The organism is Kitasatospora arboriphila (assembly GCF_039528095.1).
Taxonomy (GTDB): Bacteria; Actinomycetota; Actinomycetes; order Streptomycetales; family Streptomycetaceae; genus Kitasatospora; species Kitasatospora arboriphila.
In genome coordinates, this window is sequence record NZ_BAAALD010000007.1 from 41,469 (window position 1) to 91,553 (window position 50,085).

The 50,085-nt window shown below is 75.7% G+C and carries 40 protein-coding genes and 1 pseudogene; 25 read left to right on the plus strand and 16 right to left on the minus strand.

Translation table 11 applies throughout. The features are described from left to right. Positions 1–557: 557 nt before the first annotated feature. Positions 558–2,624: a S53 family peptidase gene (locus ABD353_RS05860; RefSeq protein ID WP_344622392.1), complete on the plus strand. Its 2,067-nt coding sequence runs from the start codon at positions 558–560 to the stop codon at positions 2,622–2,624. A gap of 96 nt (positions 2,625–2,720) precedes the next feature. On the opposite strand, the gene ABD353_RS05865 is transcribed toward ABD353_RS05860, so the two are convergent. Continuing rightward, positions 2,721–4,025, minus strand: a complete 1,305-nt coding sequence (locus tag ABD353_RS05865) for a purine-cytosine permease family protein (protein ID WP_344622480.1) — start codon at positions 4,023–4,025, stop codon at positions 2,721–2,723. Between ABD353_RS05865 and ABD353_RS05870 the strand changes: the two are divergent. Next, positions 3,933–4,475, plus strand: a pseudogene (locus ABD353_RS05870) (amidohydrolase family protein); the annotation flags it as partial. The gene ABD353_RS05865 and the pseudogene ABD353_RS05870 sit on opposite strands and share 93 nt — an antisense overlap. Positions 4,476–4,762: 287 nt before the next feature. Here ABD353_RS05870 and ABD353_RS05875 read toward each other — a convergent pair. Then, positions 4,763–6,046: an ABC transporter substrate-binding protein gene (locus tag ABD353_RS05875; protein WP_344622393.1), complete on the minus strand. Its 1,284-nt coding sequence runs from the start codon at positions 6,044–6,046 to the stop codon at positions 4,763–4,765. 388 nt (positions 6,047–6,434) lie between these two features. Between ABD353_RS05875 and ABD353_RS05880 the strand changes: the two genes are divergently transcribed. From ABD353_RS05880 to ABD353_RS05905, 6 genes are all read left to right on the plus strand, one after another. Next, complete coding sequence (locus tag ABD353_RS05880; protein ID WP_344622394.1) at positions 6,435–7,802, plus strand: CapA family protein; 1,368 nt, start codon at positions 6,435–6,437, stop codon at positions 7,800–7,802. A 102-nt stretch (positions 7,803–7,904) separates the two neighbouring features. After that, positions 7,905–9,107, plus strand: a complete 1,203-nt coding sequence (locus tag ABD353_RS05885) for a serpin family protein (RefSeq protein ID WP_344622395.1) — start codon at positions 7,905–7,907, stop codon at positions 9,105–9,107. A gap of 18 nt (positions 9,108–9,125) precedes the next feature. After that, complete coding sequence (locus tag ABD353_RS05890; protein WP_344622396.1) at positions 9,126–9,800, plus strand: SMI1/KNR4 family protein; 675 nt, start codon at positions 9,126–9,128, stop codon at positions 9,798–9,800. 124 nt (positions 9,801–9,924) lie between these two features. Then, positions 9,925–11,322, plus strand: coding sequence for a M1 family metallopeptidase (locus tag ABD353_RS05895; protein WP_344622397.1), 1,398 nt, complete (start codon positions 9,925–9,927; stop codon positions 11,320–11,322). 584 nt (positions 11,323–11,906) lie between these two features. Then, the gene (locus ABD353_RS05900; RefSeq protein ID WP_344622398.1) at positions 11,907–12,155 is read left to right on the plus strand and encodes a hypothetical protein; all 249 of its coding nucleotides are present in this window, start codon (positions 11,907–11,909) and stop codon (positions 12,153–12,155) included. An 85-nt stretch (positions 12,156–12,240) separates the two neighbouring features. After that, positions 12,241–12,465 (plus strand): hypothetical protein, encoded by a 225-nt coding sequence (locus ABD353_RS05905; RefSeq protein ID WP_344622399.1) that lies wholly within the window; start codon positions 12,241–12,243, stop codon positions 12,463–12,465. Between the two features lie 70 nt (positions 12,466–12,535). On the opposite strand, the gene ABD353_RS05910 is transcribed toward ABD353_RS05905, so the two are convergent. Continuing rightward, entirely contained in the window at positions 12,536–12,997 is a 462-nt protein-coding gene (locus tag ABD353_RS05910; protein ID WP_344622400.1) for an ATP-binding protein, read from the minus strand. After that, positions 12,994–13,389, minus strand: coding sequence for an STAS domain-containing protein (locus tag ABD353_RS05915; RefSeq protein ID WP_344622401.1), 396 nt, complete (start codon positions 13,387–13,389; stop codon positions 12,994–12,996). The genes ABD353_RS05910 and ABD353_RS05915 overlap by 4 nt, the downstream gene beginning before the upstream one ends. 324 nt (positions 13,390–13,713) lie before the next feature. Between ABD353_RS05915 and ABD353_RS05920 the strand changes: the two genes are divergently transcribed. Both ABD353_RS05920 and ABD353_RS05925 read left to right on the plus strand, forming a co-directional pair. Next, entirely contained in the window at positions 13,714–18,282 is a 4,569-nt protein-coding gene (locus ABD353_RS05920; protein ID WP_344622402.1) for a HAMP domain-containing protein, read from the plus strand. Next, positions 18,279–20,822, plus strand: coding sequence for a SpoIIE family protein phosphatase (locus ABD353_RS05925; RefSeq protein ID WP_344622403.1), 2,544 nt, complete (start codon positions 18,279–18,281; stop codon positions 20,820–20,822). Before ABD353_RS05920 ends, ABD353_RS05925 begins: the two co-directional genes overlap by 4 nt. Before the next feature lie 96 nt (positions 20,823–20,918). Here the strand turns inward: ABD353_RS05925 and ABD353_RS05930 are convergent, their stop codons facing one another. Both ABD353_RS05930 and cynR read right to left on the minus strand, forming a co-directional pair. Next, a complete protein-coding gene (locus ABD353_RS05930; RefSeq protein ID WP_344622404.1) occupies positions 20,919–21,089 on the minus strand; it encodes a hydrophobic protein in 171 nt (56 codons plus the stop codon). A gap of 86 nt (positions 21,090–21,175) precedes the next feature. Continuing rightward, positions 21,176–22,108, minus strand: coding sequence for a transcriptional regulator CynR (gene cynR, locus ABD353_RS05935; RefSeq protein ID WP_344622405.1), 933 nt, complete (start codon positions 22,106–22,108; stop codon positions 21,176–21,178). Positions 22,109–22,158: 50 nt separating this feature from the next. Here cynR and ABD353_RS05940 point away from each other — a divergent pair, with 50 nt between their 5' ends. Together ABD353_RS05940 and ABD353_RS05945 are read left to right on the plus strand one after the other, a co-directional pair. Beyond that, positions 22,159–22,776: a carbonic anhydrase gene (locus ABD353_RS05940; protein ID WP_344622406.1), complete on the plus strand. Its 618-nt coding sequence runs from the start codon at positions 22,159–22,161 to the stop codon at positions 22,774–22,776. An 81-nt stretch (positions 22,777–22,857) separates the two neighbouring features. Beyond that, complete coding sequence (locus ABD353_RS05945; protein ID WP_344622481.1) at positions 22,858–23,589, plus strand: NADPH-dependent F420 reductase; 732 nt, start codon at positions 22,858–22,860, stop codon at positions 23,587–23,589. A gap of 113 nt (positions 23,590–23,702) precedes the next feature. Here ABD353_RS05945 and ABD353_RS05950 read toward each other — a convergent pair whose 3' ends face one another. Further along, entirely contained in the window at positions 23,703–24,305 is a 603-nt protein-coding gene (locus tag ABD353_RS05950; protein WP_344622407.1) for a hypothetical protein, read from the minus strand. A 169-nt stretch (positions 24,306–24,474) separates the two neighbouring features. Between ABD353_RS05950 and ABD353_RS05955 the strand changes: the two genes are divergently transcribed. Together ABD353_RS05955 and ABD353_RS05960 are read left to right on the plus strand one after the other, a co-directional pair. Next, positions 24,475–25,152: a response regulator transcription factor gene (locus ABD353_RS05955; RefSeq protein WP_344622408.1), complete on the plus strand. Its 678-nt coding sequence runs from the start codon at positions 24,475–24,477 to the stop codon at positions 25,150–25,152. Positions 25,153–25,267: 115 nt separating this feature from the next. Beyond that, entirely contained in the window at positions 25,268–26,740 is a 1,473-nt protein-coding gene (locus ABD353_RS05960; RefSeq protein WP_344622409.1) for a HAMP domain-containing sensor histidine kinase, read from the plus strand. Positions 26,741–26,790: 50 nt separating this feature from the next. Here the strand turns inward: ABD353_RS05960 and ABD353_RS05965 are convergent, their stop codons facing one another. Beyond that, on the minus strand, positions 26,791–27,735 hold the full coding sequence (locus ABD353_RS05965; RefSeq protein ID WP_344622410.1) for an NUDIX hydrolase: 945 nt from the start codon (positions 27,733–27,735) through the stop codon (positions 26,791–26,793). Between the two features lie 489 nt (positions 27,736–28,224). On the opposite strand from ABD353_RS05965, the gene ABD353_RS05970 reads away from it, so the two are divergent. Continuing rightward, complete coding sequence (locus ABD353_RS05970) at positions 28,225–28,701, plus strand: hypothetical protein (protein ID WP_344622411.1); 477 nt, start codon at positions 28,225–28,227, stop codon at positions 28,699–28,701. 117 nt (positions 28,702–28,818) lie between these two features. Here ABD353_RS05970 and ABD353_RS05975 read toward each other — a convergent pair whose 3' ends face one another. Both ABD353_RS05975 and ABD353_RS05980 read right to left on the minus strand, forming a co-directional pair. After that, positions 28,819–30,147: a M48 family metallopeptidase gene (locus ABD353_RS05975; RefSeq protein WP_344622412.1), complete on the minus strand. Its 1,329-nt coding sequence runs from the start codon at positions 30,145–30,147 to the stop codon at positions 28,819–28,821. A 111-nt stretch (positions 30,148–30,258) separates the two neighbouring features. Next, positions 30,259–31,899, minus strand: a complete 1,641-nt coding sequence (locus ABD353_RS05980) for an MFS transporter (RefSeq protein WP_344622413.1) — start codon at positions 31,897–31,899, stop codon at positions 30,259–30,261. A gap of 107 nt (positions 31,900–32,006) precedes the next feature. Between ABD353_RS05980 and ABD353_RS05985 the strand changes: the two genes are divergently transcribed. Further along, positions 32,007–32,624 (plus strand): TetR/AcrR family transcriptional regulator, encoded by a 618-nt coding sequence (locus ABD353_RS05985; protein WP_344622414.1) that lies wholly within the window; start codon positions 32,007–32,009, stop codon positions 32,622–32,624. Positions 32,625–32,785: 161 nt separating this feature from the next. Here the strand turns inward: ABD353_RS05985 and ABD353_RS05990 are convergent, their stop codons facing one another. Further along, complete coding sequence (locus ABD353_RS05990; RefSeq protein WP_344622415.1) at positions 32,786–33,826, minus strand: HEAT repeat domain-containing protein; 1,041 nt, start codon at positions 33,824–33,826, stop codon at positions 32,786–32,788. A gap of 10 nt (positions 33,827–33,836) precedes the next feature. Continuing rightward, positions 33,837–34,754, minus strand: coding sequence for a helix-turn-helix transcriptional regulator (locus tag ABD353_RS05995; RefSeq protein WP_344622416.1), 918 nt, complete (start codon positions 34,752–34,754; stop codon positions 33,837–33,839). 221 nt (positions 34,755–34,975) lie between these two features. Here ABD353_RS05995 and ABD353_RS06000 point away from each other — a divergent pair, with 221 nt between their 5' ends. From ABD353_RS06000 to ABD353_RS06040, 9 genes are all read left to right on the plus strand, one after another. Beyond that, a complete protein-coding gene (locus ABD353_RS06000; protein WP_344622417.1) occupies positions 34,976–35,329 on the plus strand; it encodes a hypothetical protein in 354 nt (117 codons plus the stop codon). Positions 35,330–35,535: 206 nt separating this feature from the next. Continuing rightward, a complete protein-coding gene (locus tag ABD353_RS06005; RefSeq protein WP_344622418.1) occupies positions 35,536–36,516 on the plus strand; it encodes a tetratricopeptide repeat protein in 981 nt (326 codons plus the stop codon). Between the two features lie 89 nt (positions 36,517–36,605). After that, positions 36,606–38,495, plus strand: coding sequence for an HSP90 family protein (locus ABD353_RS06010; RefSeq protein WP_344622482.1), 1,890 nt, complete (start codon positions 36,606–36,608; stop codon positions 38,493–38,495). Further along, positions 38,495–41,431, plus strand: a complete 2,937-nt coding sequence (locus ABD353_RS06015; RefSeq protein ID WP_344622419.1) for a hypothetical protein — start codon at positions 38,495–38,497, stop codon at positions 41,429–41,431. The genes ABD353_RS06010 and ABD353_RS06015 overlap by 1 nt, the downstream gene beginning before the upstream one ends. A 218-nt stretch (positions 41,432–41,649) precedes the next feature. Beyond that, positions 41,650–42,450 carry a nucleotidyltransferase domain-containing protein gene (locus ABD353_RS06020; RefSeq protein ID WP_344622420.1) on the plus strand — a complete coding sequence of 267 codons (801 nt, stop codon included), beginning with the start codon at positions 41,650–41,652 and terminating at the stop codon, positions 42,448–42,450. 176 nt (positions 42,451–42,626) lie between these two features. After that, positions 42,627–43,559, plus strand: coding sequence for an MBL fold metallo-hydrolase (locus tag ABD353_RS06025; protein ID WP_344622421.1), 933 nt, complete (start codon positions 42,627–42,629; stop codon positions 43,557–43,559). Between the two features lie 308 nt (positions 43,560–43,867). Continuing rightward, a complete protein-coding gene (locus ABD353_RS06030) occupies positions 43,868–44,992 on the plus strand; it encodes a DegT/DnrJ/EryC1/StrS family aminotransferase (protein WP_344622422.1) in 1,125 nt (374 codons plus the stop codon). Positions 44,993–45,005: 13 nt separating this feature from the next. Further along, positions 45,006–45,974 carry an NAD-dependent epimerase/dehydratase family protein gene (locus ABD353_RS06035; protein ID WP_344622423.1) on the plus strand — a complete coding sequence of 323 codons (969 nt, stop codon included), beginning with the start codon at positions 45,006–45,008 and terminating at the stop codon, positions 45,972–45,974. A 17-nt stretch (positions 45,975–45,991) separates the two neighbouring features. Beyond that, the gene (locus ABD353_RS06040) at positions 45,992–47,086 is read left to right on the plus strand and encodes an MGDG synthase family glycosyltransferase (RefSeq protein WP_344622424.1); all 1,095 of its coding nucleotides are present in this window, start codon (positions 45,992–45,994) and stop codon (positions 47,084–47,086) included. 17 nt (positions 47,087–47,103) lie between these two features. Here the strand turns inward: ABD353_RS06040 and ABD353_RS06045 are convergent, their stop codons facing one another. The 4 genes from ABD353_RS06045 to ABD353_RS06060 form a co-directional block, all read right to left on the minus strand. Continuing rightward, complete coding sequence (locus ABD353_RS06045; protein WP_344622425.1) at positions 47,104–47,817, minus strand: polysaccharide deacetylase family protein; 714 nt, start codon at positions 47,815–47,817, stop codon at positions 47,104–47,106. Positions 47,818–47,831: 14 nt separating this feature from the next. Next, positions 47,832–48,647 carry an SDR family NAD(P)-dependent oxidoreductase gene (locus ABD353_RS06050; RefSeq protein WP_344622426.1) on the minus strand — a complete coding sequence of 272 codons (816 nt, stop codon included), beginning with the start codon at positions 48,645–48,647 and terminating at the stop codon, positions 47,832–47,834. 5 nt (positions 48,648–48,652) lie between these two features. After that, positions 48,653–49,579 (minus strand): hypothetical protein, encoded by a 927-nt coding sequence (locus ABD353_RS06055; RefSeq protein ID WP_344622427.1) that lies wholly within the window; start codon positions 49,577–49,579, stop codon positions 48,653–48,655. 302 nt (positions 49,580–49,881) lie between these two features. After that, on the minus strand, positions 49,882–50,085 hold a 204-nt coding region (locus ABD353_RS06060; RefSeq protein WP_344622428.1), incomplete at its 5' end, for an ROK family protein.

Below are 50,085 nucleotides of genomic sequence, written 5' to 3' on the forward strand. Positions count from 1 at the left end.
CGCGGGGGCGGGCGCGCCCCGGGGCGGCTCCGTGGGGGACTACGCGGCCCCCCCCCCGGCCCCCCCCCCCCCCCCCCCCCCCCCCCCGGCGCCCCCTGCCGGCTGCCCGGCGCGGTGGGTGTCGGCTGGCACGGCTTCGGCGTCCTCACGGATGGGACTACGGGTCGGCCCGGACAATACACGCGAATCGGCGCCGGACCCGGCAGGTGCGGCCGCTCGTCGGGAGGGAGCCGCCTGGTCAGACGTGCCGGCGGACCGCCGGACGCCGCACCCCCGGTACCCGCTCCGACGTGAGCGGATGTCATGCGTCGGCCGGTGGGCGACGACTGACGGCCCGTACGGTCGTGGGCGATCAGGCTATGGGTTCCCCCGGGACTGGTCATGCACCGGTAAATCTTTTCCGCCGTCCCTTGAGATCCACGTGATCATCGGAATAGATGGCTCACGGCAGTCAACCATCGACGCAGGCCGGGGACTTCCTCCGCCGGCCCGCTCTGCCGCGCCCTCGTTGAGCGACACCGACGCTCCACCATTCTTTCCCGAAGTGGGGGACAGACGTGCCCATAGCACGCAACCGGATCTCCAGGATCGCCGTACCGGCCACCGCCGCACTGATCCTGGGAACCCTCGGGGCGGCCGCCCCGGCGGGCGCTGCCACGCCGACCGGCGAGCAGACCGCCAAGCCGCTCCCCGGCACCCACCCGGAGTGGGCCACCGCGCAGGCCGACGCCGGCGCCGTGCCCGACTCCGCCCCGGCCTCCGCCCGGATCTACCTGGCGGGCCAGGACCAGGCCGGTCTCGCCGCCCTCGCCAAGGCGGTCTCCGACCCGAACTCGCCGGCCTACGGGGCGTTCCTCCCCGACGGCCAGGCCGAGGCCCGGTTCGGCGCCTCCGCCGCGCAGGTCAAGGCGGTCACCGACTGGGTGACCGGCGCCGGCCTCAAGGTCGACGCCACCACGGCGCACTACGTGCAGGTCTCCGGCAGCACCGGCGCCCTCGCCAAGGCGTTCGGCACCGGCTTCCGCACCTACCGCACCGAGGACGGCCTGCACCGGGCCGCCGCGAAGGACGCCGTCGTCCCGGCCTCGGCGGCCGGCGCGGTGCTCGCCGTCAGCGGCCTCAGCGACACCCTGCACAAGAACACCTCGCACGCCGTCTCCGTCCGCGAGGCCGAGGCCCGTGCGCAGGCCGGCGCCAAGTCCGCCCAGCTGGCCGCCCCGGCCGGGAAGGCGCCGGCCACCCTGCCGACCGTGCCGACCTGCTCCGAGGACGGCTACGGCTCGAAGACCGCCAAGGGTGCGCCGGACGGCTACGAGAAGAACGAGCCCTTCGCCCCCTGCTCCTACGTCCCGAGCCAGCTGCGCAAGGCGTACGGCGTGACCGACGCCAAGGTGTCCGGCAAGGGAGCCCGGATCGCGATCATCGACGCGTACGGCCTCGCCAGCATGGAGCAGGACGCCAACCACTTCTCCACGCTGCACGGCGACAAGCCGTTCGCGGCCGGGCAGTACCGCGAGTACGTCACCCCGGACAAGTGGACCCACCAGGACGAGTGCGGCGGCGCGGCCGGCTGGGCCGGCGAGGAGGCGCTGGACGTCGAGATGGCGCACGGCCTCGCGCCGGACGCCCAGGTGGTCTACGTCGGCGGCAACTCCTGCTACGACCAGGACCTCTACGACGCCATGGCCAAGGTCGTCGACGAGCACCTGGCCGACGTGGTCTCCAACTCCTGGGGCGAGATCATGCACGGCACCGGCGGGGACCTCGACCCCGCGGTGGTCGCCGCCGACAACCAGCTGTTCCAGCGCGCCGCGGTCACCGGCATCGGTTTCACCTTCTCCTCCGGCGACTGCGGCGACAGCTCGCCGGGTGCCGCGGCCACCGGCGTCAACTGCCAGACCGACACCACCCAGGCGCAGACCGACTGGCCGTCCTCCTCGCCGTGGGTCACCTCGGTCGGCGGCACGGCGCTCGAACTCGCCGACAAGGCCGGCCACTACGGCCGCGAGGTGTCGATGGGCGACCAGCGGTCCGTCCTCTCCGACGACCAGAAGTCCTGGACGCCCTTCCCCGGCAAGTTCTACTTCGGCGGTGGCGGCGGCGTCTCCAAGGACTTCGCCCAGCCGTGGTACCAGCAGGGCGTCGTGCCGGACCGGATCGCCAAGACCGCGGCCGACGGCACCAAGTCCGCGACCCCGCTGCGCGCCACCCCGGACGTGGCGATGAGCGGCGACCTGGTCGCCGCCACCCTGGTCGGCTACACCGACGGCGGCACCTACAGCGAGGGCGGCTACGGCGGCACCTCGGTCTCCGCCCCGGAGTACGCGGCCATGCTCGCCGACGCCGTGCAGGCCCGCGGCGGCCGGGCGGTCGGCTTCGCCAACCCGGCGATCTACGACCGGGCCGGCGGCGGCGCCTTCCACGACGTCAACGACTCCGCCGTGCACAACAAGTTCGGCAACGTGGTCGACCTCGGCCTGGTCGGCGGCGCGCTGAAGGTCCGGCTCTACAAGATCGCGGCCGACTACGGCCTGTCCGCGGCCAAGGGCTACGACACCGCCACCGGCGTGGGCACCCCCGGCAAGGACTTCTTCAACTCCTTCCGGCTGCCGCACCGCCGGTGACGGCGGGCCGGGACGGCGCGGTCGCGGCCGCGCCGTCCCGGCACCCGATCTGCCGCGCGCCCGGTGGCGAGAGGACACCGGGCGCGCGGCCGTTCGTCAGTTCTGGCCGTCCCGGGCGCCCCGCCGGCCCGCCGCCAGGTAGACCGCGGCGGAGAGCAGGAGGCCGACCGGCAGCGACAGGTCGGTGCCGCCGAGGGCGGCGGCCACTGGCCCGGTGTACAGCGGGGTGGTGACGCACAGGCCCGCCGCCGCGGCGCCCAGCAGGACGGCGGCCGCCCCGGCCGGGTTGACGCCCGCGGTGTACCAGAACGGCCCGCCGCGGCTCTCGTCGGAGAGCGCCCGGCCGTCGTAGCGGTTCCGGCGCAGCAGGACGTCGGTGGCGTAGACGGCCATGGTGGGGCCGGTCAGCACCACCATCAGCTCCAGGACGCTGTTGACGGTGTCGAGGAAGTTCGAGACCAGCAGCGCGTAGAGGGTGAGCGCGACGCCGAGCGCGCAGTCCAGGGCGACGCTGCGGGAGCGGCGGACGCGCAGGCCGGCCGCCTGCAGGGCGAGCCAGGAACTGTACGCGGTCATCGCGTTGTTGGCGACGGCGGACAGCACGACGGCCAGCAGGAAGGCCGGTTCGAACCAGCCCGGGAGGATCGCGGTGAGCGCGGTCTGAGGGTCGCTCATGTCCAGCGCGGTGCCGGCGACCGCGCCGAGCGCGGTGAAGAGCACGCTCGGCAGGAACCCGCCGAGCGCCGTCCACCCGGCCACCGCCCCCGGCCGGGTGCTGCTCGGAAGGTACCGGGCGAAGTCGGCGCTGTTGGTGTACGAGAGCGGGGCGGACGCGACCAGGGTGAGCCCGCCCGCCAGCGCGGCGACCAACGCGCCGCCGTGCAGCGGCTGTTCGGGACGGTAGCCCCAGTCCGCGCGGTCGAGCACGAAGACGGCGAGCACCGCGAGGACGGCCGTGAGGACCAGCGTGAACGGCAGGTAGAGCCGGACGATGGCGGCGTGGCCGTAGATGCTGATGGCCAGGGTCGCGGCGGCGACGGCGACGATCACCACCACCTTGAGCGGCGTGCCCGGCCGCAGGCCGGCCTCCTCCAGCAGGGCGAGGGCGGCGAGCGAGCCGGCCGCCCAGCTGAGCGCCAGGTAGCAGACCGAGACCAACCAGCCGGTGACGGCGACGCTGACCCGGTTGCCCCGGGTGCCGAAGACCGCCCGCATGACGATCTCGCTCGGCGTGCCCGAGGCCGGGCCGCTGACCGCGACCAGGCCGACCAGGGCCCAGAGCAGGTTGCCCGCGACGATCACCGCCAGGGACTGCCACAGGTCGAGGCCGAGCAGGACGAGGGCGCCGCCGACGACCAGGCTCAGGTAGCTCACGTTCGGCGCGGCCCAGACCGCGAACAGCTCGCGGGGGCGGCCGTGCCGCTCGTCGTCGGGGATGCGGTCGATGCCGTGGGCCTCGGCGAGGAACGCGCCGGCCGGGCGTTCCGCTGCCGCGACCTGTGGGAGGCCGGCGCCCGGGTCGTCCTCGGCTCGGACTGGCCGATCGCGCCCTTCGCACCGCTGGAGGTGATGGCCGGCGCCCGGCACCGCCGCCCGCGGGACCTCTCGCTGCCCCCGCACGGCCCCGAGCAGGCCCTCACCCCGCTGCAGGCGCTCCAGGGGTACACCCTCAACCCCGCCTGGGCCGCCGGGGAGGACCACCTGGCCGGGCGGCTCGCCGTCGGACAGCGCGCGGACCTCACCGTCCTTGCCGAGGACCCGCTCACCGTGCCCGACGGCGACCTCGCAGCGCTCCCGGTGCTGCTCACCGTCGTCGACGGCCGCCCGACCCACCGGGCGTCGGAGCTGTGACGTGGTGACGTGGCTGCGACGGGCCTGCGGGCCTGTGACGTGGTGACGGGGCTGCGATGGGCCTGCGGGCCTGTGACACGGCGACGGAGTTGCGACGGGCCTGCGGAGCTGCGACGGATCGACAGTTCTGTGACAGGTCATCACTGTTATGACCGGCCATCACTCGCCAACCGTGAGTCGTCGGCTCGGTGGCAGGCCATCGCAGATGTGAAAGGCTGGCATGGCTGCGGCACCACAGCCATGTTGCGACAGGCCGTCGCAGGTGTGACGGAACGCAGTCCCGGCCGCTACTGCGGGGCGCGCTTGCCGGTGAGCACCCAGCGGACGTCCACGAACCCGCTCTGCTGCTGGGCCAGCCGGCCGTTCTCCACCTGCTGGAACGTCACCCAGGTGTTCGTCAGCCGCGGCGACTCGGCGCTCGGCAGCATGCTCGCCATGCCCCAGTCCAGCGGCGGGGTGACGCCGCCGGTGTCCAGCGAGTCCCCGCTGTCCAGCTGGTTGCGCAGCGTCTTCGCGGTCAGCGGCAGGCCGGCCGAGGCCAGCCGGTCGGCTGCCTGGAAGAAGACCTGGTAGGCGACCCAGGTGGTCTGCACGCCCAGGTCGGAGGCGTCCACCGGCGAGCCCGCCGGCGTGCCCTGCAGGGTGTGGCGCAGCTCGTCCCAGACCGCGGAGGACTCGGGCGGGTACCAGCCGGTCACCAGGGCGCCCTCCAGCGGACCCCCCTTGCCGCCGGTGGCGTCCACCACCGACTGCTGGACGCCGCCGAGGACGGCCCCGAGCCGGGTCCGGGCCGGGGCGAGCTTCCGGTAGGCGTCCAGCAGGGCCCGAGTCTGCTCGACGCCGAGTGCGGTCGTCACGCAGCCGTCCTTGCGGTCCCCGGCGACCGCCGCCCGGGCGAGCGCGGCGAAGTCCGGGCCCTTCTCCGCGGCCTTCACGTCGGTGAGCGGCACCCCGGCCGGCCGCAGCGCGCCGGACAGGTAGCGGGTGAGGGTGTCGCCGGTGCGGTTGTCGGGCCGCACCAGTGCGATCGACTTGCAGCCCGCCGCGACCAGTTGGCGCCCGCTGCCGGCGATCAGCGCCGGTGTGCCGCCCGCCACCGGGTAGGACAGCGGACTGGAGAACTCCGGCCCGGACAGTCCGTAACCGCCCAGGTAGGGGATGCCCGCCGCCTCCAGGGTCGGCATGAAGTCCTCGGCGTGCCGGCTGTACGAGCCGATCACCGCCACCGCGTGGGCGTCCACCGCCTGCCGGGCGCAGGCCGCCGCCCCCTCCGCGGTGTCCTGCTCGTTGCAGGTCAGCACGTGCAGCCGGTGCCCGCCGAAGCCGCCCGAGGCGCTGACGGACCGTCCGATCGCCTCGGCCAGCGCGGTGCTCCCCGACCGGTCCGCGGAGCCGGAGCCGGACGGGGCCATGGTCAGCACGGTCACCGCGGCGTTCTCGGCGGCACCCGCGCCGCCCGCGCACCCGGTGAGGTCGAGCAGCGCCGGGAGCAGTGCCGCGGCCGCCGCCCACCGCCCGGCCCGCCCCGCCCGTGTGCCCGCCGTACTCCGCCGGCCGATCCGCCCTGCCATACCCGCGCCCCTCCCGTGGTCCGCCCGATGTCAGGGGCAAGCCAAGCGAGCGCAGCGCACGTGCAGGCGGCCAACGGGCGAACAGCACGGGGTGTTCGGGGGAAGAGCAGGTCGCTCCGCAAACGTACCATCGGGCCGGCCGGGCCACTGTCATGACGGACCATCAGAGAATATCCGCTGGTCAGGACGGATTTCGGCGGCATACCGCGGCGCAGTGCCCGCCCCGGCATGTTCGGCCAACTCCGGAACGGCCGCCGGCGCCGTCAGCCGCGCCTAGGCTCGCGCTTTCGGACCGTGCCGGGCGGACCGGCCGCCGTGCGGGGCGGGCGGTGGGGCGTAGCGTGGTGAGGGTGGTCTGTCAGCGCAGCGGCGCGCCCCGGAGCACCCGGTGACGCCGCTCGTCTCCCGCCGTGCGGTGCTGCTGGGCGCCGCCGGCGGAGTGCTCGCCGCGTGCAGCAGCGGCTCCTCGGAGCGCCGGCCCCACCGGGGCGCCGCGACCGCCGCCGAGGCCCTGCGGTCGGACGGCGGCGTCCGGCTGCCCGTGGTGTTGGCCGTCCACCCGGTGACGGCGATCGGCCGCACCGCGACCCGGGCCGAACTGGAGGCCGTGCACTCCGGCGGGGCGGCCACCTGGCAGGGACTCCGGGTGGTGCGCGGGCCGGGCGCGGTGGCCGAGGTGGCCGCCGCCGGGGACGCCGTCGCGGTGGTGACGGCGGACGCCGTGGTGCCCGGTACCGCCGTCGTGCCGGTGGTCGGCCGGGACCCGCTGACCGCACCGGCCGACTACCCCGTCACCGCCGCGGTCGACGCCGTGACCGCCCCCGATCCGGTGGTCACCAGCATGTGGACCGGCGACGTGATGCTCGGCCGCCGGGTCGGCGCCGGGATGGCGGCCGCCGGCGACTGGGAACTCCCGTTCTCGCAGACCGCAAGCCGGCTGGCCGCCGCCGGGCTGACCGTGGGGAACCTGGAGTGCACCCTCTCCAAGGAGGGCCGGGCCACGCACGGCGGCGACTCCTTCGGCGCCGATCCGAGGGCGCTCGCCGGTCCCCGCCGGGCCGGCTACGACATCCTCACCCTCGGCAACAACCACATGGGCGACTACGGGCCCGACGCCCTGGTGCGGACGGTGGCGATCGCCCGCGGGGAGGGCTTCGCCACCACCGGCGCCGGTGCGGACATCGCCGCCGCCCGCGAGCCGGCCCTGGCGACGGCAGGCGGGCTGCGCTTCGCCGTGCTCGCGTTCTGCGCCGTCGGCGAGTCCCCGGAGGCGGGCCCGGCCACGCCGGGTGTGGTGTGGCAGCGGATGCCGCCGATCACCGGCCCGCTCGCCGAGGGCGACCTCGCGGCGCTGGAAGCGTCCGTGCGCGCCGCCCGCCCGACCGCCGACGTGCTGGTGGTCGTCCCGCACTGGGGCCGCGAGTACTCGCACCGCCCGGTCGCCGAGCAGTACACCGTCGGCCACCGGCTGATCGACGCCGGGGCCGACGCGGTGGTCGGCATGCACCAGCACTGGGTGCAGCCCATCGAGATCTACCGCGGCCGCCCGATCGTGCACGGCCTGGGCAACTTCGTCTTCGACATGACCTTCTCCGAACAGGTCCAGCAGGCCGTGGTCGTCGAACTCGTCCACTGGGGGCGGATCCTGAAGAGCGTCCGGGCCGTGCCGGTGCGGATCGGCACGGGCGGCGTGCCGCACTTCCTCGACCCGACCGGCACCGAGGGCCGCGGCATCCTCGGCACCGTCTGGAGCTGACGGATCGTCACATGCCGGACCAGGCGGGAGAAACAGTCACCGTCCGGCGCCGTGTGCCCCTAGCATCGGCTGACCGATCGGTTCGGCGGACAGGGGGCGGCCTTGGAGACTGCGGCGGACACGGCACGGATCGTCAACGCGCTCGCGGAGCGTTGGGCGACCGAACTCGGAGGCACCGGGAGCGGCGGCACGGTCCTCACGGCCGTCGGCGTCTGGCCGCTGCTCGGCTTCCTGGCCGCCGGGGCGGACGGCGCCGCCCGCAAGGAACTGGAGGAGGCGCTCGGTCTGCCCGCCGAGGAGGCGGCCCGGCGCGGACGGGAGCTCCTCGCACTGCTGCGCGACGTGCCCGGTGCCGGTGCCGCCGTCGGTCTGTGGACCGCGGGCGGCGTCCGACCGGATCCGGGCTGGCTGGCCGAGGTCGGACGGCACACCCGCGGCACCCTCAAGGGCGTGCCCGCGCTCGACCGGCTCGTCCTCGACCGGTGGGCCCGGAAGCACACCGGAGGCCTCGTCCGGTCCATGCCCCTGGAGGTCGACCGCGACCTGCTGCTGGTGCTGGCCAGCGCCGTGGCCGTCCGCACCCGCTGGCGGCGCGCCTTCCAGGAGACCTGGCAGCACGCCGACTCCGGTCCGTGGGCCGGCCGCGGGATCGCCGCACTGCGGCTCGACAGCACCGAGCTGCTCGACCACCTCGCCGTCGCCGAGACCGCCGCCGGCCCGGTCACCGAAGTACGCCTGCCCGGCACCGCCGACACCGACGTCCACCTGCTGCTCGGCACCGAGGACGCCCCGCTCGGCCGGGTCCTCGCGGCGGGGTTGGCACTGCTGGACGGCCGCGCCCGGCGCATCCCGGCGGCCGAGCTGCCGACCGGCGGGCCGTGGCCGGGCCTGACGACCGACACCCGGGACAGCGCCACCCCCGGGGACCGGCTGGACCTGACGACCGCGGCCTTCACCGTCGACACCACGCACGACCTGCTCGAACGGGCGGAGCTGTTCGGTCTGCGCACGGCCAGCGAACGGGACTCCTTCCCGGGGATCTGCCGCACCCCGCCGCTGCAGGTCTCCCAGGCCAGGCAGCAGGCCACCGCTGTCTTCGGCGCCCGCGGCTTCGAAGCCGCCGCCGTCACCGCCGTCGGCATGACCCGCGGCATGGCCGCACGCCCGTCCGTGCTGCACCGGGTCACCGTCGCCCGGGTCCGGATCGACCGGCCGTTCGCCTTCCTCGCCGTGCACCGGCCGAGCGGCCTGGCCCTGGCCGGCGGCTGGATCACCGAACCGGCGGGCGCACACCCGTCACCGTGAGGCTCTAACCTGCCGGACATGGCTGATCAGGTGTGGGCGGGCGTCCGGGAGCGGGTCGAGGCACTGGGTGGAACGGGCGGCGTCTTCGGCGCGGCCGCGCACGGGTTCCGCCTCGACCCGGTCCTCGCGCCGGCCGAGGTCGAGGCCCTTGAAGCACAGCTCGGGACGGCGCTGCCCGAGGAGTACCGCAGCTTCCTGCTGCAGGTCGGCGCAGGCGGCGCCGGCCCCTGCCACGGGGTGTACCCGGTCCACCGCACCGAGGGACGGTGGGCCTGGTCCGGCGACGGCGCCGACCTCGCCGACCTCGACCGGACCGCCGAGCCCTTCCCCGCCGCGGGCCCCGACCCGGAGGCGCTCGCAGGGCTGGTCGCGCAGCGCCCGGACGAGGAGTCCTTCGAGGACGAGGACGAGTACGACACCGCCATGGAGGAATGGGACGACCGCATGGGCGACCTGCTGTGGGCCGCGGACCGCACGGTCGGCGCGATCGTCCTGTGCCACCTGGGCTGCGGCCAGCGCGAGTGGCTGATCGTCAGCGGCCCCGAGCACGGCCGGATCTGGTCCGACAACCGCATCGACGACCTCGACCTCGCCCCGCTGCTGGACCCGGAGGGCCGGCCCGTCACCTTCGCCCGCTGGTACCTCGACTGGCTCGACGAGGCCGAGCAGTACGTGCGTCAGCAGGCAGGCTGAGCCCGGACTCCCGTGAGCGCGCCGCCCGGTGCGCAACACCCCGCGCCCGCCGTCCGGAGGACTCGGCCGGCCGCCCCGGCGCGGCGGCGCCGCCCGCCGGACCGGCTGTCGGAGCATGTGGCGAATGATGAGACGAACCCGGGCGACGGCGGCGGCCTCCGCCGCAGCCGTCCTGCTGCTCCTCGCCGGTGCGCCCGCAGGTGCCGCCGCACCCGCCGGCGCGGCGCTCACCCCGCCGGACCCGTACTTCCCGCTCGGCGGCAACCAGGGCTACGACGTCCGCCACTACGACCTCGACCTCGACTTCACCCCGGCGAGCCACCTGCTGGACGCCCGGGCGACCATCACCGCGAGCGCGGACCGCCCGCTCGCCTCCTTCCGCCTGGACTACTCGGGCCCGGCCGTCCAGGAGGTCCTGGTCGACGGCAGGGCCGCCGCGTACCGGCGGGACGGCCAGAAGCTGACCGTCACCCCCGCCCGCCCGATCCGCCCCGGCGCGGTGTTCGGCGTCGTGGTCCGCTACCGGGGCACCCCCGAGCGGATCTCCGACCCGGCACTCGGCGACTACGGCTGGATCAACACCCCGGACGGTGCCGTCGCCCTCAACGAGCCCGACGGAGCCCGCACCTGGTACCCCCTCAACGACGACCTGCGGGACAAGGCCACCTACACCTTCCGGATCACCACCCCGACCGGGGTCACCGCCCTCGCCAACGGGGAACCGGCCGGCCCGCCGCAGACCCGCGACGGCCGCACCACCGTCACCTGGCAGATGCGCAAGCCGATGGCCGGCTACCTGTCGATGGTCGCGATCGGCGACTTCCGGGTCACCCGCAGCACCGACGGCGGCCTGCCCAACATCACCGCCTACGACCCGACCGGCAGCGACGACGGCCTGCTGCATCCGGCCACCGCCCAGGCGGTCGCCTGGGAGCGGAAGCGCTTCGGCGCGTACCCCTTCGACTCGACCGGCGGCATCATCGACCAGGTCGGCGTCGGCTACGCCCTGGAGACCCAGAGCCGCCCGGTCTACGACGGCGGCACCGACGAGCTCACCGTCGTCCACGAGATCGCCCACCAGTGGTACGGCGACAGCGTCACCCCCTCCACCTGGCGCGACATCTGGCTGAACGAGGGCTTCGCCACCTACACCGAATGGCTGTGGCAGGAGGACCACGGCGGCCCCACCGTGCAGCAGGTCTTCGACACCTACTACGAGACGCCCGCCGGCGACCCGTTCTGGAACCTGGAGACCGGCGACCCCGGCCGCGACGAGATGTTCAACTACGACGCGGTCTACATCCGCGGCGCGATGACCCTGCACGCCCTGCGCACCACCATCGGCGACCGCGACTTCTTCGACCTGCTCCGCACCTGGGCGCGCACCCACCGCTACGGCACGGTGGACACCGGTGACCTGCTGCGGCTCGCCGAGAAGATCTCGCACCGCGATCTCGGCCCGCTCTTCGACGCCTGGCTCCACACCGCGGCCAAGCCCCCGCTGCCGACACCGGCGCGCTGACCCTCCGTCCGGACGCCGGCGGTGCCGCCCCCGTGGCGCGCCCCGCCGGCGTCGGGCGTTCGTGGCGCCCTGTCAGGTGTGCCCGAGGAGCGCCGCGGTGGGCCTCCCGGCCTCTTGACCGGAACCGGACTACCTGCCCCGCGGACCGTGGTTGACCGGGCCCCGGACGGGGCAGAGATCCGGTACGCGTGAGGAACGGCGCAGGTGGGCAGAGGTCCGCCCGTGCCGGTGACCGAGGAGGTGACGGTGATGATCAGGATCAAGGTGGTGTCACGCCCCGTCCGGGGCAAGCCGCGGCCTCCACTCGATCTGCGGACCCCGTCGGGCCGGCCGCTGCCCTACTGAGCACCGGCCCACCGGGTACCGGCCTGCTGAGCACCGGCGGCAGGCGGTGACGCACCCGCCGGGCAGGCGCACCGGCTGCGGGAGCGGGCCGTCCGCCGCGGGGTTTGCGTGCGGTCGGGCCGGGCAGGCGGACATTCCTGCTCCGCGGACGGAGCAGGAGGCGGACCGTACGGCCCGTCCCGGTCCGGGGCGCAGTAACCTGGAGGGTTCTGCGTCCCGCACGGCGAAGGGAGCCTGCCGTGGCCCATGCCGATCGCGACCTCGCCATGCTCGGCGAGAACGTCGAACCCGCCGGTGCACTGAGACCCGAGACCCTCGACCGGGTCCGTGCGGTGGTGGCCGAACACGCCCGCGACGGGGAGGACCGGCGGCTGCTGCTGGAGGTGCTCGGCCTGGCCGGCGCCGAGCCGGCCGCCCACGACGCCTCGGCCGACATCACCCGGACGGAGGAACCGGAGAGCGGCGGGCGGCCGCATCCGTCACACTGACGGCCCCGCGGATCGGCGGACACCCCGCCCGGGCCGCGGCCGAGCCCCGGCCGACCTCCGGCCGAGCCCTGCCCGAGGAGGAGCGATGGCGTTCCCGCACCACCCCCACCGCGCGCCCGAGGACGGGCCCGAGACGCCGCGGCGCGACCGCGCCGTGCTCGGCGCCCTCGGGGCACTGCTCGACGACCTCGCCGCCCTCGGCCACGGACACGCCTGCCCGGACGACCCGGACACCGACGAGGCACCCGACACCGCCCACGGCCTCGAACGCCGAGCCCCACACCCGGGCGACCTGACGGCGACCGCCTGATCGGGGCATCCACCGGAGGTGCCCCCACGCGCCCCCAAGGGCGCACGCCAAACGCCTTGGAGTGCAGGCCCTACTGGATGCCTCGACCGGCGTCCGGCAGGGGGAGGACGGCCCAGACGGTCTTGCCCGCGGGGTGCTCGGCCACGCCCCAGGACGAGCTCAGCCGCTCGACGATGAAGAGGCCGTGGCCGCTCGGCCGGGCGGCGTCGTGCGGGCGCCGCGGCAGGGGGCGGGCCGGCCCGGCGTCGACCACCTCGATCCGGACGGCCGCGTGGGCCGGGGAGAGCGTCAGTTCGAGCGGCCCGTCGGCGTGCTGGGCGGCGTTGGTGAGCAGCTCCGCCACGACCAGGCGGATGCAGTCGGCAGCCGGGCCGGCCGGGTCCACGCCCCAGGAGGCGAGTACCGCCTCGGCGAACCGCCGTCCTGCGCGGGCCCGTCCGCCGCCGTCGAAGGCGATCGTCGCGCGGGCGGCGACCGCGGCAGGGACGTTCCCCGTCCCCTCGCGGCGACTGCTGTCGGCGGCGGCTGTCACGGCTGCCGTCCGCTGCCCCGGAACTCCGCGGTGGAGCCGAGCACGGCGAAGACGGTGTCGGCGCCGGTCATCGCGAGCAGGCGCCGCATCTGCGGCGGCAGTGCGCAGAGCACCAGCCGGACGTCCCGCTCCCGGGCCCGGGTGCGCAGCCGGAGCAGCAGGTTGAGTCCGGAGGAGTCGCAGAAGCCGACACCGGCGAGGTCCAGGCACAGGGTGGTGGCCGCCGCGGCGAGTGCCGCCTCCAGGTCCGGGCGGGCGGCGTTCGCGCCGTCCAGGTCCAGGTCGCCCTCGACGGCGCAGACGACCGCACCGTCGAATGCCGCTGCCACGACGGTGCGGACGCCGGCGTCCGTCGCCGTTCCGGTCGCCTGGTCGGTGTCGCCGGTGCCCATTGCGCTGCCCTCCCGCCGCGGCCCTGCGCGGTGCCGCCGTGCCGTCCATCACCTTCCGTGGGGATGCGTATCACCCGCATGGATTCGTACCACACGTCCGCCCGCCGATTCCCCTTCCGGAATCCCGTGCGCGCACCGGCGACTTCCGTCCGTCGGGCCGCCGATCGGGCCGTTGATCGGGCCGCCGAGCAGGGCTTGTGCGTACGCGGCGTAGGGTAGTGTCGCCTGCGGCCCGGCCGCCCGCGCGGCCGGCGGTCGCGCCCGGGACCGTGCGCGGCTCCATCACCACCGGGGCAACTCGGCCGTGACGAGGGGAACGTGGCCGTGACGGAGACGCAGCCGGGCCGGATCGCGAACGGCGTCCTTCCCGTGGGGCCCAACCCGCCCGGCACGGTGGGCGAGCCGGACCTGCGCAATCTGCTGGCCGGTCTGACGGCCGTCCGCGACGGCGACTTCGGCACCCGGCTGCCCGACGACGCCGACGGACTGCTCGGCGAGATCGCCGGCGTGTTCAACGGCATGGTCGACCAACTGTCGCTGTTCACCTCGGAAGTGACCCGGGTGGCGCGCGAGGTCGGCACCGACGGGCGGCTCGGCGGCCAGGCCGCGGTGCCCGGGGTGTCAGGGACGTGGAAGGACCTGACGGACTCGGTCAACGCCATGGCCGGCAACCTGACCACCCAGGTCCGCGACATCGCGCAGGTGGCGACGGCGGTGGCGAAGGGCGACCTCTCGCAGAAGATCGACGTCGCCGCCCGCGGCGAGATCCTGGAGCTCAAGAACACCGTCAACACGATGGTCGACCAGCTCTCGGCGTTCGCGGACGAGGTGACCCGGGTGGCGCGCGAGGTCGGCAGCGAGGGCCGTCTCGGCGGCCAGGCGCAGGTGCCCGGCGTCGCCGGCACCTGGCGCGACCTGACGGATTCGGTCAACTTCATGGCCGGCAACCTGACCGACCAGGTCCGCAACATCGCCCAGGTGACCACCGCGGTGGCGAAGGGCGACCTGTCGCAGAAGATCACCGTCGATGCGCGCGGCGAGATCCTGGAGCTCAAGAACACCGTCAACACGATGGTCGACCAGCTCTCCTCCTTCGCCGACGAGGTGACCCGGGTGGCGCGCGAGGTCGGCACCGAGGGCATCCTGGGCGGCCAGGCGCAGGTGCCGGGCGTCGCCGGCACCTGGCGCGACCTGACCGTCTCGGTGAACTCCATGGCGGGCAACCTGACGGACCAGGTCCGCTCCATCGCGCAGGTGGCGACGGCGGTGGCGAAGGGCGACCTCTCGCAGAAGATCAACGTGACGGCCCGCGGCGAGATCCTGGAGCTGAAGGAGACCATCAACACGATGGTCGACCAGCTCTCCTCCTTCGCCGGGGAGGTGACCCGGGTGGCCCGCGAGGTCGGCACCGAGGGACGGCTCGGCGGTCAGGCGGACGTCCGCGACGTGTCGGGCACCTGGCGGGACCTCACCGAGTCGGTCAACGTCATGGCGGACAACCTGACCGCGCAGGTGCGGTCGATCGCCGAGGTGACGACGGCGGTCGCCCGCGGCGACCTGAGCCAGAAGATCCGGGTCGACGCGCGCGGCGAGATCCTGGAGCTGAAGGAGACCATCAACACGATGGTCGACCAGCTCTCGGCGTTCGCGGACGAGGTGACCCGGGTGGCGCGCGAGGTCGGCACCGAGGGCAACCTCGGCGGTCAGGCCACCGTCCGCGGAGCCTCCGGTACCTGGAAGGACCTCACGGACAACGTCAACGTGATGGCGTCCAACCTGACCGGGCAGGTCCGTTCGATCGCCCAGGTCGCGACCGCCGTCGCCCGCGGTGACCTCAGTCAGAAGATCACCGTCGAGGCGAAGGGCGAGGTCGCCGCGCTGGCCGGCGTGATCAACACCATGGTGGACACGCTCTCGGCGTTCGCGGACGAGGTGACCCGGGTGGCGCGCGAGGTCGGCACCGAGGGCACCCTCGGCGGGCAGGCCCGGGTGCCGAACGTCGCCGGCACCTGGAAGGACCTCACCGACAACGTCAACTTCATGGCGCACAACCTGACCAGCCAGGTCCGCAACATCGCCCAGGTCACCACCGCGGTGGCGAAGGGCGACCTGACGCGGAAGATCGACGTCGACGCCCGCGGCGAGATCCTGGAGCTCAAGACCACCATCAACACCATGGTCGACCAGCTCTCCGCGTTCGCCGCCGAGGTCACCCGGGTGGCCCGGGAGGTGGGCACCGAGGGCACCCTCGGCGGCCAGGCCGAGGTCGAGGGCGTCTCCGGCACCTGGAAGCGCCTCACCGAGAACGTCAACGGCCTCGCCGGGAACCTCACCCGGCAGGTCCGGGCGATCGCCGAGGTGGCCAGCGCGGTGGCCGCCGGCGACCTGACCCGGTCGATCACCGTCGACGCCTCCGGTGAGGTCGCCGACCTCAAGGACAACATCAACTTCATGGTGGAGTCGCTGCGCGAGACCACCCGGGCCAACGAGGAGCAGGACTGGCTGAAGACCAACCTGGCCCGCATCTCCGGCCTGATGCAGGGCCGCCGCGACCTCGCCGTGGTCGCCGAGGTCGTGATGGACGAGCTCACCCCGCTGGTCGGCGCCCAGTACGGCGCGTTCTACCTCGCCGAGGACACCCCCGAGGGCACCGAACTGGCCCTGGTCGGTTCCTACGCGCACCGGCCCGGACAGGCCCCCGCCCGCTTCCGCCTCGGCGAGTCCTTCGTCGGTCAGGCCGCCCGCAGCAAGCGCATGATCGTGGTCGACCGGCTGCCCGGCGACTACGTCACCGTCTCCTCGGGCCTCGGCAGCACCACCCCGCTGGAGCTCGTGGTCTTCCCGATCCTGGCCGAGGACCAGGTGCTCGGCGTCATCGAACTCGCCACCGTGCACGGTTTCACCGCCGTCCACCGCGGCCTGCTCGACCAGCTGATGGAGACCATCGGCGTCAACGTCAACACCATCCTCGCCAACGCCCGCACCGACGAACTGCTCGGCGAGTCCCAGCGGCTGACCGCCGAACTCCAGACCCGCTCCCGCGAACTCCAGTCCCGGCAGGAGGAGTTGCAGTCCTCCAACGCCGAACTCGAGGAGAAGGCCGCCCTGCTGGCCGCGCAGAACCGCGACATCGAGACCAAGAACCTGGAGATCGAGCAGGCCCGCCAGGAGCTGGAGGACCGCGCCCACCAGCTCTCGCTGGCCTCCAAGTACAAGTCCGAGTTCCTCGCCAACATGAGCCACGAGCTGCGCACCCCGCTCAACAGCCTGCTCATCCTCGCCCAGCTGCTCGCCCAGAACCCCACCCGGAACCTGACGGCCAAGCAGGTCGAGTACGCGGGCATCATCCACTCCGCCGGTTCCGACCTGCTCCAGCTCATCAACGACATCCTCGACCTCTCCAAGGTCGAGGCCGGCAAGATGGACATCAGCCCCGAGCGCATCCCGCTCACCAAGCTGCTGGAGTACGTGGAGGCCACCTTCCGGCCGCTCACCGGCCAGAAGAGCCTGGACTTCCGGATCACCACCGCGGCGGGCGTGCCCGCCGCCCTGCTCACCGACGACTACCGGCTGCGCCAGGTGCTGCGCAACCTGCTCTCCAACGCCGTCAAGTTCACCGAGCGCGGCGGCATCGAGCTGCGGATCGAACCCGCCGCCGCGGAGGCCGTCCCCGGCCTGGCCCGGCACGGCGGCCCGGTGGTGGCCTTCCACGTCACCGACACCGGCATCGGCATCGCCCCGCAGCACCTCGACAGCGTCTTCGGCGCCTTCCAGCAGGCCGACGGCACCACCAGCCGCAAGTACGGCGGCACCGGCCTCGGACTCTCCATCAGCCGGGAGATCGCCTACCTGCTCGGCGGCGCCATCACCGCCGAGAGCATCCAGGGCCGCGGCAGCACATTCACCCTGTACCTCCCCATCGAGCACCCCGACGCCGTCGAGCCGCGTCCGGCGGACCAGGCGCACCCCGCCGGCCCGCAGGAACGGACCGCCCCCACGGCCCCGGCGCCCGTGCTGCGCAAGCGGCTGCTGGTCATCGAGGAGCGGCCGCGCGGTCTGCTCTCCATGGTCGCCGAGAGCGCCGCCGCCGACCTGGCCGCGCACGCCGGCCCCGGCGACCCGCGCGGGCCGGTCGAGATCGTCGCGGCGGCCGGCCGGGCGGAGGACGCCGCCCTGCTCGCCGACCAGGCCTTCCACTGCGTCGTGCTGGACCTCGACCTCCCGGGCGGCGCCGCCGCGGCCTTCCTCGACTCGATGGGCCGCGACCCCGCCCTGCACGGCGTGCCCGTCCTCGCGCACAGCGGCCGCCGCACCGGGGGCCACGAGGAGACGCTCGCCGCCCGGTCCGCCCAGCCTCCGGTCGACATGCTCTCCAGCCTGGACGAACTCCGCGAACGCATCGCCCTGCACCTGAGCGCCGACCGCCCCGGCGACGTCCTGCCGCTGGTCCGCGGCGAGGAGACCGCCGGCCCCGTCGCCCAGGACGTGGACGGCACGCTCGCCGGGCGGACGGTGCTCGTCGTCGACGACGACGACCGCAACCTGTACGCCATCACCGGCATCCTCGAACTGCACGGCATGACGGTGCTGCAGGCCGAGAACGGGCGCGCGGGCATCGAGACGCTCACCCGGCACCCCGGCGTCGACCTCATCCTGATGGACGTGATGATGCCGGAGATGGACGGCTACACCGCCACCACGGCGATCCGCGCCATGCCCGCCCACACCGACCTGCCGATCATCGCGGTCACCGCCAAGGCCATGCCGGGCGACCGGGAGAAGAGCATCGCCTCCGGCGCCACCGACTACGTCACCAAGCCGGTCGACGCCCGCGACCTGGTCGCCTGCATCCGGCGCAGCCTCGGCAGCGCCGTCGCGGAGGCCCGGGCATGAGCGCCGACCTCCCCGCGTCCGGCGAACTCGCGGCGGACGCCGCTGCGGAGACCGCCGCGGCCCCTGCGGAGACCGCCGGAGCACTGCCCGAGACCGCCGGGCCACTGCCCGAGAGCGGCGCTGCCGCCGAGCTGCCGCTGCGCGGGCCGCGCCGGACGGCCGGCCCGGCGCCGGGCGTCCTCGGCAGGCTCGCCTCCACCGTCGAACGGCTGCGCCGGGAGGTCCGCGAGGCCCAGGCGGCCGCCGACGGACGCGCGCTGATCGAGCTGGCCAAGGGCATCCTGATCGGGCGGCTCACCTGCGGTCCGGCCGAGGCCGAGGCCCAGCTCGCCGCGCTCGCCGAGCGGGCGAACGTCACCGTGCTGGAGCTGGCCGCCGACATCATCAACCAGGCCGCGCAGGACGGCATCGCCGACACCGCACGGGAGTTCGTCGCCGCCGGCGGACCCGCCCCGCACGGCGCCGACCGGTCCGCACCCGCCGAGCCGGTCTCCCCGGCGCTGCGGCTGCGCACCGCCGAAGCCGCCGCCATGGCCGGCGACGACATCCACACGGTCGCGCGCTCCGTGCTCGACCACGCCCTCGCCCCGCTGGACGCCGGTGCCGCCGTCATCTGGGAGGCCCAGCCGGACGGTTCGCTCCGGCTCGCCGGCTCGGCCGGGTTCACCGCCGAGGAGGCCGCCCGCTGGCACTACGTCCCGCCCGGCGTCCCCACCCCGGCGCGCTCCGCGCTCACCGCCCGCGACCTCGTCCGGTTCGACTCGGTCGCCTCCGGACCGCCCGGCATCGGCCGCCGCCAGCTCACCGGCACCCGGATCGCCGTGCCGGCCGGCTTCGGCGGCCGGCTCACCTGCGTCCTGGAGATCTGCTGGGCCGCCCGCACCGCCGAGCAACCCCCGGCCGTGCTGCGCCAGTTCGAGGCACTGGCGGAGCTCTGCGCCCGCGCCCTGGAGTCGGCGCCGGAGATCCCGCCCGGCGCACTGATCCCGGCCGCCGACGCCCGCCTGCGGGAACTGCTCGACCTGGTCGACGGCCTGCACGACCCCGGTCTGCTGCTCAAGCCGCTGCTCGACGACCGCGGCGCCGTCGCCGACTTCCTGATCAGCCACGTGAACACCCGCTTCGTCGACTTCGCGGGCCGCCCAGCGGCCGCGGTCGCCGGCGCCACCCTGCTGGAGGCGTACCCGCTCAGCGCGGAGCCGGGCGGCCTCTTCCAGCTCGTCGAGCACGTCCACGCCACCGGCGAGCCGTACCGCTCGGCGAACCTCGGACTGACCGCGCTGATCGACGACGTCCCGCTCACCACCACCGCCGAGGCCGCGCTCAGCCGTCACGGCGACCACGTGGTCTGCGTGTGGCGCACCCGGGACGAGTCCAGCCGTGTCGCCAGCCTGCTCCAGCACGCCCAGCGCCTCGGCCGGATCGGCGGGTTCGAGGAGGACCTGCGGACGGGCGCGGCCACCTGGAACGAGACCGTCTTCGACCTGTACGGGCTGCCGCCGACGGCGCCGCCGGTGACCCTCGACCAACTCGCCGTCCACTGCCACCCCGACGACCGGCACGCCATCGGCCGCTTCGTGCGCACCCTGCTGCACCACCGCCGGCCGGCCGACACCGCCTTCCGGCTCAACCGGCCCGACGGGGTCGTCCGGCACATCCGGATCGTCGCCGAGCCCGTGCTGGACCAGTGGTCCCGGCTCACCGCCGTCCGCGGCGCCTACCAGGACGTCTCCGCCCAGCACTGGACGGAGGTCGCCCTCGCCGCCACCCGCGAGCAGCTGGCCCACACCGAGGAGCAGGCCGCCGCCCGCAACCGGCTGGCGCTGCAACTCCAGCACGCCATCATGCCGGTGGGCCGCGGCCCGCTCGACCTCACCGGGCTGCGGATCGCCGTCCGCTACCGCCCCGCCGAGAAGGACCACATGGTCGGCGGCGACTGGTACGACGCCGTCACGCTGCCCAGCAAGCGGATCCTGCTCTGCGTCGGCGACGTCGCCGGGCACGGCATCGAGGCCGCCACCGGCATGGTCGCCCTGCGCAACGCGCTGCGCGGCCTGGCCGCGACCGGCTCCGGTCCGGCCCAACTGCTGGGCTGGCTCAACAACGTGACGCACCACCTGACCGACCACGTCACGGCCACCGCCGTCTGCGCGCTCTACGACCCCGCCGACCGCACCCTGAGCTGGGCCCGCGCCGGGCACCTGCCGCCGGTGCTGCTGCGGCGCGGCCGCGCCGAGACCGTCCCGCCGCTCGGCGGCATCCTGCTCGGTGCGCTCGCCGACGCGGACTACGAGGAGGGCACCCTCCAACTGGAGGCCGGCGACACCCTGATGATGTACACCGACGGTCTGATCGAGCGGAAGGACCGCACCCTGCAGGAGTCGCTCGACGGCCTGGTCGCGCTCACCGAGCGGGCCTTCGGCGCGGCCCGGGACGCCCGGGACCCGGCGCCGCTGGAGCGCCACCTCGACCACCTGCTCACCCACAGCAGCGCCGACACCGACGACGACACCTGTCTGATCGGCATCCAGGTCTGCTGACGCAGTCCCGGCCCGCACACGTGACCGGCCGTACGCACGGCACCGGGCCGGGCGCCGATTCCTCGGCGACCGGCCCGGGTCGCGGGCGGCACGGGACTACCAGCGGTACCAGCGGGCCCGCGAACCGCCTGTCGTGGTGCCGCGGGCGACGAAGCCGACCAGCCACACGGCCAGGACGATCACGGCGATCCACCACAGTGCCTTGAGCGCGAACCCCAGACCGAACAGCAGCAGCGCGAGCAGCAGGACCAGGACGACGGCGAGCATGCGCGTTCTCCTCTCACGGTGACGGACTGTGCACCGCTCCGGCTGCCCCGGCCCGGCCCGATCATGCGTGCCGCGGACCCGCCGCGTCAGCCGGCCGGGTCGCCGCCGCTCGGGACGTGGGCGAGCGCGGCCGCGGTGAAGGCGCGGAGCGCGGCGCTGCGGTAGGCGCTCTCGCGGTGGAGCAGCACGACCGTACGGGTGGGCAGCGGTGGATCGGTGGGCACCTCGGAGAGGTCCGGGTACTGCCGGACGGCGCGGTCCGGCAGCACGCTGGCCAGGGCGCCCGCGGCGACCAGGTCGGCGATCACCGCGATCGAGGCCGCCTCCACCGCGGCCGCCAGCGCGAGGCCGTTCTCGGCGGCGTAGGCGTCCAGGTGCCGCCGGGTGGCGAAACCGCCGCTGAGCAGGGCGAGCGGATGTCCGGCCAGCTCGGCCGCGGGCAGCGGCTCCCGCCGCCCGGCGAGCGGATGGGCCGGGCCCACGGCCAGCACCAGGCCCTCCGGGAAGAGCGGCTGCGCGGCGATCCCCGGACGGTGGGTGCCGCCGAAGGCGATGCCCAGGTCGAGCGCGTCCTCGGCGAGCTCGGCCTCGATCCGGTCCTGCGGGACCTCCCGGACGTCCAGGACGATCCCCGGGTGCGCGGCGTGGAAGGCCGCGACCAGCGGCCCGGTCAGGTAGGCGCTGAAGGTCGGTGTGGTGGCCAGCCGCAGCGTGCCGCGCGACAGGTCCTGCACGTCCTGCACCGCGCGCTCGGCGGTCGCGAGTTCGCGCAACGCCAGCCGGGCGTGCCGCAGGTACGCCTCGCCGGCGTCGGTCGGCCGCACCCGCCGGCCGGTGCGGTCGAGCAGCTCCACGCCGAGCGACCGTTCGAGCTGCCGGACCTGGTGCGAGAGCGTCGGCTGGGAGAGGTGCAGGGCCTCGGCGGCCCGGGTGAAGCTCCCGTGCTCCGCCACGGCGAGCAGGTAGCGCAGGTGGCGCAGTTCCATGGCCCGATCATAGATGTGGTCGATGGGAGTCATGGAATCTCCGTCTTGGACGCTATACCCGCTGGTCGGGCAGAGTCGACGCCATGCAGCAGATCACCGACGGGCTGCGGCGCTTCCGCCGCGAGGCCTTTCCCCCGCGGGCCGCGCTCTTCGCAGACCTGGCCGTCCGGCACCGGCCCGGCACGCTCTTCGTCGGATGCTCGGACAGCCGGGTGGTGCCCGAGCTGATCACCCAGAGCGAGCCCGGGGAGCTCTTCGTCGTCCGGACGGCCGGCAACCTGGTGCCCCCGCACCCGGCCGGCCCGGACGGGATCGCCGCCAGCATCGAGTACGCGGTCGGCGTCCTGGGCGTGAGCGACGTCGTGGTCTGCGGGCACTCCGGCTGCGGGGCGATGACCGCGCTCGTCACCGGAGAGGGCCTCGACCGCCTGCCGTCGGTCGCCGCCTGGCTGCGGCACGGTGCGGGCGTCGCCGCCGAGGCGGACCCCGGCGCCGCGGACGCCCCGGTCGAGGACCGGGTGGCCGCTGTGGTGCGGGCCAACGTCGTCACCCAGCTCGACCGGCTGCGCACCCACCCGGTCGTCGCCGAGGCGCTGGACCGGCGGGCGCTGACCCTGCACGGCTGGGTCTACGACATCGCCTCCGGCGCGGTCGAGGCGTACGACCGGGGCACCGGCCGCTTCGCCCCGCTGCCCTGCTGACCGCGGTCGGCCCTGTGGCTGAGCGGTCGTCAGAACATCACTCCACCGGGTGAATTCCCGGCTCGGCGGCGGTTCCCGGAAATAGCACGGGGATTCGGCCGGTTCGGGTACCACGGGCGGCCGCAGGGCCGTCGGCGTACCGAGGAGGGTGTTATGAAGATCGGCATCATCGGGGCCGGGAACATCGGCGGCAACCTCACCCGTCGGCTCACGGCCCTCGGCCACGAGGTGCGGGTGGCCAACTCGCGCGGCCCGCAGTCGTTGGCGGCGCTCGCCGAGGAGACGGGGGCGACACCCGTCGCGGCGACGGAGGCCGCGCGCGGCGCGCAGGTGGTCGTGGTGACCGTCCCGCTGAAGCGCGTGCCGGACCTGCCGGCCGGGCTGTTCGACGGCGCCGCCGACGGCTTCGTGGTGATCGACACCGGCAACTACTACCCGCAGCAGCGGGACGGCCGGATCGCCGGGATCGAGGACGGGCTGACGGAGAGCCGCTGGACGAGCCGGCAGCTCGGCCACCCCGTCGTCAAGGCGTTCAACGGCACCTACGCCCAGGACCTGCTGGACGCGCCGCGCCCCCAGGGCGACCCGGAGCGCATCGCCCTGCCGGTGGCCGGCGACGACCCGGCGGCCAAGGAGCTGGTCCGCGCCCTCATCGACGAGCTCGGCTTCGACACCGTGGACGCCGGCACCATCGACGAATCCTGGCGCCAGCAGCCAGACACCCCGGTGTACGGGCTCCGCGGCGGCGTGGCGGAGGTGGAGAAGGCCCTGTCCGAGGCCTCGCCCGAGCGGCCGGCGGCCTTCCGCGGCTGACCGCACGGCGAGGCGACGGCCCGGTACGACGGCCCGGTACGACGGGCCGGACACGACGGGCCCGGTACGACGGGCCGGACACGACGGGCCCGGACGGGCGGTGCGACCGCAGGTCAGCCGGTCGGTCCGTCCACCACGGAGTTGCCGGTCACGGCGCCGCTGGTGCCGTCCACGGTGACCAGGTGCCGGACACCGTCCGTGCCGACCACCACCGCCTGCCAGCTGCGGCCGCCGCCCTGCCGATCGGCCGGACGCAGCGACTCGACCTTGCCGCCGGGCACGGCCGCGGCGCCCTTCGCCACCGCGTCGCCCGCGGCGAGCTCGGGCAGCGGTGCGGGGGCGAGGTGCGGTATCGCCCTGCCGTCCGACGGGCCGGCCTCCGCCGGGTCGCCCACTGCCGGGCGGCCCGCCGTCCGCTGCTCGATCACGATCCGCCGCCCGTCCTCACCACGGACGACCCGCTGCTTGCCACCGACGGGCCCGACGGGCTCGCCGTCCCGGAAGGCGACCCGGGAGCCGTGGTGCTCCTCCGCGTGGTGGACGGCGGCCGCCGCGGCACCACCCAGCACGACCACGGCCGCACCGACCCCGACCCAGCGGGCCGTCCGCCCGCGCACCCACCGCCCGACGGTCGTCCGCCGACCGCCCGGACCGACCGCCCCCGGCACCTTGCCGGTCTCCGCACCTCGCTCCGCCGGACCCACAGGCTCGCTCATCGGCCGCCTCTCCTCCTCGCTCGTCACCGCACGGTGTCGCCGCACCCCGCCGGGCCCTCGCCCGGCCGGTACGGCGGCGGCCAGCATGCGGCACCGTTCCTGAAGCGCCGCTGAAGAACCTGAAGACCCCTTCAGGGAGCCGCCGGGACCACCTGTCACCCTGTAGCGCATGCGGGTACTGGTGGTGGAGGACGAACGGCGGCTGGCCGCGGCGCTGCGGCACGGCCTGACGGCCGAGGGCTTCACGGTGGACGTCGCCCACGACGGCGTCACCGGCCTCGCCCGCGCCGCCGAGCAGCCCTACGACGTGATCGTGCTGGACATCATGCTGCCCGGCCTCAACGGCTACCGGGTCTGCTCGCTGCTGCGCGCCGCCGGCCACGACGCGGGCATCCTCATGCTGACCGCCAAGGACGGCGAGTGGGACGAGGCCGAGGCGCTGGACACCGGCGCCGACGACTTCCTGTCCAAGCCGTTCTCCTACGTCGTCCTGGTCGCCCGGCTGCGGGCCCTCGCCCGGCGCATCGGCAGCCGGGCACCCCGCGCGACCGTCCTCGGCGACCTGGTGGTCGACGCCGCCGGACGCACCTGCACCCGGGCCGGCACCCCCGTCCGGCTCACCGCCCGCGAGTTCGCCGTCCTCGACCACCTCGCCCGGCGGGCCGGCGAGGTGGTGACCAAACGGGAGATCCTCGACGAGGTCTGGGAGTCCGGACCGGACGGCGACCCGAACATCGTCGAGGTCCACATCAGCGCCCTGCGCCGCAAGATCGACACCCCGTTCGGGCGGGCCGCCCTGCAGACCGTGCGGGGCGTCGGCTACCGACTGGCGGCCGACGGTGGCTGAGTCGACGCCCCCGGTGTCGCCCACGCAGGTGCCGCAGACCGCCCGAGCGGCGGGCCCCCCCCCCCCCCCCCCCCCCCCCCCCCGCCCCCCCGGCCCCCCCCAGCCCCCCCCCGCGGTGTCCCCCGCGCGGGCCCCGCACCCCCCCGGCGCGCCGGCCGCACCCGCCCGCCCCCGCCCCCGCAAGCGCCTCCGCGGCCGGGCCGGCCGCCTGGTGGCGCGCCTCGCCCCGCGTTCGGTGCGCGCCCGGACCACCCTCGCCGCCTGCACCACCGTCGGCGCCGCCCTGCTCGTGGCCTCCACCGCACTCCTCGGCCTGCTGCACGCCAACCTCGAACGCAGCGTCGAGAGCGGCGCCCGCGAACAGGCCGTCGCCGTCGCCCGGCTGGCCGCCGACGCCCGGCTCACCCCGCTGCTCCCGCTCGACCACGGCACCGACTTCGTCCAGGTCGTCGACGAGAACGGCCGGGTGCTGGCCGCCAGCCAGAACCTGGCGGGCCGCCCCGCCGTCACCCCCGTCGGCGGTCCCGACGGCCACACCACCTTCGACCTGCGACCGTTCGGCGAGGAGCACCGCCAGCGGGTCGCCACCGTCACCGCCACCACCCCGTCCGGCCAGGTCACCGTGCACGTCGGCTCCTCGCTGCGCACCGTCGACACCGCCCAGCACGTCGCCGCCGGCGCACTCCTCGTCCTCTGCCCGCTGCTGCTGCTCACCGTCGGCGTCCTCACCTGGCGCACCACCGGGCGCGCGCTCGCCCCGGTGGAGGCGATCCGCGCGGGCGTCGCCGCCATCGGCGACCGGCACCTGGACCTCCGGGTCCCCGTACCGGCCGCCGACGACGAGATCGCACGGCTGGCGGGCACCATGAACGCCATGCTGGCGCGGCTGGAGGCCGCCGGCGCACGCCAGCGCCGCTTCATCGCGGACGCCTCGCACGAACTGCGCAGCCCGCTGGCCGTGCTGCGCACCCAGCTGGAGGTCGCGCTGGCCCACCCCGATCCCGAGGTGCGCACCACCCTGCTCGAAGGCGCCCTGGAGGACACCGACCGGCTGCAGGCCCTCGCCACCGACCTGCTGCTGCTGGCCCGGCTCGACTCCGCCGGGCCCGACCGCTCCGCCGACTCCTTCGACCCCCTCGATCCGGTCGACCTCGCCGAACTGGCGGCGGGCACCGTGCGGGCCCGGGCCGGTGACCCGCACCCCGTCGGCCTCGACCTGCCGGACGGCGTCGCGGTGGTCGGCAGCAGGCTGTGGCTCGGCCGGCTGCTGACCAACCTGCTCGACAACGCCCAGCGGCACGCCGACCGGCGGGTCACCGTCCGCGTCCACCGCGAGGACGGCACCGGGTACGCCGTCCTGGAGGTCGCCAACGACGGCCCCGAGGTCGCACCCGAGGACCGCGAGCGGATCTTCGAACGGTTCACCCGGCTCGACGACGCCCGCAGCCGCGACCACGGCGGCGCCGGACTCGGCCTGCCGATAGCCCGCGACATCGCCCGCCACCACGGCGGTGACCTCACCCTCGCCCCCGCCCCGGGCCCCACCGTCTTCCGCACCCGCCTCCCGCTCGCCCCCGCCCGCAGCTGACCCGACCCGGCACACCACCTGCGGACCGCCGGGGCCGGGGCCGGACGGGCTCAGGACCGACGCGCCGGACGCCCGGCCTCCAGATGGACGACGGTGCCGGCCTCGCGGGCCCGCAGGGCGGCGGAGACCCGGGCCCCGAGGAAGGGCGGCAGCCGTCGGACGGCCTCCTCCGGAGGCAGCCAGCTCGCCGCCCTGATCTCCCCGTCGGCGAAGACCAGCCCCTCGGCCTGCTCCGGTGTCAGCGGCGCGGTGTCGAAGACGAAGCAGGCCAGCGCCCGGCCGTGCCTGGTCGCGGAGGCCGGCGTGGTGTCCACCACCAGCAGCCGTCCGACGGGCACGCCGAGGGACAGCTCCTCCATCAGCTCCCGTGCGGCGGCCTGCCCCGGATCCTCGTGCGCCTCGACCATCCCGCCCGGGAGCTCCAGGTGGTCCTTGTAGCCGGGGTGCAGGACGAGCACCCGCCCGGAGGTGTCGGTGACCAGCGCGGTGGCCGCCGCCATCGGCGCCGGCAGCTGGGCGTAGTGGTCGCGCGGCCCCATCGGCGTCCGGTGGCCGTCGCGCAGCACCGCGGTGTGCGCCCCGCGCTGGGCGTCGACCGCGGCCGCGAGCCGCCGTGCCGCCGGTGGCGCGAGCAGGGCCGTGGCCTCGTGCTCGGGGTGGAACGCGGCGGTGCTCGGCAGCACCCACCCGTTGCCGCCGTCGACGGTGCCGTCGACGGCATGGACGGCGTGGAGGAACACCAGACGGGTGCGCCGGCCCGCCGCCGGTGACTCGGTGTCCACGGCCAGCAGCCGGCCGGTCTCGGCGGATCCGCCGAACCGCTCCGCGAGGACGCGCAGGAGCGCGAGCGCGGGCTCCTCGTCCGCGACCGGGCCGCCGGGCAGCGCCCAGGTGCCGCCGTCACCCGCGCGGACGAGCAGGACCTGCCCCCGGTCGTCGCGGATCAGGGCCTCTGCGTGGACGGCGGGCGCGGGGTCGGGGAGGAGCGGAGTCACGGGCGGGCTCTCCAGTGGGTCCGGTGGCGGTTGTCGCCCGGAGCCTGCCCACCGGGCGCCGCCCGCTACGCACGGGCACGCCGTCCGGCCCGGTGGATCGGCAGGTCCCTGCCCCTGCCCGGCTCCGTTCGTGCCCCGCCCCGTTCGACCGGGCCTCGCCACGGCGCGCGGTGCACGGCAAGGGCGCGGGCCGGGGCATCGTGCGCCGATCGTCCGCCCGTCCACTCCCACGTGCTCCTTCCCGCCGGGGTGGGCGCGGCGCGGCGTCCACCCCCTGGGCAAAACGGCGTCCCCGTCACCTCCTGGCCCTGGTGCGCCCTCTCCCGATGTGCTCCGTGGGCCGACGTGGCGGTTCGGGGACGATCGGCGGTGGCGGCACCCCCTGGAGCTGCTCCCGCGCGGCCCGGGTGCACCTGTGAGGGCGACGTTGCGCTGCGCAGCCCCGGCGGGATTCACTGGGACCGAACCGACCGACGCCGGAGGACAGCCATGAGCAGCGCCTTCCCGGCCCGCGGCCAGGATCCGGCCGTGTGGGCCGCGGCCGCCGTGCCGGGCCCGCTGATGCGAGCCCTCGACCAGCGGGGCGGCCTGCCGCACACCGTGCGCCAGGACATCGCCCGGCAACTCGCCGAGGGCACGCCGGCCACCCGACTGCGGGACCGCATGGAGCGCCGCTGGTGGGAGCGGTACGCGCAGCTGACCGCGCCGGAGCTGCTGCAGCGGGCCGACGACATCGCCCTCGACCTGGTGGCCGCGCCGACCTGCCCGCTCGGCTGCGAGGACGGCTGGCTGCCGGACGAGTCCCGGGTGTGCCCGTGGTGCCGGCCCAACAACACCGTCATCGACGTGGCTCCGGACGAGGAACCCGCCGGCCGCCGCCTCGAACCCGAGGAGCAGGCCCGCCGTGCGGCCGAGGTCCGCGCGGCGATGCGCGCCGGCCGCCGCTACCCGCGTCCCGCACGGTGAGCCGCTGACGGCCGGACCCTTCCCGGCCGAGGTGTCGGCGGGCCCGGGCCTCGGGCCCGGGTGCCGTGGTCGGGGGGCGGGTCCGGGACGGCGGGTCGGCAGCGGCGCGGTCGGTGGTCAGCGGCCGATTTCGAGGTCGGCCGCGACCTGTCGGGCGGCGGGCGCGAGTTCGGCGTCGATCGCGGGCCAGTCCGCCGCGTCGGCCCGGAGCCGACCGGCGGCGGGCGGCCGGGCTTCGAGCATGGCGAGCCTCAGGTGGGTCGGCGGGTGCGAGCGGTCGACGGTGCCGAATTCGCGGGCGGAGAGCCTCAGCAGCCGTTCGCGTTCCAGCGCCGGCACGTCGGCGAGCTGGGCGGAGAGCTCCTCCCACGGTCCGGCGGCGGGTGCCGGGTCGGTTCCGGTGCGGCGGGCCCGTCGGGCCCGGTCGGCCCGCATCCGCAGCAGGGTGGTGTCGACCGTCCGCCGGAGCATCAGGGTCCGCAGCAGCCCGAGGCTCGCCCCGGTGCCGGCGAGGTCGGCGGCGAGCCGGTCGGCGCGGTACTCGGCGGCCTGGCCGGTGCGCAGCGTGAGCCGGTCGAGCAGTTCCAGCAGCGCCCGGGCCACGAGGTTGACCGGGCGCAGCAGCAGTTGCAGGATCGCCGAGGCCGCCAGCTCCACGAAGGTGCCGAAGGACTGCCGGTACAGGGCGGGCCGGGTCAGCTCCTCCCACTCGTCGAGCGCGGCGAGCGCGGACCGCAGCCACAGTCCGCGGCGGCTGTCGGCGTTGACCTGGTGCCCGAGCTCGTGGCCGAGCAGGGCCAGCCGCTGCCCGGGGTCCAGCACCGCCCACAGCGGGAGGCCGAGCCACAGCACGTGGCGCCGCCGCAGGCCGATCCGTCCGAATCCCGCGTTGAAGTCCCCGGTGACCAGCACGACGTCCACCGGCCTGCCGCCGAGGGCCCGCGCCACCCGGTCGGTCAGGGCGAACAGCCCGGGGGCGTCACCGCGGTACAGCCGGGCGGTGTTGCGCGGCAGCCCTCCGAGTCGCGGGCGGAGCGAGAGGACGAGCGCGGCGGCGAACAGTCCGAGCACCCGCAGGGGCCAGGTGGGGGCCGCGATCAGCAGGCCCGCGGCGCAGACGGCCAGGGCGAGGGTGGTGAGGTGGACGGCGCCGGCGAGGGCGTTGGCGCCGAGCCAGGCCGGGTCGCGGACGGCCGGGCGGTCGGCGGCGACCGCCGTGTAGACCCGCTCGACCCGGTCCCGCACGGTGCGGCGGGCTGTCTCCTCCTTGCGCCGGCGGCGGTCGGTGCGCCGCTGTTCGGGGGCGGGGGCGGCCGGGGCGGGGGCGGGGGGGGGGGCGAGGTTCCACTCGCAGGAGGGGCACCAGGAGGTGAAGCGCGGGTCGTCGGCGACCGGGGACCCGCACGCCGGGCAGAGCGCGGCGTCGGCCGCGCGAACTCGGGTCACGCCATCTGAGCTTGCCACTGCGGCCGCCCGGCGGGAAGGGGGACCACGGCTTCCGGGTGGTTCCGTCCTTCCGTGCACGGGCGGCGCGCTGCGGGTCCGGGCGTGCCGTGCTCAGGCGGTCCGCCCGCGGGCCCGGACGGCGGTGCGGTGCGGCGGGGCGGCCGGGGCCGTCCGTGCCGGGGCGGTGGCACCGCGGTCCGTGGGGCCGGTGCGGTCGCCGTGGTCGCCTTCCGCCGTCCCGTGCCCGCCGGGCCGGAGCGGGAACCGGCCGGGCAGCGCCAGTCCGGCGCCGACCGCACCGACGAGGCAGATCGCCGCGGCCACCAGGCAGGCGAGGTGGAAGGCGTCCATGAAGGAGGTCTGTACGGCGGTCAGCAGGTCGGCCCGCCCGAGGCCCGAGGCCGTGCCGAGTGCGGAGGCGACGGAGTCCTCGGCCGCCGTGGCCGTCCGGGACGGGAGTCCGGAGAAGGCGGTGTCGGCGAGCCGGCTCGCGTAGAGCGAGGTGAAGACGGAGCCGAGGACGGCCACGCCGAGGGTGCCGCCCGCCTCGCGGGTGGCGTCGTTGACGGCGGAGCCGACACCGGCCTTGGCCGGCGGCAGCACGCTCAGGATCGACTCGGTGGCCGGTGCGGTGGTGAGCCCGAGGCCGAGGCCGATCAGCACCATCTGGCCCACGATCCGCTCGTACGACACGAAGGCCGGCGAGGCGGCGATCCAGGCGAAGGAGACGCCCAGCAGGACGAGGCCCGTGGTGACCACGGCGCGGGTGCCGAGCCGGGCGACCAGGGCGACACCGCCGAGCGAACCGACGGCGATGGTCAGCGCCACCGGCAGGATGCGGACGCCGGTGGAGAGCGTGCCGTACCCGCGGATGAACTGGAAGTACTGGGTCACCAGGAAGATGAAGCCGAAGAGGGCGAAGAACGCGAGGGTGACCGAGCCGCTGGCGGCCGAGAAGGCCGGGGTGCGGAAGAGCGACAGGTCGATCATCGGGTGGGCGCGGCCGCGTTCGATCCGGACGAAGGCCGCGGTGAGCACGGCCGTGGCGGCGAACCCGGCCAGGGTGGCGGGTGCGCCCCAGCCGCGCTCCGGCGCCTCGATGATCGTGTAGACCAGGACGCCGATGGCGGCCGAGGAGGCGGCGAGCCCGGGCAGGTCGAGGCGGGCCGAGCCGGGGTTGCTGGACTCCGGCACCCAGAGCCAGGTGGCGACCAGCGCGAGGAGGGCGACCGGCACCAGCGCGAGGAACACCGAGGGCCAGCCGAAGTGCGCCAGCAGCACGCCGCCGACCACCGGGCCGACCGCGACGCCGAGACCGGTGACGGCACCCCACACGCCGACCGCCTTGGCCCGGGAGCGGCGGTCGGGGAAGGTGTTGGTGATGATCGACAGGGTGGTCGGGAAGATGAGCGCGGCACAAGCGCCCATCGCGAACCGGACCGCCACCAGCGCGCCGGGCGATCCGACGGCGCTGCCGACGGTGCTGGTCGCGGCGAACCCGGCGAGTCCGAGCAGCAGGGCGGGCCGGCGACCGAACCGGTCGCCGAGCGAGCCGGCGCTGAGCACCAGCGCGGCGAAGGCGAGGTTGTAGCCGTCCACCACCCACTGCAGGTCGCGGGTGGTGGCGTCGAGCTGCCGGCTGAGGTCGGGCAGGGCGACGTTCACGATCGTCGTGTCGAGGTTGATCGCGAACGCCGCGAGACAGACCGTGGCCAGCACGAGGAGACGTCGGCGAGGGGTGAGGGCGGGCATCGGTGGCTCCATCCGCCATGCATGTTGACAGTGACAACATGCGGTGATTGACACGTTTCCACCCGAAGTGGACAATGTCAACATCTGGCTGGGAAAGCGGTGAAACCTTGGAGAATCGGACATACCATCACGGGAATCTGCGCGAGGCGCTGATCGACGCCGGAGTCGCCCTCGCCCGCACCGGCGGTCCCTCGGCCGTGGTGCTGCGCGCCGTCAGCCGGGAGGCCGGCGTCTCCCACAACGCCGCCTACCGGCACTTCGCCGACCACCAGGACCTGCTGGCCGCCGTCGCCGTCCGCTGCATGGAGCAGCTGGGGCAGCTGATGGTGCGGCGCACGGCCGAGGTCGCCGAGGACGACCCCGTCCCGCGCGCCTGGGCAAGACTGGCGGCCATCGGCCGGGCCTACGTCGACTTCGCCCGCACCGAGCACGGCTGGTTCCGCACCGCCTTCTCCGGCGCCACCGCGCACGGAGCCAAGCACGCCCTGACGGACCCGGAGGCCGGCCGCACCGACCCCTACACCCTGCTCGCCGCCCGCCTCGACGAGCTCGTCCAGGTCGGGGAACTCCCGCCGGACCGGCGGCCCGGCGCGGAGTACGCGGCCTGGTCAGCCGTGCACGGCCTCTCCGCCCTCCTGGTCGACGGGCCGCTGCGCGACCTCCCGGCCGAGGAGGCCGGATTCGCCGTTGACACCGTCCTCGCCGCCGTCGCCCGCGGCCTCTGAGCAGCGCCCTGCTCCGCCGTTCCGGGCCGGCACGTCATCGGAACCTGCAGTCGCGGACCGCCGCCACCGGAGCGGGAGTTCGAGGCGGCGGTCGGCGCCTTCCCGGCAGCGGCGGCCCGGCAGGTCCGCCGACGCCGCAGACCCCGGCGTGCCGTCGGCCGTCAGATCGACAGGACCCCGGGGAACACCCCGTGCCCGACGCCGGGGGCCGTCAGCGCGAACCAGCCGTGGCCGGTCATGGGTGTGTCGCCGTCGATCTCCTCCGGGTCGACGGTGACCCGCTCCGCGACGGCGCGCGAGTCCGACTCCAGCGAGGCGTTCGGCTCGAACGTGCCCGGCTCCCACAGCGGGTCCTCGGTCTGCGGCTCCTCCCACGGCAGCGGCTCGCCCGTCCAGGCGGGCTCGCGGTAGGTCTGGAAGGACCGGACGACGCCCCGGCCCCGTTCGGCGATCGCCCAGTGGTGGCAGTCCTCGTAGCAGTCGCGGAAGTAGTAGTGCGCCTGCCCGCAGGCCTCGGCGAGCCGCTCCAGCCGTCCGTCGTCCGGGCAGTTGACCAGGACGGTGCCGAAGAGCAGCCGCCAGCCGGCGATCTCGGGCGTGACGAAGACCCGATGGACGGTCAGATCGGTGCCGTCGGGCCGCGCCACGACCGCCTCGTCGTACACCCGGCCGGAGAGGCCCATCGCCAGCGTGGCAGGGGTCCGGTCGTGCAGGCCCAGTGCCTCGAACGCCGCCTCGTAGCTGCCGCCGGGCACCGCGACCCAGTGGAAGTCCCACATCTCGTCGGGGAGGAGGTCGTCCAGCAGCTTGACGCGGACCAGCCGCTCCAGCGCGGCCCGGTCGCGGGCCGAGAGCCCGGCGCAGCCCCCGAGGTGGGCGAGGGCGTGCAGGGCGTGCCGGCGCAGCCGGCCCGGACCGTCCGCCCGGACGGCCAACAGCTCGGGGACGGCCGCCGGGCCGATCGCCTCCAGGACCCGGCAGGCCGAGTACTCCTCGCGCCGCTCGCCGAGGAACGGCAGGACGGCCGCCAGTGCGGGCAGCGCGGCGGTGCCGAGACCGCGCAGCGCGGCGAGCGCCGCGTCGCGGACCTCGGGGGACGGGTCCTCCAGACGTGCGGCCGCCGCGGTCGCCGCCCTCGCGCCCGCCGCGGCTTTTGCCGCCGCGTTCCCGCCGTTGCTGTGCTGTTCCGTCCGGTTCTCCATGATCGAGAGGCTAGCGGGCCCCGCTGACGCCCCGTCCGTCCGGTGCGGCGGCCCGCAGCGGGCGGTGGTCCTCCTCGTCGGGCGCAGGGGCGGACCAGGCGAGCAGCATCCGCAGGGCGTCCTCCGACGCGGAGCCCGGTTCGGCGGCGTAGGTGATGAGCGCCTGGTCGCGGTCGTCGGCCGCGCGCAGCGTCTCGTAGGCGAGTTCGAGCTCGCCCACCAGCGGGTGGCGGAACCGCTTCGTCCCGGCGGTCTTGTCCCGGACGGGGTGCTCGGCCCACATCCGGCGGAAGTCCTGGCTGCGCATGGACAGTTCGCCGATCAGCCGGGCGAGCACCGGGTCGTCGGGGTGCCGTCCCGCCTCCAGGTGGAGGTAGGCGACGTTCTCGCGGGCGCAGTCGGCCCAGTCCGCGAACAGCTCGCGGGACGACGGGGCGAGGAAGGTGATCCGGGCGATGTTCCGCTCGGCCGGGTCGAGCGCGCCGTAGTCCCCGAGCAGGGCGCCTGCGGCCGGGTTCCAGGCCAGCACGTCCATCCGCCGGCCCATCACCAAGGCCGGGAAGTCGTCGAGTCGGTCGAGCACCCGGCGCAGCATCGGCCGGACGAGCTGCGGCTGCGGCGGGTGGCCGGCCGCCGGAACGCCGCGGCGCCGCGGCCGGGCCAACTGGTGCAGGTGCCGGGTCTCGTCCTCGTCCAGCCGCAGCGCGCGGGCGAGGGAGTCGAGCACCGCGGCCGACGGGTTGGGCACCCGTCCCTGTTCCATCCGCGTGTAGTAGTCCACGCTGACGCCCGCGAGCAGGGCGATCTCCTCGCGGCGCAGCCCGGCGACCCGGCGGGCGCCCCCGTACTCGGGCAGGGCGACGTCCTGCGGCCGCAGTCGGGCCCGCCGGCTGCGCAGGAACTCGTTGAGGCCGGTCGCAGTGCTCATGCCGCCGATTATGGCCGGGCGGCGGCGGTCGCAGCCTGGCCCTGCGAGGACCAGGCACGGGCCCGTCCCCGACCCGGCGGCGGCCGGGGTGGCCGAGTTGCTGTGGGCGGTGCGGCACCTCACGGCGGACCGGCTCCAGGAGGTCGTCCGTCGCGCGGAGGCGCTGCGGGCGCCCTCGGAGGCCCGGCGGGGAGCACAGCCACCCCGATAGGCTCGGGCCCGTGGCCGCCCTCGTTCCGTACCTGCTGACCGCCGCGGTGCTGGCCCTGCTGATGGGGTGCTTCGGCGGGCGCGCCGTCCTCGTCCGCCGCCGGGGCCTCGCCGGCGCGGCCGTCCGGGCCGCCGTCGCGGCCTACGAGGAGGCGTACCACCCGAGCGGGCGCGACACCCACGTCGAGATCCTCGCGCAGGCCGAGCGCCGGGCACCCGTGGCCCTCCCCGGCGCGCCCCGGGGAGACGCCGGGACGGGCGCCGAGCCCTTCCGCCCGCAGCCCGGCCGCCCCCGGCGCAGGCCCGGCCGGCTCGCGGCCCTGCTGCGCCGCACCCGCCCGGGCCGCCCCCCCTCCGGCCGCTGACGAGCCGCCGCCGAGCCGTCCGACCCGGGCGGACGGCCATGGTCCGATCGCCGCCGGTAATGGACTGCCGTGCTGTCGCCCCCACGTGATATGTACTCCGTTCGAGTGATCGTCGTACACGGCCCACTCACCTGTGCAGAAGCACCTGTGGACACGAACGTGTGCCGCGGCCGGACGGGGCCGGCGGCACGGAGGGGGCTGCCGCCATGTCGATTCTCGGACGGCTGCTGGGACGCCGGTCCGGCGGCGGGGGAGCCGGCCCCGCGGTCGACCCGGCCTACGGCGAGGAGGAGCTCCGCGGCCTGCGGGCCCGGGCCGCCGCCGGTGACTGGCAGGCGGTCCGCGCCGGCCTCGGCACCGTCGCGGACGAGGCGGACCTGACGTGGCTGATCGCCCAGCTCGCCGAGACCACCGGCAGCGAGAGCTGGCTGGCCGAGGCGGTCGCCGCCGAGCCGGACTCGGCCCTGCCGCTGCTGCTCGCCGGTGCCCGCCAGGTCTCCTGGGCGTGGGAGGCACGGACGGCAGCCCGCGCCCAGCACGTCAGCCGCGAGCAGTGGCAGCTGTTCGGGGAGCGGCTGGAGCAGGCCGAGGAGCTGCTGTACGCCGTCGCAGAGCGCGAGCCCACCTGGCTCGCGCCCTGGTACTTCCTGCAGATCAGCGCCCGCGGCGCCTCCCTCGGCCCGGACGTCGCCCGGCACCGCTTCGAGGCCGCGCTGCGCCGCCGCCCCGACCACCTCGGCTCGCACCGCCAGCGGCTGCAGCAGCTCTGCCGCAAGTGGGGCGGCTCGCACGAGGAGATGCACGACTTCGCCCGGACGTCGATGCTCGCCGCGCCGGAGGGCAGCCCGCTGGGCGAACTGGTCGCGCTCGCCCACGTCGAGCACTGGCTCGACCTCGACAGCGGTGACGACCGTGCGTACATCACCCGGCAGGCCGTCAGGGACCAGCTGCACGAGGCCGCCGAGCGGTCCGTGCTGCACCCGGCGTACGTCCGCGGGCGCGGCTGGCGCAGCGCGCACAACACCTTCGCGATGGCGTTCTCGATGGCGGGGCAGCCGGCGACGGCGAACCTGCTGTTCGGCGAGCTAGGCGACACGGTGACCGAGTTCCCCTGGGCCTACCTCGACGCCGACCCCGCCCGGGCCTTCCGGACCTGCCGGACGGCCGTCGCCCGCGCCGGCCGCTGACCCGCGCCGCCGGCACCCGCCGCAGCCACCCGACCCCACCGCCGCCGAACCGAAAGAGCCCCGACCCGGTGTCAACCGACAGCACCCCCCTGGACCCGAAGACCGCCGCCGCCGGCAGCGCCGTCCCCGGCGCCGCCACGCCGACCGCGCACACCTTCCAGGTCGACCTGCGCGGACTGGTGGACCTGCTCTCCCACCACCTCTACTCCAGCCCCCGGGTGTACCTGCGCGAGCTGCTGCAGAACGCGGTCGACGCCATCTCCGCCCGCCGCGCCGCCGACCCGTCCGCCCCCGCCCGGATCACCGTCCGGGCCGACGGCGACCTGACCGTCACCGACACCGGCATCGGCATCACCGAGGCCGACGTGCACACCTTCCTCGCCACCATCGGCCGCAGCTCCAAGCGCACCGCCGACGGCGGCCTCGACAACTCCGGCCTGGCGGCGGCCCGCAGCGACTTCATCGGCCAGTTCGGCATCGGCCTGCTGGCCTGCTTCGTCGTCGCCGACGAGATCACCGTCGTCAGCCGCTCCGCCAAGAGCCCCGACGCCCCCGTCGTCGAGTGGCGCGGCCACTCCGACGGCCGCTACACCATCACCACCCTGCCCGCGTCGGCGAAGCCCGAGCCCGGCACCACCGTGCACCTCACCCCCCGGCCCGACGCCACCCGGTGGACCCGCCACGACCAGGTCGTCGAACTCGCCCGCCACTACGGCAGCCTGCTGCGCCACGAGGTCACCGTCACCGACGCCCGCGGCACCGCCACCCGGATCGACGCCCCCGCACCCTGGGACGTCCGGCACGGCTCCCCGCTCGCCCGCCGCGAGGCGCTGACCGCCTACTGCCGGGACACCTTCGACTTCACCCCGCTCGACACCATCGAGCTCGACCTGCCGCTGGTCGGCCTGCGCGGCGCCGCCTACGTGCTGCCCGACGCCGCGCCGCCCTCGCGCCGGGCCGGCCACCGCGTCCACCTCAAGGGCATGCTGGTCTCCGACCAGGCCGACGACCTGCTGCCGGACTGGGCGTTCTTCGTCCGCTGCGTCGTCGACGCCGACGGCCTGCGCCCCACCGCCTCCCGCGAGGGCCTGTACGCCGACGAGACGCTCGCCGCCGTCCGCGAGGCCTGCGGCGCCCGGATCCGCGACTGGCTGACCGGCCTGTCCGCCAGCGACCCGGCGCTGCTGCACCGGTTCATCGGCGTCCACCACCTGGCCGTCAAGGCGCTCGCCCGCTACGACGACGAGCTGCTGCGGATGCTGCTGCCCTGGCTGCCCTTCGAGACCACCGACGGCAACGTCACCCTCGACGAGTTCGCCCGCGCCCACCCGGTGATCCTGGTCGCCCGCACCGTCGAGGAGTTCCGCCAGGTCGCGCCGATCGCCGGCGCCGCCGGCCTCGGCGTCGTCAACGGCGGCTACACCTACGACAGCGACCTCGTGCACCGGCTGCCCGAGATCCGGCCCGGCACCTCCGTCGCCGACCTCGACCCGGGCACCGTCACCGCCCACCTGGACACCGTCGACCCGTCCGCCGAACTCGCCGCCGCCGCCTTCCTCGCCACCGCCCGCGAGGTCGTCGGCCGCTTCGACTGCGACGTCGCACTGCGCAGCTTCCACCCCGCCAGCGCGCCCGCCCTGCTGCTCGACAACCGCGAGGCCCGGCACGAGCGCACCCGGGCCCGCCTCGCCGACGAGGCCGACGGCCTGTGGGCGGACATCCTCGGCTCGCTGCGCGCCGAGGTGCCGCGGGCGCAGCTCGTCCTCAACCACCTCAACCCGCTGGTGCGGCGCGCCGCCACCATCCCCGGCAAGGAGCTCGCGGTGATCGCCGCCGAGGCCCTCTACGGGCAGGCCGTGCTGCTCACCCGCCGCCCGCTGACGGCGGGCGAGAGCGCCCTGCTCAACCGGTCGTTCCTCGGCCTGCTCGACCACGCCATGCTCGGCCGCGACGCCGCCGACCCGCAGAAGGAGTCCTGATGACGGACACCCCCGAGGCGCTCACCGAGGCGCTGCGCGCCAACGACGCCCGCCCCTACGGCCGTTCGCGCACCGTCACCGCCGAGGAACTCGCCGAGGCCGCCGAGCAGTTCCCCGACCACCGCGAGCTGCAGGTGCTCGCCCTGATGGACCTGATGGAGGCCTACGAGTACGACGGCGAGGCCCGCAAGGCCCCCGTCGTCTTCGCCCGGATCCTCAAGCTCTGGGACACCCACCCCGACGACTTCAACGAGTGGGCCCGCCTCCAGGTGTTCTGGCGCTTCAAGTGGGTCGCGTCCGCGCTGCTCTCCACCCCGGACGTGCCGCTGGACGCGATTCGGCGCTGGCACGACGAGATGCGCAGCCGCTACACCGCCGCCGACCACGGCCTGCAGCCGTACTACGCGCAGCGGTACCACCTCGCCGCGCACACCGGCGACGCCGCCGACGACGCCTTCGACCTGTGGGCGACCAGGCCGCGCTCGCAGATGAGCGACTGCACCGCCTGCGAGGTCCGTGCCCGGGCCCGCCACCACGCCGCCCGCGGCGACGACGCCCGCGCCCTGCGGGAGTGGCAGCCCGTGCTCGGCGGCGAGAGCACCTGCTCCGAGGAGCCGTGGACCAGCCACGCCTGGGCCCTGCTGCCGCTGCTGCGCGAGGGCCGGCTCGACGAGGCCCGCTCCAGCCACCTCGTCGGCTACCGCGGCGCCCGCGGCAAGTCCAGCACCGCGAGCCAGATCGGCCTGCACCTGGAGTTCTGCGCGCTCTCCGGCAACGAACCCCGCGGCCTGGAGATCCTCGCCGAGAACCGCGGCCTCTTCGACGGGCACGGCGACCCGCTGGCCCGGCTGGGCTTCCTCGTCGGCGTCGAGGTGCTCACCGCCCGGCTCGCCGCCCTCGGCCACGGCGACCTGCCCGCCGCCGGCCCCGCCGGCCGGAACTGGACGGTCGACGCGCTGCACGCCCACGTCGCGGCCGAGGCCGAGCAGTCGGCCGCCCGCTTCGACGCCCGCAACGGCACCACCGCGGTCGGCGCCCGCCGCCGGGCCCGCCTCGCCCGCACCCCGCTGCTCGACCGGCCGCTCGCCCTCGGCGTGCGGGCCGCCGGGCAGGTGCCCGCGCCGGCCGCCGCCCCGGTGGTCCGTCCCACGGCCGAGCCCGTCCCCGAGGACTTCGTCGCCCTGGTGCTGCGCGCCCGCGAACTCGACCGGACCGACCACCCCGACGCCGACGCGCTGTGGGCCCGGATCACCACCGTCGTCGCCGACGACGACCACGTCCACCCCGACCACCCGGAACTCGGCCCCGCGGAACGGCTGCAGGGCAACCTCGCCGACCACCGCGCCCAGCACGCCTTCGAGGCCGACGACTGGCAGACCGCCCGCACCGAACTGCTCGCCGCCGCCGAGCTGTACGAGAGCGCCGGACTGCCGATCCGCGCCCTGGTGGTGCGCACCCGCGCCGCCGTCGCCCACCTCGGCGAGGAGGACAGCGCCGCACCCGACTGGCCCGCGCTCGACGAGGCGCTCCGCCGCGCCGACGAACTCGCCGCCGCGGCCCCGCGGACCGGCGAGGGGCAGGGCGGGGACGCCGCCGAGGACCGGCTGGCCGTGGTGCACAGCCTCACCTTCGCCGCCTACCAGGAACTGGTCGCCGCCCTGCCGGAACCGCCCGCCGAGGTGGCCGCCCGCTTCGACCGGCTGCTCGACGCCTACCGCACCGGGGCCACCGAACTCGGCCTGCCGCTGCGCATCGCCGCCGCCCGCCAGTACGCCGCCGACATCGCCGCCCGGCAGGGCCGGATGGCCGAGGCGCGCGAGGGGCTGGAGACCTCGATCGAGCAGTTGGAGCGGGACGGGCTGCCCTGGCGCACCCCCCGCCCGCTCGGGCTGCTCGGCCAGATCGAGCTGATGACCGGCGAGCACGCCCGCGCGGCCGAGGTCCTGCAGCGGGCGGTCGCCGAGGCCGTCCGCTGGCACGACACCTCCTTCCCGTACGGCCCGACCTACGCGATGCTCGGCCACGCCTGCGAGCACACCGGCGACGCGGCCGGCGCCGCCCGCGCGCTCACCGAGGCCGCCGACCGCTTCGACCGCGCCGGCAAGGCGGAGGACGCGGCGGGCGCCCGGATGCAGCTCGCCTCGGTGCTGCGGGACAGCGGCCGGCCCGGCGACGCGGTCGCCGTCCTGGAGTCGCTGCTGCTGGAGACCGGCGCGGACGGCTTCGACGGGCGGGCCCGGGCGCAGGTCCGGCTCGACCTGGCCCGCGGCCTGCTCGGACTGGAGGAGTACCGGGAGGCCGCCGAGCACTACCTGCTGCTCGCCGACGAGGCCGCCGGCTGGGAGGACGGCCAGGACATCCACACCATGGTCGCCTGCGAGGCCACCGTCGCCCTCGCCGAGGCCGGCCGCTGGGAGGCCGCCGACACCGCCCGCACCCGCGCCCTCGCCGCGCACGCGGTCGCGCCCCGCGCCGACCAGGTCTGCGGCATGCTGCAGCAGCTGGCCCGGCTCACCGTGCAGGCCCGCGGCGAGGACGGCCTGGACGAGGCGCTGGCCCGGCTCGACGAGGCCGACGAGGTCGTCGCGGGCGCCGAGGCCGACGGCCACCCCGTCACCTCCTGGTACCAGCGCGGTCTCGGCCACTACGAGCGGGCCCGCTGCTACGCCTTCACCGACCGGGCCGAGGAGGGCCTGGCCGCCGCGGAGGCGGCCGTCGCCGCCCACGAGGCCGGTGGCGCGGACGGCGAGGAGCCGCGCGCCGAGGCCCTGCGGATGGCGGCCCTGATCGAGGGCCGCAGCCTCGGCCGTACCGACGCCGCCCGTGCCCGGCTGGCCGAGGGCGTCCGCCGCTGCGAACGCGCCGGACTGACGGAGGCCGCCGGAGTCCTCGCGGCCCTCGGCGACCGCCTCGCCGCCGAGGCCGGCACGTCCTGACCGCCGGCCGCGGACGAGCGGTAGGGCGTGTCTTCAGAGGCGTACGGATGACCCATGGGGGCGCGTGGGTGGCCACGTCAGGGGCGCGGGGAACTGCGCGATTCGGATGCGGGCCACTGTGCGGACCAGGGATGAGCCGGATTCGTCGGAACACCACTCCCGGACTGCGCAGTTCCCCGCGCCCCTGGATTGCACACCCGGCGGGGGAGACTGGGTGGATGACGGATCCTTCCGACGGCCGGGGCGTCCCCGCCGAGCTGCGGCCCTACCTCGACGAACTGGTGCGCCGCACCCGGGTGGTGTGCGGGCCGCGGCTGATCGGCGTGTACGCGGTCGGGTCGGTCGCGCTAGGGGACTACCGGCACGGGCGCAGCGACGTGGACGTCGCCGTGGTGGTGGATCCCGCGCTGCCGGCCGCGGCGCTGCGGGAGCTGGCCGCCGTGCTGTCGCACCCGGGGCTGCCGTGTCCGGCGGCCGGGCTGGAACTGGTGGTCTACGGCGGGGACTCCGTGCGCCGGCCGTCCGGCGGGGCCGGGTACCTGCTGGACCTCAACACCGGCCCGCTGCTGCCCGACCGGGCGAGCTTCGACCCCGCGGGGGCGACGGCGTTCTGGTACACCGTCGACCGTGCCGTCGCCCACGGGTCGGGCCTGGCGCTGTTCGGCCGACCGGCACCGGAGGTGATCGCCGCTCCGGCGCGGGCCGAGGTGCTCGCCGCGCTCGCCGCCTCGGTGCGTGAACACGCCGAGGGCGAGGGTCACTTGGCGGACAACCGGGTGCTGAACGGCTGCCGCGCCGCGGAGTTCTGCCGGACCGGACACTGGCTGTCCAAGTGCCGGGCCGGGCGGGAGGTCGCCGCGGCCGAGGAGGGCTTCCGTGCGCTGATCGGTGCGGCGCTGGAGAGTTTCGACCGGCCCCGCGCCGAGGCCCGCCCGCTGCCCGCGGCCGATGTGCGGGCCTTCCTGGCCTGGGTGGGTGACCGGGTCGCGGAGGCCGCCGCGGCGGAGGGCTCCGGCTGAGTCGGACCGGCCGCTGGAGGGGCCGTCCTTCGAGGACGACCGATGAATCATATGATCCGACAAGCTGTGATGCAGATCATAGCTTGATGCCGTGCGGGCGCGGACACAATGGCCGGTCAACGTTTGATCGCCGCCGCGACCGACCGGCAGCGGCGGCCAGCCAGCCGGGGGGGCCCATGCCGCACGCACCGCACGACCTGTTCCAGGACACCGCACGCCTCGTGGAGATCGAGGACGGCGTCCACGTCTACCTCCAGTCGCACAGCGGATGGTGCGTCAGCAACGCCGGGGTGCTCGCCGGACGCCGCTCCACCACCCTCGTCGACTGCACCGCGACCGAGCGCCGCGCCCTCGGCCTCAAGGCCGCGGTGGCCGAGCTCACCCCGCACCCCGTCACCCGGGTCGTCATCACCCACCACCACGGCGACCACCACTACGGGGCCAGCCTGTTCACGCCGCAGGCCACCGTCATCGCCCACGAGGAGGCGCGCTCCGCCAACCTGCTCGACGGCCTCAACCTGCCGGTGATCTGGCCCGAGGTGCAGTGGGGCGCCGTGCGGCCGATGGAGCCGGACGTGACCTTCCGGGACCGGCTCACCCTCCACCTCGACGACCGCCCGGTGGAACTCGTCCACTACGGCCCCGCCCACACCACCGGCGACCTCGTGGTCTGGCTGCCCGACACCCGGGTGCTGTTCGCCGGCGACCTCACCTTCAGCGGGACGACCCCCTTCGTGATGATGGGCTCGGTGACCGGCTGCATCGAGACCCTGGAGCAACTCGCCGCGCTCGACCCCGCGGTGGTCGTCAGCGGCCACGGCCCCGTCCAGGACGCCTCCGTCATCGCCACCAACCTCCGCTACCTGCGCCTCGTCCTGCGGCTCGCCCAGGAGGGCCGGGCCGCCGGGCTCACCCCGCTGCAGGTCGCCCAGGACGCCGACCTCGGCGAGTTCGCCGACCTGCCCGAGTCGGAGCGGCTGGTGGCCAACCTGCACCGCGCCTACCACGACCTCGCCGGCGGCGTCCGCGGCGAGCGCCTGGCGATCCCGCCCGTGCTCCGCGACATGATCACCTGCAACGGCGGAGCCCCGCTGCGCTGCCTCGCCTGACCGGCGGCCCCGCGGCGGTCCGGGCGGCGGCCGGGGCCGCCGCAGCCTCCGCACCCCCTTGCGGGCCCGCCGGGGTGCCCCCTGCGGTACCCCGGCCACCCGGGTGGGCGAACCGCCGGCCCGTGCCTCGATCACTCCGCCGCGGGCGGCCCGGCCGTCCGCCGTCCCGGTGTTCGCCCGGGCACGGGCCGTGCGCCGTGGCCCGGCCGGCCCGCTCCGGTGGCCCCTGTCCGTTGTGCCAGATTTAGCCTGAGATGCCCTGACCAAGACGGGCAGGCTGCTGCCCGTCAGGCTGCTGGAGGTGTCACGTGGGGGTACCCGCGGCTCGCATCGTGTTCGACGAGGCCGACCGGGCGGCGGTCGCCGAGGCGGTCGAGGAGATCCTCGCCACCGGCGCGCTGACGCTCGGCCCCTGGACGGAGCGGTTCGAGGAGGCCTTCGCGGCCGAGCACGGCGCCGCCCACGCGGTCGCCGTCTCCAGCGGCACCGCCGCCCTCGAGGTGCTGCTGCGCACCGTCGGTGTCCGCGGCCGCGACGTCGTCGTCCCCGCCGTCACCTTCTACGCCACCGGCGCCGCCGTCCTGCACGCGGGCGGCAACCCCGTGATGGCCGACGTCGACCCCACCACCCTCGCCCTCAGCCCCGCCACGCTGGAGGCCGCCCTCACCCCGGACACCGCGGCCGTCGTCCTCGTCCACATCGGCGGTCTGATCACCCCGGAGGCGGACGCCCTGCGCGCCCTGTGCGACGCCCGCGGCATCGCCCTGGTCGAGGACGCCGCGCACGCCCACGGCAGCAGCTACGACGGCCGCGCCGCCGGCGGCTTCGGACTCGGCGGAGCCTTCTCCTTCTACCCGACCAAGGTCGTCACCAGCGGCGAGGGCGGCATGATCCTCACCGGCTCGTCCGAGGTCCGCGACGAGGCCCGGATCTACCGCGACCAGGGCAAGGGCTCCTTCACCACCAACCACCACGTCCGGCAGGGCTACGCCTGGCGCCTCAGCGAGCTGCACGCCGCCGTCGGCACGATCCACCTGCGCCGCCTCAAGGAGTTCGTCGAGGCCCGCCGCGAGGTCGCCCGCCGCTACGACGCCGCGCTGGCCGGAGTCCCCGGCCTCGACGCCCTGCCCGAACCCCCCGGCTGCCGCAGCAACGTCTACAAGTACATCGCCCTGCTGCCGCCCGGCACCGACCGGGCCCGCTTCAAGCGCGAGGTCCACGACGGCTTCGGCGTCCGCCTCGCCGGCGAGGTCTACGACCTGCCGCTGCACCGCCAGCCCGTCTTCGGCCCCTACCAGGGCCCGCCGCTGCCGGTCGCCGAGGACGTGTGCGCCCGCCAGATCTGCCTGCCCGTCCACTCCGACATGACCGAGGACGAGACCGCCCGGGTGATCGAAGCCGTCACGGCCGTCCACCACCGACTGGCCCGATGAAGGAGGAGGCACCATGCGCGTAGCCGTCACCGGGGGCTGTGGATTCATCGGCTCCCACGTCGTCGACCGGCTCGTCACCGCCGGCCACGACGTGCTCGTCCTGGACACCACCGACCAGTACCTCAACCCCGCCGCCGAGCACGCCCGCGTCGACGTCCTCGACCTGCCCGCCCTGACCGCCGCCCTCAACGGCGCCGAGGTGGTCTTCCACCTCGCGGCCATGGCCGACGTCGAGAAGGTCGCCGCCGATCCCGTCCGCGCCGTCCGGGTCAACATCGACGGCACCGCCACCGTGCTGGAGGCCGCCCGCCTGGCCGGACTCAGCCGCACCGTCCTCGCCAGCACCGTCTGGGTCTACGGCGCCGCCCAGACCGAACCCGGACCCGACGGCGGCGAACTCGACGAACACGTCCCCGTCGACCTCGAACGCAGCGGCCACCTCTACGTCGCCAGCAAGCTCGCCGCCGAGATGCTCGTCCACAGCTACCGCGAGCTGTACGGCCGGCACTTCACCATCCTCCGCTACGGCATCCCCTACGGGCCGCGGATGCGCGACGAACTCGTCGTCGCCCGCTTCGTCAAGGCCGCCCTGCGGCACGACCCCATCACCATCGCCGGCGACGGCCGCCAGACCCGCAACTTCGTCTACGTCGAGGACCTCGCCGACGCCCACGTGCACGCCCTCTCCCCGGACGCCCAGGACGAGACCTTCGCCCTGGAGGGCCCCACCGCCGTCTCGATCCGGCAGATCGCCGACACCGTCGACCGCCTGCTCGGCCCCGTCACCATCGAGCACATCGAGGCCCGGCCCGCCGACTACACCCCCCGCCGGATCTCCGCCGCCCGCGCCAAGCGGCTGCTCGGCTGGTCCCCGCAGACCAGCTTCACCGACGGCGTCAGCCGGTACGTCGACTGGCACCGCGCCCAGGACGACCCGCCCGCCCCGCCCGCCCCGCCCGCGCCGCCGCGGCCCGGCCGCTGAACCGGCCGGAGCCGCCCGTGCCCACCGCACTGCTGATCTCCGGATCGATCGGCCAGGGCCACGACGTCATGGCCGAGGCGTGCGCCGACACCCTGCGCGCCCGCGGCTGGACCACCACCACCGTCGACGCCATGGCACTCCTCGGCAGCACCGCCGGCCGGGCCGGCGAAGCCGTCTTCCGCCGCATGCACGACCTGCCCGGCCTCTACGACGCCTTCCACTTCGCCGCCCTGCGCCCCGGCAGCCGGCTCGCCCTGCTCGCCGACTCCGCCGCCCGCACCCGACTCACCCGCCAGGTCCGGCTGCTCCTCGACCGGCACCGGCCCGACCTGGTGGTCTCCGTCTTCGCCACCGCCACCTCCGCCGTCAACGACCTGCGCGCCGGACGGCCAGGGATGCGGCACTTCGTGTTCTGCACCGACGTCACCCCGCACCGCCTCTGGGTCCAGGACGGTACCGACCTCTTCCTGGTCACCTCCGAGGTCGCGGCCTGCGCCGTCCGCCGCTACCGCCCCGACGCGCCGACCGCCGTGGTGCCGCCGCCGCTGCGCAAGCCGTTCTACCGGCCGCCCGGCCGCGCCGAGGCGCGCGCCGGGCTCGGCGTCCCGGACGGCGCGCCGTGCGTGCTGCTGATGTCCGGCTCCTGGGGGCTCGGCCCGCTCGCCCGCACCGCCGCGGCGATCGCCGACGCCGGGCCGCACGTCCTCGCCGTGGCCGGCCGCAACCCCCCGCTGGAACGCCGCCTGCGCGCCGCCGAGGAACGGCAGCCCCGGGTGCACGCCTTCGGCTGGACGGACCGCATCCCCGCCCTGATGGCCGCCGCCGACCTGGTCGTCACCAGCTCCGGCGACACCTGTAGCGAGGCCCGCGCCCTCGGCCGCCGCCTGCTGCTGCTCGACACCGTGCAGGGCCACGGCCGCGACAACCTCCAGCACGAACTGGAGCTCGGCCACGCCGACGTCACCTCCGCCCGCCCCGACGAGATCGCCCGCAACGCGCTCGCCGCGCTCCGCCGCCCCGCCCCCGCACCCTCGGCCAGCGCCACCCCGGACGCCTGGCGCACCGCCTTCGAGGCCGCCCTCGTCCGGGTGGGCCTGGCGACCGCGGCCTGACCGCCGGCCGCCCCGGCTCAGGCGGCGAGACCGTGGTCGCGCAGCGGACCCAGGACCAGGCCCAGGGCGGCGCAGCGACCGGCGACGGCCGGCAGCGCGCCGAGCGCGGACCGCCAGGAGCCCGGGGCGGAGGTGCAGTCCGAGTCGTGCAGCAGCACCGTCGCCCCGCCGCGCAGACCGGGCCGGAGCGAGCGGTACACCGAGTCGGGGGAGGCGTGGGCGGTCCAGTCCCGGCCGCAGGCCGTCCACAGCACGGTGCGCAGGCCCAGCCGGTGCGCGGCGGCGGCGAGCCCCGAACTCAGCACCCCGTACGGCGGCCGGTACCAGCGGGGCGGGACCCCGCAGACCTCGGCGGCGGCCTCGGCGGCGGCGCGCAGTTCGGCGAGGTCACGGCCGGGCCGCGGGTAGAGGGGACGCCGGTGGTGCCAGCCGTGCACGCCGACCTCGTGGCCGTGTCGGACGCGCTCGCGGCCGAGGTCGGGGGAGCGCTCCAGCATGCTGCCGAGGACGAAGAACGTCGCCCGCACACCGAGCGCGTCCAGCGCCGCCAGGAAGTCCGGCGTGCTCGCCGGGTCGGGCCCGTCGTCGAAGGTCAGCGCGACGTGCCCGGCGGCGCCGTGGCCGGCGGTGCGCCGGGTGGCGACGCGGCCGACCGCCGGCAGCCGGGTCACCGCGGTCGCCAGGTGCAGCACCCCGACACCGGCGGCCGTGGCACCGGCCGCGGCCGCCACGCGCGCCGGGCCCCTCACGCGAACCGGTCCGCCAGCCGCCGGAACACGCCCGGGGCGGCGCCGTGCAGCCGGGCCGGCAGCGCCAGCCAGTGCGGGGCGAACACCCGGCTGCGGTTGCCGGTGATGGTGCGGGCGATGGAGTCCGCGATGGACTCCGGCGGCAGCGGGCGGGGCCGGGTGCGGTGGAACGGTGTGCCGCGGCGGGCGAAGAACGGGGTGTCGACCGCGCCGGGCAGGATGATCCGGACCCCGACGCCGGTGCCCCGCAGCTCGTACCAGAGGCTCTCGGCGAACAGCGACAGCCCGCCCTTCACCGCGGCGTACGCGGCCTCGCCGCCCACGCCGACCTGCCCGGCCATCGACCCGAGCAGGACGATCCGGCCGCGGCCGCGCTCCAGCATGCCGGGCAGCAGGGCGCGGGACAGCTGCAGCGGCGCGGCGAGGTCGACCGTCACCATCTCGGCGAGGACCTCCGGCGGCATCGCGGAGAACGGCCCGCGCCAGCCGATCCCGGCGCTGGCCACCAGGGCGTCCACCCGGCCGGCCGTGGCCAGGGCCCGTTCGGCGAGCCGGCCGGGCCCCTCGGCGGCGTTGAGGTCCTCGGCCAGGACCCGGCCACCGGTCCGCGCCGCGACCGCGTGCAGCCGGCCGGCATCGGTCCCGGAGAGCAGCAGCGACCACCCCATGGCGTGCAGCCGGTCGGCCGTGGCCGCGCCGATCCCGGAGGACGCGCCGGTGATCAGGGCGACCGGCCGGACCGGCCGGGCTGCACGTCCGTCGGCGGACGCCGCCGGGGCGGAGAAGGTCTCGGTGCTGTCGTCGATGCTCACCTGGGTCACCTGTCTGCGGTGCGGGGGAGGGGGGTGGCGGCCGGCAGGTCCGTCGGCGTTGCGTCCGTCGGCGGCGGGTCGGTAGCCGGTGGGTCCGGAGCGTCGGGCGGCGCCTCCACGTCGCCGAACCGGGCGAGGACGACGGTGCCGCCGACCGCGGCGGTGAAGCCGAGCAGCGCGGCCCAGCCGGCCCCCGGCCGGGCCTGGTCGCCGAGCGCGAGCACCCCGACCAGCGCCGGGCCGAAGGTCTCCGCGACCGTGCCCGCGGCGGTCGCCGCCGTCACACCGCCGCGCTGCAGCGCCAGCGCGAACGCCAGGTAACCGCCGAGCCCGCCGAGGACCAGCGCGTACGTCGCCGGATCCGCGAGCACCGCGGCCGGGCCCGACACGTCGAGCACGCGCACCGCCAGACTGGTGATGCCGAAACCGACACCGCTGAGCACACCCAGCGCGGCCGCCGCCGCGGTGCCCCGGCGCCGCGCCAGCAGGACGGTGAGCAGCAGCATCGCGATCGTCGCGGCGAGCAGCGCCGCATGGAAGACCGGACCGGCGTGGTTGCGGCCGTCCGGGCCGGACGCGAAGGCCAGCAGCGTCAGCCCCGCGACGACCGCCGCGATCCCGGCCAGGTCGCTCCGGTGCAGCCGGGCGCCCAGCAGCCAGACGGCGGCGCCCGCCGTGACGGCGAGCCCGGCGTTGGTCACCGCCTGCACGAAGAAGAGGGGCATGGTGCGCAGGGCGACGATGCTCAGCGCGAAACCGGCGACATCGAGCCCGGTGCCCAGCAGGAACGGGCCCGAACGGGCGAGCCGGACGAGCAGACCCGGCCGCACCCGGTCCGCGGTCGGCGCGGCCCGCGCGCCGCGGGCCTGGAACACACAGGCGAAGCCGAAGCACACGGCCGCCGCGAGCGCGGTGGCGAGTCCCAGAAGCACGGCTGCTCCAATCCCGCCAGGGCCGTGCCGCACGGCCCGCCCGCCCGCCCCATTACGACGGGATCCACCCCTCAGTCTGTGCCACCCCCTGGCACCGTGCAGCCCGCTGCGGCTCAGCGACGGGTCCGGCCGAACCGGCCAGGGGCGCGGGGAACTGCGCAGCCCAGGATGCGGCTCACGCTGCACATCAGGGGCAAGCCACATCAGGGGCGCGGGGGGCCGGGAGGTGCCTCACGCGCCCCTGGGGGGTTGGCCCGTCCCGGACCGCGCAGTTCCCGCGCCCGTGTCGAGGTTTGCCCTGATCAGTGCACGGCGGCGGCGAGGGCGGGGAGGGCGAGTGCGGCGGCGCCGATCAGGCCGGCGTCGGTGCCGAGGGCGGCGGGGGCGAGAACGACGTGGGCGGCGAAGGGGAGGGTGGCGTACGCGGCGAGGTGGCGGCGGAGCGGTTCGAAGAGGATGTCGCCGGCCTGGGAGACGCCGCCGCCGAGGACGGCGGCGTCGACCTG

Excerpts from the sequence above, each read along its gene's own strand:
- ABD353_RS05875 (WP_344622393.1), bottom strand. The coding sequence starts at position 6,046 with ATGGCAGGGCGGATCGGCCGGCGGAGTACGGCGGGCACACGGGCGGGG.
- ABD353_RS05890 (WP_344622396.1), top strand. The coding sequence starts at position 9,126 with ATGGCTGATCAGGTGTGGGCGGGCGTCCGGGAGCGGGTCGAGGCACTG.
- ABD353_RS05895 (WP_344622397.1), top strand. The coding sequence starts at position 9,925 with ATGATGAGACGAACCCGGGCGACGGCGGCGGCCTCCGCCGCAGCCGTC.
- ABD353_RS05905 (WP_344622399.1), top strand. The coding sequence starts at position 12,241 with ATGGCGTTCCCGCACCACCCCCACCGCGCGCCCGAGGACGGGCCCGAG.
- ABD353_RS05915 (WP_344622401.1), bottom strand. The coding sequence starts at position 13,389 with ATGGGCACCGGCGACACCGACCAGGCGACCGGAACGGCGACGGACGCC.
- ABD353_RS05925 (WP_344622403.1), top strand. The coding sequence starts at position 18,279 with ATGAGCGCCGACCTCCCCGCGTCCGGCGAACTCGCGGCGGACGCCGCT.
- ABD353_RS05930 (WP_344622404.1), bottom strand. The coding sequence starts at position 21,089 with ATGCTCGCCGTCGTCCTGGTCCTGCTGCTCGCGCTGCTGCTGTTCGGT.
- cynR (WP_344622405.1), bottom strand. The coding sequence starts at position 22,108 with ATGACTCCCATCGACCACATCTATGATCGGGCCATGGAACTGCGCCAC.
- ABD353_RS05940 (WP_344622406.1), top strand. The coding sequence starts at position 22,159 with ATGCAGCAGATCACCGACGGGCTGCGGCGCTTCCGCCGCGAGGCCTTT.
- ABD353_RS05950 (WP_344622407.1), bottom strand. The coding sequence starts at position 24,305 with ATGAGCGAGCCTGTGGGTCCGGCGGAGCGAGGTGCGGAGACCGGCAAG.
- ABD353_RS05955 (WP_344622408.1), top strand. The coding sequence starts at position 24,475 with ATGCGGGTACTGGTGGTGGAGGACGAACGGCGGCTGGCCGCGGCGCTG.
- ABD353_RS05970 (WP_344622411.1), top strand. The coding sequence starts at position 28,225 with ATGAGCAGCGCCTTCCCGGCCCGCGGCCAGGATCCGGCCGTGTGGGCC.
- ABD353_RS05980 (WP_344622413.1), bottom strand. The coding sequence starts at position 31,899 with ATGCCCGCCCTCACCCCTCGCCGACGTCTCCTCGTGCTGGCCACGGTC.
- ABD353_RS05990 (WP_344622415.1), bottom strand. The coding sequence starts at position 33,826 with ATGGAGAACCGGACGGAACAGCACAGCAACGGCGGGAACGCGGCGGCA.
- ABD353_RS05995 (WP_344622416.1), bottom strand. The coding sequence starts at position 34,754 with ATGAGCACTGCGACCGGCCTCAACGAGTTCCTGCGCAGCCGGCGGGCC.
- ABD353_RS06005 (WP_344622418.1), top strand. The coding sequence starts at position 35,536 with ATGTCGATTCTCGGACGGCTGCTGGGACGCCGGTCCGGCGGCGGGGGA.
- ABD353_RS06015 (WP_344622419.1), top strand. The coding sequence starts at position 38,495 with ATGACGGACACCCCCGAGGCGCTCACCGAGGCGCTGCGCGCCAACGAC.
- ABD353_RS06020 (WP_344622420.1), top strand. The coding sequence starts at position 41,650 with ATGACGGATCCTTCCGACGGCCGGGGCGTCCCCGCCGAGCTGCGGCCC.
- ABD353_RS06025 (WP_344622421.1), top strand. The coding sequence starts at position 42,627 with ATGCCGCACGCACCGCACGACCTGTTCCAGGACACCGCACGCCTCGTG.
- ABD353_RS06035 (WP_344622423.1), top strand. The coding sequence starts at position 45,006 with ATGCGCGTAGCCGTCACCGGGGGCTGTGGATTCATCGGCTCCCACGTC.